A 57671-nucleotide genomic window follows, 5' to 3' on the forward strand; every position below is an offset into this window, starting at 1 on the left:
GGAAGGGCCATCGCTCAACGGATAAAAGCTACCCCGGGGATAACAGGCTTATCTCCCCCAAGAGTCCACATCGACGGGGAGGTTTGGCACCTCGATGTCGGCTCATCGCATCCTGGGGCTGTAGTCGGTCCCAAGGGTTGGGCTGTTCGCCCATTAAAGCGGTACGCGAGCTGGGTTCAGAACGTCGTGAGACAGTTCGGTCCCTATCCGTCGTGGGCGTAGGAAATTTGAGAGGAGCTGTCCTTAGTACGAGAGGACCGGGATGGACGCACCGCTGGTGTACCAGTTGTTCTGCCAAGGGCATAGCTGGGTAGCTATGTGCGGAAGGGATAAGTGCTGAAAGCATCTAAGCATGAAGCCCCCCTCAAGATGAGATTTCCCATAGCGTAAGCTAGTAAGATCCCTGAAAGATGATCAGGTTGATAGGTTCGAGGTGGAAGCATGGTGACATGTGGAGCTGACGAATACTAATAGATCGAGGACTTAACCATATAATATGTAGCAATGTTATCTAGTTTTGAAGGAATATATATTAAAATTCCTTTTGACATTCTGAAAAGAATGTGTATAATGATAAAAGTCTGGTAATGATGGCAGAGAGGTCACACCCGTTCCCATACCGAACACGGAAGTTAAGCTCTCTAGCGCCGATGGTAGTTGGGACCTTGTCCCTGTGAGAGTAGGACGTTGCCAGGCTTATATTATTCCGCAGTAGCTCAGCGGTAGAGCTATCGGCTGTTAACCGATCGGTCGTAGGTTCGATTCCTACCTGCGGAGCCATTATGCTTCCATAGCTCAGCTGGTAGAGTACTTCCATGGTAAGGAAGAGGTCACCGGTTCAAGCCCGGTTGGAAGCTTGGAAAAAGTTTTTAAATTTTTGGCCCGTTGGTCAAGTGGTTAAGACACCGCCCTTTCACGGCGGTAACACGGGTTCGAATCCCGTACGGGTCACCACTTTTGGAGGATTAGCTCAGCTGGGAGAGCACCTGCCTTACAAGCAGGGGGTCGGCGGTTCGATCCCGTCATCCTCCACCATATATATCTTAAATGTCGGAGGGGTAGCGAAGTGGCTAAACGCGGCGGACTGTAAATCCGCTCCTTCGGGTTCGGCAGTTCGAATCTGCCCCCCTCCACCATTTTCTTTAAAATAACCTGAGAGGGTTTATTTTTTTGAAAAGATAACCATACTAGTAAATATTAATGGGCTATAGCCAAGCGGTAAGGCAACGGACTTTGACTCCGTCATGCGCTGGTTCGAATCCAGCTAGCCCAGCCATTTACGAGCCATTAGCTCAGTTGGTAGAGCATCTGACTTTTAATCAGAGGGTCGAAGGTTCGAATCCTTCATGGCTCACCATTTTCGCGGAAGTAGTTCAGTGGTAGAATACAACCTTGCCAAGGTTGGGGTCGCGGGTTCGAATCCCGTCTTCCGCTTCATTACTAAGGGGCCTTAGCTCAGCTGGGAGAGCGCCTGCCTTGCACGCAGGAGGTCAGCGGTTCGATCCCGCTAGGCTCCATCTAATAGAAAAGCTTACATCATATGATGTAAGCTTTTTTTGTGTTTAAAAAGACAACTTTCATATTTGTCATTTAAAATGGAGGAAACGCGAAAATAAAGGATGGGGATAATTGTGAAAGTTGTTATTGCATCTGATTCATATAAAGAAAGCTTAAAAGCTATAAAAGTATGTGAAGCTATTGAAAGAGGATTTGGAGCAATTTTTCCTAAAGCAGAGTATGTAAAAATACCAATTGGAGATGGAGGTGAAGGAACGGTTGATTCACTTGTGGATGCTACAGATGGAAGAATGATATCCCTTCATGTGACAGGACCGTTTAGAGAACGTATACAAGCCTTTTACGGTATGTCTAAAGATAAAAAGACAGCGTTTATTGAAATGGCAGCAGCATCAGGATTACAACATGTTCCGGTTAAAAAGCGAAATCCACTTATTACAACGACTAAAGGAACAGGAGAACTTATACTACATGCGCTAGACGAAGGAGCTGAGCACATTATTTTAGGACTTGGAGGAAGTGCTACAAATGATGGTGGAGCAGGTATGTTGTCAGCTTTAGGGGTCAGGTTTATAAATGGAAAAGGGGAAGTAATAGATCCATCTGGAGGAACGTTACATTCGATTGTTGCTATTGACTTTTCGCGAATGGATTCACGCTTAACGCATATAAAGATAGAAGCAGCATGTGATGTAGATAATCCGTTAGTTGGAATAAGGGGAGCATCTTTCGTATTTGGGAGGCAAAAGGGTGCGGATACAGAGATGGTGAAAGAGTTGGATGAGAATTTAAAGCATTATGCGAATATCCTTAAACAATACTTATCTTGCGACGTATCTGAAACACCTGGCGCAGGAGCCGCAGGAGGAATGGGAGCAGCTGTTATTGCAGTGTTAAAGGGAAGTTTGCGGAGAGGAATTGAAATTGTATTAGACTATACAAATTTTGATAAGCATATAGAAGGTGCAGATTTAATTATAACTGGCGAAGGGAGAATAGATGAACAAACAGCATATGGAAAGGCCCCTGTAGGTGTTGCGGAGCGTGCAAAGCATTTTCGTATTCCTGTCATTGCTATTGGAGGATCTGTATCCCCGAATTATTTAGCTGTTCATGAAAAAGGAATCGATGCAGTATTTAGTATTACAGCGAGTCCTATGACATTAGAAGAGGCATATAAAGTAGCGGAAGAGAATATCGAAATGACAGCAAAGAATATTGCCGCAGTATGGAAAATAGCATCAGAAAAACACTTCTAAATGTAGGGGTGTTTTTTTATTATTATTTAATAATAATGATGGTAGTTGTTTCATTAAGTTAACTTTATACATAGAATAGTCTTGAAATTTAGTTTTTAAAGCGAATATAAGTGAATAATTTGTATATCCATACAGAAAAATGTCGAGTTGAGTCAGACTATATAAAAGATTTAAAATATTTAGTGAAGGCATAAAAGGGGGATACTATCTATGAAAAAAGAAATCTCAGTTATTGGAGTTCCAATGGATTTAGGACAGATGCGTCGCGGGGTAGATATGGGGCCGAGTGCAATCCGTTATGCAGGCGTAATTGAAAGAATTGAAGAAATTGGATATGACGTTAAAGATATAGGAGATATATGTATAGAGAGAGAAAAAGAAGTAGATGTAAATACAAACTTAAGAAACCTTACACAAGTTGCAACTGTATGTAACGAATTAGCAAGTAAGGTGGATCATATTATAGAAGAGGGACGTTTTCCACTTGTATTAGGTGGTGACCATAGTATCGCAATTGGTACATTAGCTGGTGTTGCGAAACATTATAAAAATTTAGGTGTTATTTGGTATGATGCACATGGTGACTTAAATACAGAAGAAACTTCACCATCTGGAAATATTCATGGTATGTCACTTGCAGCAAGTTTAGGGTATGGACATCAAACGCTTGTAGATTTATACGGGGCATATCCAAAGGTGAAAAAAGAGAATGTTGTAATTATCGGTGCACGTGCATTAGATGAAGGAGAAAAAGACTTTATTCGCGAGGAAGGTATTAAAGTATTCTCGATGCACGAGATTGATCGTATGGGTATGACGGCTGTTATGGAAGAAACAATCGCTTATTTATCTCATACTGATGGTGTACATTTATCATTAGATTTAGATGGTCTTGATCCTCATGATGCACCAGGAGTTGGAACGCCTGTAATTGGTGGCCTATCTTATCGTGAAAGCCACTTAGCGATGGAAATGCTAGCGGAGGCTGATATTGTTACATCTGCTGAGTTTGTTGAAGTAAATACAATTTTAGATGAGAGAAACAGAACGGCAACAACGGCAGTTGCTTTAATGGGTTCTTTATTCGGTGAAAAACTAAAATAAATGTAAGAAAAGCAACTGAGAAGTTGCTTTTTTTATTTGAAAATAAGCGTATAATAATGATTTATATTATACTGTACGATAATAATGTTTGACATCTTACCAATTTAGACTAAAGGGGGGTTGTTTGTAATTGTCGTTTGTTTCATGTATGGTATAATTAACTAGTTGTTGGAAATACATACAGATAGAGCATAAAACAATATTTCAATATATGGATAGAATTGCTCGTAAGTAGGAGGAAGGGTTAGCATGCCTTTTGAAGATACGACCATTTTGAAATATCTTAGTACGGTATTAGATATTGCCGTTGTATGGTTTATTATATATAAGCTAATTCTCATAATCCGAGGGACGAAAGCTGTTCAACTTTTAAAAGGGATTACAGTTATTATTGTCGTTCGGATGATCAGTATTTTCCTTGAATTGCATACGCTTTATTGGCTAACTGAGCAAGTATTAACGTGGGGATTTTTAGCCGTTATTATTATTTTCCAGCCAGAATTGCGAAGAGCACTTGAGCAGCTAGGACGCGGGAGTTTATTTTCGCGTGTTGGAACTCATGAGGATGATGAACCTGAAATCGTTGCAACAGCGATAGCGAAAGCAACGGAATATATGGGGAAACGTAGAATTGGTGCATTAATTACTCTGTCAAAAGAGACCGGTATGGGTGATTATGTGGAAACGGGTATTCCGCTAAATGCACACGTATCATCGGAATTACTTATTAATATTTTCATTCCTAATACACCTCTTCACGATGGAGCGGTCATTATGCAAGGAAGTACCATTAAAGCAGCAGCGTGTTATCTTCCGTTATCGGAAAGTCCGTTTATCTCTAAGGAACTAGGAACTAGGCATCGCGCTGCAATGGGAGTTAGTGAAGTTACTGATAGTATTACAGTAGTTGTGTCGGAAGAAACTGGCCAAATTTCTTTAACGAAAAATGGTAAGTTGCATCGTGATTTGAAGACAGAACAATTGAAAGATATGTTGTTAGCTGAATTTAGTGCGAGCGAAAAAACGACTTCTTCGTCTTTATGGAATTGGAGGAGAAAGCGTCATGGATAAGTTAATGGAGAATCATTGGTTTCTAAAAGGGATCTCATTACTATTGGCGTGTATGCTTTTTATGTCAGCGACTTTAACTGAAAAAAATACGACATCGGGGATAATACCTTTCGCAAATGATGCGAAAGAAACCTTAACTAATTTTGCCATTAACCTTAAGTATGATGAAGAGAAATATATTGTAAGTGGTATTCCGTCAGAGGGTGTTAAGGTGAAGTTAGAGGGCCCAAAAGCAGCAGTTGCTACAGCAAAAGCAAAAAAACAATTTGATATACCAGTTGATTTGAGAGATAGCGAAAAAGGAACTTATGAAGTTTCTTTGAAAACGAACGGGCTTCCAGATGATGTGAAAGGAACAGTTCAGCCATCAACAATTAAAATTACTCTACATGAAAAAGCGAGAAAATACGTTCATGTAGACTTAAAATTATCAAATGAGGATCAAATGCCAGCGGGTTCTACTCTCGAAAAATCAAACATTAAACCTGATACTGTTGAGGTAGTTGGGACGAAAGAAGAAATTGAAAGTATTTCATCTGCTAAGGCGTATATTGATTTAAAAGGTGTTAATAAAACTGTTACAAAAACAGCCGAAGTTACATTATACAATAAAGAAGGAAAACGTTTAAATGTAAGAACGAGCCCATCTAAAATTAGTGTAACATTGAATGTGGCGACGCAAGCTACGGCCAATAATACTGAAAAAACTGTTCCTGTAACGTATACGAAAAAGGGGAGTTTACCAGAAGGATTGGCCGTTACAAATATTAGTATTGAGCCGAGAGAAGTAACGATAGCAGGTCCAAAAGAGATTTTGGATAATATACAATCGATAGAGGGGGTCGAAGTAGATCTTAGTCAATTGACAGAGTCTACAACATTCGATACCTCTGTTTTATTGCCAAAGGGTGTAACAAGTGCAAAACCGAATCAAGTGAAGGTTTCGGTAGGAGTGCAAAAAACAAAACAAACGAAAACAAGAACGATTGATGGTATATCAATTCAAAAAAATGGACTTTCTAAAGATGTTACGGCCCAGTTACTTTCGCCGCAAGATGGGAAGATAAGCGTTGATATTTCAGGAGAAACAAGTATAGTAGATAAAATAACAGCTGCTCAAATAACAGCAGCCATTAATCTGCAAAATGTATCTCCGGGGACGAAGGATGTTTCTATTCAAGTGAGCGGTCCTGGTAATATTTCAATAGAGCCAAAGCAAAAAAGTGCTAAAGTCACAATTGTGAAGAAAGAAAATCCAGATAAAGAAGTACAGGGTAACGGTGAAAAACCAGATTCAAATAATAACCAAGATAATCAAACTGAAAAACCAAAAAATCCTGAACCTGAACCTGAACCTAAGCCTGACACGGAACAGGAACAAAATAAAGATAAAGAAAAAGATAAAGATAAAGAAAAAGAAACTAGTCAAGAGCCAACAGTAGATAATCAAAAAGAGCCAGAAAAAGGAGCGAATCATAATGGGTAAATATTTTGGTACAGATGGAGTACGTGGGGTTGCGAACCAGGAGTTAACACCTGAATTAGCGTTCAAAATTGGACGTTTTGGTGGTTATGTATTAACAAAAGATACAGATCGTCCAAAAGTAATTATCGGCCGTGATACACGTATATCAGGACATATGTTAGAAGGAGCTTTAGTAGCAGGTCTATTATCAACTGGAGCAGAAGTAATGCGCCTTGGTGTTATTTCTACACCGGGTGTTGCTTATTTAACAAAAGCGTTAGATGCACAAGCAGGTGTTATGATTTCTGCATCTCATAATCCAGTACAGGATAACGGAATCAAATTCTTCGGTTCAGACGGTTTTAAATTAACAGATGAGCAAGAAGCAGAAATCGAAGCTTTATTAGACAAAGAAGTTGATGAGTTACCACGTCCAACAGGTACGAACCTTGGACAAGTGAGTGATTATTTTGAAGGCGGACAAAAATATTTACAATATATTAAACAAACTGTAGAGGAAGACTTCTCTGGTTTACATATCGCTTTAGATTGCGCGCATGGTGCTACGTCTTCTTTAGCTCCATACTTATTCGCGGATTTAGAGGCTGATATTTCAACGATGGGAACTTCACCAAACGGCATGAACATTAACGATGGAGTAGGTTCTACGCATCCAGAAGTATTAGCTAAATTAGTAAAAGACAAAGGCGCTGATATCGGTCTTGCCTTTGATGGTGATGGTGACCGTTTAATCGCTGTAGATGAAAAAGGAAACATCGTTGATGGCGATCAAATTATGTTTATTTGTGCGAAGTACATGAAAGAAACTGGTCAATTAAAGCATAATACAGTCGTTTCAACTGTTATGAGTAACTTAGGTTTCTACAAAGCACTTGAAGCTAACAATATCACAAGTGATAAAACAGCAGTTGGTGACCGTTACGTAATGGAAGAAATGAAACGTGGTGGTTACAACTTAGGTGGAGAACAATCGGGTCATATTATCTTACTTGATTACATTACAACTGGTGATGGAATGTTAAGTGCGCTTCAACTGGTAAACATCATGAAAATGACGAAAAAACCATTATCTGAGCTTGCAGGTGAGATGACAAAATTCCCACAATTACTAGTAAACGTTCGTGTAACAGATAAAAAACTAGCATTAGAAAATGAAAAAATTAAAGAAATTATTCGTGTTGTAGAGGAAGAAATGAACGGTGATGGCCGCATTCTTGTTCGTCCATCTGGAACAGAGCCACTTATTCGTGTAATGGCAGAAGCACCGACACAAGAAGTTTGTGACACATATGTACATCGCATTGTAGAAGTTGTGAAAGCTGAAGTTGGCGCTGAATAATTCGATAAATTTATTGAAAAGGAGCACAAAAAGTGCTCCTTTTTCATATGTTTTATAGACGATGAAAAAAATTTCATTGACGGTTTATCCATGTTTGTTATAAGATGGTCTTGTTCTTTTTCTCAAAGGAAATATTGTAAATTATAGAAGCGCCAGAACTACAAGTAGTGTAGTTGACGAGGTGGAGTTTATCGAGATTTCGGCGGATGACTCCCGGTTGTTCATCACAACCGCAAGCTTTTACTTAAATCATTAAGGTGACTTAGTGGACAAAGGTGAAAGTGTGATGAGAGAAAAGGAACGGATGAAAACTAGCTGTATAAGTATATACGGACTTAAACCCAATCGAGAGGAAGGTGAAAGCCGTTACAAGCTTACAGGGCTAGCAATATGTAATCCGTTTTTTAGTATAAATAAAAATGGTATCGGACTATGTCGTTACATGTTCGCAGAGCAATGTAAGCATTTGTAACGGCGACTAAACATGTGTGGAATCGTAGGATTTATTGGAGAGCAAGATGCAAAGGAAATTTTATTAAAAGGTTTAGAAAAGCTAGAATATCGTGGATATGATTCAGCAGGTATTGCAGTACAAACAGGGAACGGTGTTGTTGTATACAAAGAAAAAGGTCGTATTGCAAAACTTCGCGAAATCGTAGATGAGAACGTAGCAGCAAGCGTGGGGATCGGTCACACACGCTGGGCTACACATGGTGTTCCAAGCAAAGTAAACGCGCATCCGCATCAAAGTACATCAAAACGCTTTACACTAGTTCATAACGGTGTAATTGAAAACTATGAATTAGTGAAAAAAGAATATTTACAAGATGTAACGTTCGTAAGTGAAACTGATACAGAGATTATCGTACAGCTTATGGAACAACAAGTGAGCACAGGACTAAGTGTAGAAGAAGCGTTCCGTAATACGCTATCCCTTTTACATGGCTCTTATGCGATCGGATTACTTGATGCTGAAAATCCAAACATGATTTATGTTGCTAAAAACAAAAGCCCGCTATTAGTAGGTGTTGGTGACAACTTTAATGTTGTGGCGAGCGACGCTATGGCGATGTTACAAGTTACAGATCAATTTATTGAGTTAATGGATAAAGAAATCGTAATCGTAACGAAAGAAAGTATTACAATTAAAAACTTACAAGGTGAAACGATTGAACGTGCACCGTTTACAGCGGAATTAGACGCAAGTGATATTGAAAAAGGAACATACCCTCATTTCATGCTTAAAGAAATCGATGAGCAACCACTTGTAATCCGTAATATAATTCAAAAGTATCAAGATGAAAATGGCGAGATTGAATTAGATCAAGACATCCGTAATGCGATTTTAGATAGCGATCGTGTTTACATCATTGCATGTGGAACGAGTTATCATGCAGGTCTTGTTGGAAAACAATTTATCGAGAAGTTTGCAAAAATGCCAGTTGAAGTGCATGTAGCAAGTGAATTCTCTTATAACATGCCATTATTAACAGAAAGACCATTCTTCATTTACATTTCACAAAGTGGTGAAACAGCTGATAGCCGTGCAGTACTTGTGCAAACAAATGAAATGGGTCATAAAGCATTAACGATTACAAACGTACCTGGTTCTACGCTTTCTCGTGAAGCTGATTACACACTTCCGTTATACGCGGGACCAGAAATCGCAGTTGCATCAACGAAAGCGTACACAGCACAACTTGCAGTACTTTCAATTTTAGCTGCGGACATTGCTAAAGCGAAAGGCGAAGTTCTTGATTTCGATTTAACACACGAATTAGGACTTGTAGCAAATGCAATGATAGAACTTTGTGATCAAAAAGAAGAAATGGATGCATTAGCAAAACAATTTTTAGCAACAACTCGTAACTGTTTCTTCATCGGACGTAGCGTAGACTTCTACGTAGGATTAGAAGGTGCGTTAAAGCTAAAAGAAATCTCTTACATCCAAGCAGAAGGATTTGCTGGAGGAGAATTAAAACACGGTACAATCGCCTTAATCGAAAATGGTACACCAGTTATCGCACTTGCTACACAAGAGCACGTAAACCTTGGAATTCGTGGTAACGTGAAAGAAGTAGTAGCACGCGGAGCTAACCCATGTATCATCTCAATGAAAGGCTTAGAAATGGAAGGTGACAGCTTCGTATTACCAGCTGTACACGAAGCACTAGCACCGCTAGTAGCAGTTATTCCATTCCAACTTATCTCATACTACGCGGCACTTCACCGCGAATGTGACGTTGATAAGCCACGTAACTTAGCTAAGTCTGTTACTGTTGAGTAGGAGATTAGTAGGTTAATAAATATAGTTGTGGATTTGAAATAAATTTACGAATTTGTACCCCTTTAGATATGTTATCTAAAGGGGTATTTTTGTGCCGAAAAAGAACATCTAAAATTGCTAAGTGGATAGCACCCTACTAATGAAAGTTTTACTTTATCGGATTTGGAATAAAAATACTTTTATTTATCTGAATTTTCAACTATCATTTTAAGTATGCGTGAACAATTTTTTATTATGAAGAGAAGAGCCGATAGATTCATGGACATTACAAGGGGGCTTATTATATGAAAGTGAAAGCAAAAACATATTTAAGTATAGAAGAGATTATTTCATTACCGGCCGTATCAAGTACAAACATAAGTGATGATGGCAAAAACGTAGCATTTGTTAAGAAGAGCGCTAACTGGGAAGACAATACGTATAGAAATCATGTATGGATATATGAAACAGATAAAGAGCAGAGTTACCCACTAACAAATGGGGATATAGATAGTACACATCCAGTATGGTCTCCAGATTTTAAGACTATTGCATATCTTAGCCCAGGTGGTGACGGGGATAATACAAATCAGATCTTTGTTAAGTCCATAGCCGGTGGTAGTGAGGTTCAAATTACGAATGAGAAGGAAGGAGTTAATACATTCAAATGGGAGCCTACTGGTAAAGGTTTTTATTATATTGCACAGTCAAAAGAATGTGAGGAGATAAAGAAACGTAAGGAACTATATGGAGATTTCCATCATGTAGGTAAGGAACATCAGAATAATTGTTTATACTACAGTGAAATAGAAAAAGTGAAACAAAATGATAAACAGAAACGGAAGGTTAGCGATGTTTATCAACTAACGGACGGTAAGGATTTTTATATACATAACTTTGATATTTCAAATGATGGGAAAAAGATTGTATGTATGGCTACACCAAGCCTAAACGATTATATGAATGGTGATCTATATATATTAGATGTTGAAGCCGGAGAACTACAAAAGATGAATATAGATAAGTTGTTAGGCGGGAGCATTTGCTTTTCTCCTGAGGGTAGCAAAATATGTTACGCAGCAAGCATAAGAGAGAAGGATTACTATAGAAACCATATACAAGATAGTACAGTAGAGATATATGATATGAATACGGGAGAAGTAATTCAACCTTTAGCAAATTTTGATAGTACGGTTATGCCATTACAGTGGACGGCTAAAGGGATTTTGATTAGATGGCAGGATAAAACGAATTACCGTATTGGTTTGTTATGTGAGGATGGCACTGTGGAAATGTTAAGCGAAACAGTAGATGGGTTTATAATGGATGCCTCTATAACAAGGGATGGAAATCATATAACATATACTAAGGCTATAACAAATGAAACATTTGAAATCTATTTGGATGATAAAAAAATAACGAATGAAAATAGCTTTTTCGAAGGCAAGCTTAAAAGTAATAGGGAAATCATCTCATGGAAAAGTAGTGATGGACTGGAAATAGAAGGAGTTTTATCAACCCCAGTAGAGTTTGAGGCAAATAAAAAATATCCTTTATTAGTAGTAATCCATGGTGGTCCATCTTGGGCATCCTTTCCGATATTTTCAGACTGCTTTAATGAGAAATATCCGATTGAACAGTTTATCGAAAAAGGCTTTATCGTTTTAGAGCCAAACTATAGAGGGAGTTCTGGTTATGGTAATGAATTTTTAAAAGCAAACTATAGAAAACAAGGACTTGCTGACTACGATGATGTTATATCTGGAGTAGATGCACTAGTTGAAAAAGGGATTGTAGATAAAGATAGAGTAGGAGTTATGGGATGGAGTAACGGAGGATATATATCTGCTTTCTGTTCTACATTTAGTGATAGATTTAAAGCTATCTCAGTTGGGGGCGGAATCACGAACTGGGGTACCCATTATGTAAATACAGATATCCCTTACTTTATTAGAATGTATTTAGGAAATTCTCCATGGAATGATCCAGAGATATATAAGAAAACATCACCAATGACATATATTAAATCAGCCTGTACGCCTACGTTAATTCAACATGGGGAAAAGGATGTAAGAATTCCAACTACAAATGCATATGAGTTATATGAAGGATTAAGAGATATGGAAGTTGATGCAGAATTAATTATATTTACAGGCATGGCATATAGTCCTGATCGGCCAGGAATAGGTGTGGCTATTATGAAACAAAATTTGATGTGGTTTTCACACTATATTCTTGGAGAAAGTATGAAAGATTTTCGTACTATATAATGGAATCTGCACAGGGATTTTTCGTTGTGCAATCGGGTTAGATTGTTGAAAAAGAGATGCAACAAATTATATAATTTGTTGTAAACTGTATGCAAACTATCATTGAAAAGATTTAAATGATTATAAGTAAACGTAATTCGGAGGACTAATATGACAGAGAATACAAATGCATTATCTGTAGAACAACGTGAAGAACTATTAAAAGTATTACAAGCACGTTTTGAGAAAAACATGAACCGCCATGAAGGTCTTGAATGGGCTAAAGTTGAAGCAAAGCTAGCTACTAATAATGAAAAATTATGGTCAATTCATGAAATGGAAGTAACTGGCGGTGAGCCGGATGTTGTTGGTTATGATGAAGAGAAGGACGAGTATACTTTCTATGATTGTTCAAAGGAGAGTCCTAAAGGTCGCAGAAGTTTTTGTTATGATCTTGAAGCGTTAGAGGCAAGAAAAAAACATAAACCAGAAAATAACGTTATTGATGTGGCAACTGCTATGGGTATTGAATTATTAACGGAAGAACAATATCGAGAGTTGCAACAACTTGGGGATTTCGACATGAAATCATCAAGTTGGGTACAAACGCCTTCAGATATTCGAGAACTCGGTGGTGCTCTATTTTGCGATTATCGCTTCGGACACGTTTTTGTGTACCACAATGGAGCAGATTCCTATTATGCTGCTAGAGGATTTCGCGGTTCGTTAAGAGTTTAAATTTGGAGTAAGTAAGAAAAAGAGCCTATACGTAGGCTCTTTTTCTTACTTATATTTTAAAAGTAAATTGTTACTACGCAGTTTTACTTAATTTATATGTTTCATGATTGTTTTTACGGAAAAGTTTAGGGAAAACATAGCCATCTAATCCAATACGCCCAGCGTTATGACCTGCAACTAAAATGAACATAGTTAAAATAAGCAGATTTGGATTTACACTAACAGTTCCACTTAGTAAAAATGAAAGATTCATTATAATTCCAAAGAATGCAGCAGTTTTTGTTAATCCGCCTAAAATTAAACCTAGACCTACTAAAATTTCTCCCCATTGAACTAAAAAGCTAAATAGGTCTGCGTTTGGAAGAACAAAGTGTTGAAGGAAATCTGCCCACCAACTTTGTACGGCAGGGTGGTGACCTGACGCTTGAGCGATAGCGCCCTTTAGAAAACCACTTGCATCAAAAGATTGCCCGAAAACTTTGCCTATTCCGGCAGCGAGCCATGCATATCCTATGTAAAGTCGTAAAAATAATAATAAGAAAGTAGCGCGTTTATCAGTTCTTAAAAAATTGATAACCATTGAAATCCCTCCAATGTATTGTATTTACATGTTTATTATATATCCATTGTGAATATATTCACAATGGATAAAGTGTGAACAAAAATTGTGATTTTTCATTTGTACATAAAGTATTTGGAAATGTATTGTTTGGAGGGTGAATAATACATGAAGGGAGCTCTCCACTAAAATAGGTTGCTCCCATAGTAAACAGATTCATGTACGTTCTTTTAACTAGCTACTATTAGTTTATCTTTTCTTTTCTTTATTATTTCTCTGGTTTTATATAAGGAACAACTTGTGCAGTAACCCCTACAGAAGCACCGCGAATAAAGTCTTGGTTTTCTAATTTCTTAAAGTTTTCCGTTTTTCCTGTTAGCATAACCCCTAAGATTTTCACTTGATCGAATGGTTTGTCCTTGTTTGATTTTAAAAACTGCTGGATAGTTTCGTCATGTCCGTCGTCATCGTATTGCTTAAGTGAATCAACGAACCCTTTGTACGCTTCTTCAGGGGACTTGTCTGGATTAAATCCGTAAATTGGCATACCAGCGGGTCCTTTGCTTTCATCTCCAATTGGTGAGATCATATATAACCATACAATGTTTAAGTTGTCTGGAATTTTTTCTTTAATTTCTTGTAGTGTGTAGGGCTGATTGAAAGAGATAGCAACTTCGGCAACATAGTTGTTCATTTGTGAAACTTCCCCTAATTCATTTTGGACACCATCAAAATATTCCTTAATAGCGGGATTATAAAATGTTGCAAATTTTTTCTTTGTTTGTTTATCGTACTCATAGAACTCTTTATTGGACCAATAAAAACCAGGCGTTAATTCATTGGAATCGATATTGATGCGGATCCAACCATAGGAGCTTGTTAATGTATTCCACGGGACTACGTAACCATTAATGTTTTTAGAACGATTTGATATAATATTGCCGCCAAACATGGATGAATTACTCGTTACTTGAGAATCAATTTGTACATTCGGTTCTGCAATGTCGTTATGTAAAAAGAGTCGTTCGTGAAGCTTCGTAGAGCTTTTGGCTGCAAAGTAATTGCCAACTTTATAAATTATAGGGATAAGCATGATTACAACGATAATAGAAGTAATGATGATTTTAAGTAACTGTTTCCTTTTCGCTTTTTTTAATGCATCTTTTAAAGAAGTATCCATTAAGGTTTTCCCCCTATTTTTGAGTGAATTGCTTTACGTGCACAATGTAACTTTTGTTTGACGCTGTTTACTTGAATATCTAGTATTAGGGCGATTTCCTCATATGAAAAGTTGTAGTAGTACTTTAAAAAGAAGGCTTCTTTATATTCTAGTTTTATATCTTTTAATAGATAGAAAATCTCATCTTTATTTAAAACAGCGTCTAATTCTTGGTCTGTATATTGTAATTTTGAATAAATCTCTTCAGTTAAATAGATGTTTTGTTGCTCTTTTTTCCTCTTCAAGTCAATGTATTCGTTTAATGCGACTCTGAAAAACCATGGACGTATGTTACTCTCGGTTAGATTATCTAGTAATGTGTATACTTTATAGAAGGTATTTTGGATGATGTCTTCTGCATCTTCTTTTATAGCCCCTTTCGCTAGTAGTAGTTTGAACACTTCCTCCCCTAGATTGATAAGGTAGGAGGTCAATATATTTTCTCTTCCCATCACTTTTCCTCCCTACACTTATACAACGGATAGGTAATGATAAATGTATACACTTAAATTAAAGTTTTGTTCTTTATACAAATAGAAAAGGCATATAACAATCATATGTTATATGCCTTTTCTAATATATACTTAGTAATTTATTTTGGTAATGTAAATTTAGCTTTTTTACCTTGTGAAATATCTTTTGCTTCTTTATTTCTCATAGGTCCTAACTCAATCTCAAAGCTTTTGTCTTTCCAAATCTTTTCATACTGCTCTTGATCTAAAATATATACTTGTAGTAACTCTCCAGATGTTCCAGTTTTAACTGCAGCGTTATAGTCGTAATTTAGTAGCATACCTTCATTAATCGTATATTGTGTACCATCATTCACTCTCAATGTAGAGCTTATAGGAGACAGTGAAACGTCTTGAGTATCTTTGTTATCAAGCTTGAATTTTACTGTTAATAGAACGAGACCGTTTTTAAAATTTGCAAAGCGTGGAGCTTCGACGGAATTTGGTGTGAATTGAGTAAATTGATATCCATCTAATGTAACGTTAACAGCGCCTAATTCTTGGCTGTTATTAATACTTGATTTCTCTTTTAACATTTTTTTATCGCCCATGTTATTAGCTGTAGCTTTATCTTGGTAGAAAGTGTTATTTGTTGCAACCTTTTCAGCACCTTGTTTGTTTAAACTTAATGAAAAGCTTCCAGGGCTTCCGATTGGAGCATCAAATTTTCCTTTATTCGCTTGTGCAGTTGGGACTGTGACTGAGACTGTTGAGAGACTTGAAATTTTCGCTAAATCGTCTTTTCCGAATGGATAAGCGATATAACCAGAAATAGTTTCCCCTGCTTTTACTAAGTAATCATTCGTTGGAGCAAGCTTAGTTGGTAGCTGATCTTCTTTTGGAATTAAATCTTTATAGTTACTATACGCTTTCTGCGCACCAGTAAATGACATGTCCAATGCTGGCATATAATAAATATCTTTAGCTGAACTATTTTTTACGCTGTAGTTCACAAGAATAACTCCGCCCTCTGTTTGACGATTAAACGGAATGTCGAAGTTTGTATGGAATCCATTTAATTCAACTAATGTGTAACCATTCATTGATACTGAAACATCTTCAGCTTTATACACTTGTGGTTCCTTATTTTCAAAAAGGACTTTTGTTTTACCACCTGTTTCTTTTTCCATATAGGAAATCAGCTTAGAGTAATCGCTTGAGCTAGTAGCTGTATTTTCAGGCTTTTTCTCTTCATTTTTTTTATCTTCGGATTTTTTCTCTTCAGGTTTATTTTCTTTCGTTGTATCCGTTTGTTCTGTTTTGCTTTCTTTTGTTGTATTTTCTTTTTGTTCTTTATTTGTCGTATCGCTTTGACCACAGCCAGTTATTACAAACGCTGCTACGATTACTGTAGAAAATAAAGAAAGTAATTTTTTTGACATGTTTCTTCCCCCTATTTGTTTAAAACTAGTTGAGCCTGTATAATCAGACCGTTTACAACTCTCACATTAGCCCCACATTTTATTATAAAAAACAAAGCCAGTATTTACCAGTGTTTTTCTGACTATTTTAATTATTTAATTATTGTAATATACTAAAATTAATAGAAGGTCGGCATAGAATATTGAGCTTTATTTTTTATCATTTGAAATATTACATCATATTGGTATGATAGAAATAGAGATATATGGAAAGGGGACAAGGACTCAATATGTGGATGAGCTTGTAATGATTAGAAACTAGATAGATAAATTTTTCTCTCATAAGTGAGGGTTTATTTAGTTATCTGTAAATCATTCAAGGACTGCATATTTGGCTTGTACATCCCTTTTGTAAGGATAATGCATAGGGAAATTCATATCTCTTATATAAAATATGCGCCCTTTAAAATTGGAGGAGTATATGATGAATCAATTAAAAAATAAAATAGCAGTTGTTACAGGTGTAAGTCGTCTAGATGGTATAGGCGCAGCAATTTGTAAAGAATTAGCTGAAGCAGGATACGATATATTTTTTTCGTATTGGACAGCGTACGATAAAGAGATGCCTTGGGGCGTTAATCAAAGTGAACAAATACAATTAAAAGAAGAGTTACTAAAAAGCGGTGTTAAAGTATCGAGTATGGAGTTAGATTTAACTCAGAATGATGCACCGAAAGAGCTTATAAATAAAGTTACTGAACAACTAGGCTACCCTCATATATTAATTAATAATGCAGCATATTCCACAAATAATGACTTCTCTAATTTGACTGCTGAAGAATTAGATAAGCACTACATGGTAAATGTTCGTGCGACTACGTTGTTAAGTAGTCAATTTGCCCAAGGGTTTGATAAGAAATCTGGTGGTAGAATTGTGAATATGACATCGGGACAATTTAAAGGACCTATGGCAGGAGAACTAGCGTATGCAACAACGAAGGGAGCTATTGATGCTCTTACTAGTACGTTGTCAGCTGAGGTAGCTCATTTAGGAATAACAGTGAATGCAATTAACCCAGGTCCAACTAGTACAGGATGGATGACTGAAGAGATAAAGCAAGGATTAAAGCCGATGTTTCCTTTTGGTAGAATTGGTGAGCCAAGGGATGCAGCAAGACTCATTACATTTTTAGTAAGTGAAGAAGCAGAATGGATTACTGGACAAGTCATTCATTCTGAAGGTGGATTTAAAAGATAAAAAGAAGGTATCTCACCCTGGTGAGATACCTTCTTTTTTAATCTTTCTTCAATCTTCGTGCAACACCATTTCCTAAAGACTGTAGTCCTTGAACGAGGATAATTAAAATAAAGACTGTTGCATACATTACTTCAGGTTCGTAGCGTAAATGTCCGAATCGATATGCTAAATCACCAAGACCGCCAGCACCTACAAGTCCAGCCATTGCTGTTGCACCGATTAAACCAATCGTTGCAATTGTTAAGCCAAGTACAAGGGAGGGACGAGCTTCTTTCACCATAACGTGCCAAATGATTTTTATAGTAGAAACGCCCATTGCTTGGTAAGCTTCAATAACACCACGATCTACTTCTAATAAAGCTGTCTCCATTAATCGTGCAATATAAGGAGCTGTGAATACGACAAGTGGTACGATGACACCTTGCACACCAATGGATGTTCCCATTAGAAACTTTGTAAAAGGTAAAATAAAGAATAGTAGAATGATAAATGGAAGAGAGCGAATGATATTAATAATTGTATTAAGAATTGGATAAATGATTTTATTTTCGTGCTGTCCACCAGGTCTCGTTAAAACAAGTGTAACGCCAAGTGGTAATGCAATAAGGATAGAGATGAATAGTGAAATAGATGTCATTTGAAATGTTTGAATGGTTGCTTCCCATATGACTTTACCCCATTCATCCAAAAAGGACTTGTTTCCCATAATCTGTTCTACCTCCTTCTACGATGATCCCTTGCTCTTGTAAGAATGATAAAGCGCGGCCTACTTCATTTTTCTCACCCTGCATATGAATGATCAGTTTCCCGTATGCTTCATGTTTTAACTGCGTAATATTCCCGGATAAAATATTTGGATACACTTGAAAACGTTTTGTAGCGATAGCTAACGCTGGTTCGCCAGAAGAGGTTCCTATAAATGAAAGTGTTACAATTTCTCCGGTTCTTTGTAGTTCTTTTTGCACCTCTTCTGGAATTTTAGCTGCAAATGCACTATTTACGAATTTCTTCGTTGTTACATGTTGTGGGTTTGTGAAGATATCCTTCACAGTCCCGCTTTCAACTACTGCTCCATGTTCCATAACAGCAACTTGGTCACATATACGCTGGATGACATTCATTTCATGTGTAATTAATAAAATTGTAATCCCGATTTCTTCATTAATCTTTAGTAATAGGTCAAGAATAGAATCTGTTGTTTCTGGGTCTAAAGCACTCGTTGCTTCGTCGCTTAATAATACTTCCGGTTCATGTGATAGTGCACGTGCAATGGCAACACGCTGCTTCTGGCCACCAGAAAGTTCACTCGGATAGGCATCTTTTCGATTAAAAAGATCGACAATACGTAAATACTTTTCTACCCTTTTTTCAATTTCATTTTTGGGAAGACCAGATAGACGTAACGGTAATGCGATATTTTCATAAACTGTCACGGTTTTAAGTAAGTTGAATCCTTGAAAAATCATCCCGATTTTTTGTCTCGATTTTGCTAGTTCTTTTGCTGATAAAGTTGTTAAGTCTTGGCCGTTTACAATGATATTTCCTGTCGTTGGTTTTTCTAATAAATTTACACATCGAATTAATGTACTTTTACCAGCGCCACTATATCCAATGATTCCAAATACTTCGCCCTTTTTTACTTGAAGGGAAGTAGACTTAAGAGCTTCTACATTCCCTTTTTTTGTTGTAAATACTTTGGATACATTTTTTAATTCAATCATTATCGTCAGCTCCTACCAAGACGGTAAAACAGAACCATCAAATTTTTTCTCGATAAATTCTTTTACTTCTTTAGATTGATAAGCTTTCTTTAATTTATTTACAACAGCATCATCTTTATTTTCAGTACGAACAACGACCCAGTTCACATATGGTGAATCTTTTCCTTCACGGAAAATAGAATCTTTCGCAGGGCTTAATTTTGCACCTAATGCAAAGTTTGTATTAATTGCAGCTGCTTTCACTTCACTTAGTTGGGTCGGTAATTGAGATGCCTCTAATTCAACAATCTTTAAATTTTTCGGATTTTCAATGACATCTTTCGCAGTCGCTTTTTCTGTCGCCTTTGGATCTACTTTTAAAACTCCTGCTTTTTCAAATAGCTTTAAAGCTCGAAGTTCATTCGTTGGATCATTTGGGACAGCGATTGCGTCGCCCTCTTTTAAGTCTTTTACATCCTTTAAGCTTTTAGAATATACGCCCATAGGGAATGTTACTGTTGAAAATACTTCCGTTAATTTCATATTGCGCTCAGCTTTAAATACGTCTAAATATGATTTCGTTTGATAGCTATTTACATCGAGGCTTTTTTCATCTAAGGATACGTTTGGTGCTACATAATCATTAAATACTTTTACATCGATTTCGAGTCCGTCTTTTGCTGCCACTTCTTTTACCTTTTCAAAAATTTGTTCATGCGGTCCGCCAGTTACACCGACAGTAATCTTTTTCTCATCTAATGCTTTTACCTCTTTATCAGAATTAGCACCACATGCACCTAGCAATAATACCGCTCCACTTACAATGCTCAATAATACTTTTTTCATCTATAATTCCCCCTTCATATGCGTTCCAAAATAAAAAGCACCTCTCAAAAATAAGAGAGGTGCCGAATAGACAAAATAGGTTCCTCTCTTATCTTCCAAAACGAAAACTCGTTTTGCAGGAATTAGCACCTTAGCTTATAAGTTATAAGCTCGGTTGCCGGGCATCATCGGGCCAGTCCCTCCGCCACTCTTGATAAGAGTTTGTGTATGTAGTTTTTTAATATGGTACTAATAGTAAATCTTACAAAAAGAATTGTCAATGTTATTTTCTGAATATATTTTATTTTAAGGTAATCGAAACATTACCTTTCTTATGTCCCTTTTCCACATACATATGGGCTTCAGCAATTTCTTCTAATCGGTAAGTTCTATCAATAACAGGTTTTAAATGTTCGGTTTCAGTTAGTTCTTTTAGTAGAATCATATCCTCTTTACTTACCTTTGCCATCATTCCATTAACAGATACATATTTTCCATTGGGTGTTAATGTATTTGTGCAAAGGGATTTTTTATACTTCCCAACTGCATCAAATATAATATCGTAGCGCTCGTGCCGCTTAGTAAAATCTTCTTTCGTATAATCAATTACTGTATCAGCTCCTAAAGATTGAACGAGTTCAAAATTTGAATTACTACAAACAGCCGTAACGGTCGCACCGAAATATTTAGCAAGTTGTACAGCAGCTGTTCCTACTGATCCGGAGGCCCCATATATGAGCACTTGTTGCCCTTTTTTTATACGGCCCTTTCTCAGGAAATGCAATGCTGAAGTTCCACCAAAAGGAATAACTGCCGCTTCTTCATACGTCACATTGGTAGGTTTTAATGTTATTAATCCACTTTCATGTAAGCATGTGTACTCGGCATAACCACCGAGATTTAGTTCTGTTAATGCAAAAATTGGATCACCTTTTTTAAATTGAGTTACATCTGTTCCTACTTCTTCGATTTCACCGGACAACTCTACGCCGAGTACAGATTTTCTCGGTTTTCTGAAACCTAATATGATCCGCATAGGAATCCAAAATAAGAGGGGGCTATTAAAGCCGCGTATTCTACAATCTCCAGTCGATACACTTGTTGCGTGAATTTTAATTAATACTTCGTTCTTTTTGGGTGTAGGTTTCTCTATATTTTGAAGCTGAAGAACGTTAGGTGGTCCATACTGTGTGCAAATGATCGCCTTCATAATGACCTCCTGAAATGAGTTGTTGTTATTTACATCATATTTAAAACCTTCATTAAACATGTCGCTATATAGCGAATAAAGATTAAAAATTATATAGATTTCGTAGGAAAAGAGGTGATATTATTTTTGGAAAGGGGGCGACATTATGAAAAAAACTATTTTTATTTCAGGTTTAGTGCTTGCAATCAGTCTAGGGGTAGGATGTAGTAATGAGAAAACAGCAAGGACGGATGAACCGAAAAAAGAATCAGTTCAAAAAGAAAAGGAATTAGCAGCGAAGGATGTTTTCAAGAAAACGAACGAAGCTTTTAAAAATGAAGAGCATGTAACGATGACATATGGTGTAGGGGTAAAAGCTGAGGGAACAGAGATGGATATATTAAAGGCTAAGATGCAATTAGAGCCAAAGACAAAGAATTCTCGTTCTGAAATGAATATTTCCGGTACAGATGTTGTAGTGTATACTGTGGATGGTAAAGTTGCTGGTGAGGTGAAAAACCCTAATACAGGAGAAGTTATAACCGTACCAGAGGAGCAATTAAATGCTGGTGGAATGAAAGCGACTCAAGATATTATAGATAAGTTAGAAGTACCAGCAGTAGTTTTAGATAAAATGAAGATGGAGAAAAGCGGAGATAAATATAAACTGAAATTTACATTAAAAGGGCAAGAAACAGAAAGTATGTTAACTAGCATGGATGAAACACAGAAGAAAATGTTACAAGCACAAAATGCGAAGATAGAAGAAGTGGATGCAGAATATATCATTACAAAAGATTTTAAATATGAATCAGCAAAGATAGACATGATTATGAGTAGTAACGGCAAGGATAAAGCACACATTATTACGAACGCAAAATATACGTCGTACGAAAAGTTTGACCCAATACAATTGCCGGCAGCAAAGTAATAGTTTTGATGAGGGGGACCTAAAATAAGGTGCCCTCTTTTTTGTATACTTTCTTCATAGGAAAATAGGTACAATATGAAGAGGTAAAACTGTAGAAGAGGAGAGTGTCATTTGAAAAAAAGAAAGATAGCGGTGGTCATTGTAGCTTATACAGTGTTGCTTGCGACATCTATAAATACATATAAAGAGCAACTAAAGCACCCTATTATGAGCGATGTAGGAAAGTTGCTTCCAACGAAAATTAAACGTGTTGAAAATGTTGAGGATGAACGTTCATTAAAACAGGTAGTGAAAGATGCAAATACTTCCGGAGAGAAAATTTCCATTGCAGGTATGCAACATAGCCAAGGAGGACAGACGTATTATCCGAACGGCACGATGCTTGATATGAAAGGGTATAATGAAATATTAGAGTTTAATCCGGAGGAGAAGAGGATTAGGGTGCAAAGCGGTGTCACATGGAATGACATTCAAAAGAAAATCAATCCATATGGTCTTGCGGTTCAAGTAATGCAATCTCAAAACATTTTTACTGTTGGTGGTTCATTAAGTGTAAATGTACATGGGCGTGATATTCGTCATGAAGCATTGATTGATACAGTAGAGTCGTTTAGATTGTTAATGGCAGATGGTACGGTGCGTAATGTAAGTAGAGAAGAAAATGCAGAGTTATTTCCATATGTCATAGGTGGTTACGGGTTATTCGGTGTCATTTTAGATGTGACATTAAAGCTAACTGATGATGAATTATATGAAATGCACACGAGAATGATAGATTATAAAGAATACACGTCTTATTTCAAAGATAAAGTGAAAAGAGATGAAAATGTTCGTATGCACTTAGCCCGTATTTCTGTTGCCCCCAATTCATTTTTAAAAGAGATGTATGTGACAGATTATACATTGGCGAAAAATCAAAATATGAGGGAAGAGTACAGTGAATTAAAAGAGGAAACTATTATAGCTGCACCGAAATTTTCACTCGGATTATCCCGTTATAGCGATTGGGGAAAGAATACATTTTGGGATATACAAAGAAGTTATTTTGAACGTACAGATGGAACGTATGAGACGCGAAATAACGTTATGAGGTCAGATAGTGCCTTTATGGAATATGAAAATCCGAATAGAACAGAAGTGTTACAAGAATACTTTGTGCCTATAGATTTCTTCACCGAATACATAGATGATTTACGTAACGTATTAAATGAAGAAGAGTTTAATTTGCTCAATATTACGATTCGTTATGTGGAAAAGAATGAAAATGCAGTTTTATCCTATGCGAAAGATGATATGTTTGCGCTAGTTCTTTTAATTAACCAAGGACGCTCAGAGGGTGAAATAAAGAAAACAGAAGATGTCATTCAGAAAATGATTGATGTTACTTTAAAACATAATGGTAGTTATTATTTACCGTATTATTCGTATCCAACGAAGGAGCAGTTAAAGAGGGCATATCCTCGTATAGAAGAATTTCTTCAGAGGAAAAAAGAAGCGGATCCAAAAGAGAGATTTGTGAATTTATTTTATAGGGAGTATACGAAATGACATATAGAAGATTTGTAGCGTCACAAAGCATAATTATGATGGCGGGAAGTATGGTATTTCCCTTTTATATTCTATTGCTTCGGAATGTTGGGAATAGCTTCTCGCAGTTTGGCTGGGCGTATGGCTTATTTGCTTTAACTTCAGCACTTGTATATCCATTAGTAGGAAAGATGTCTGATCGAGTAGGCGATCGAAAATTATTAATTATATATGCTTGGTCCATGGCAGTGTTAATGCTTTGTTTCCCGATTGCAACAGAAATATGGCATGTATACATTCTTCAAATTTTAATGGGAGTTTTAGGTGCTGTGCAGCGTAATACCGAGAAGACGTCGTTAGCACGAAAGGTTGTGCAAGAAAATGCTGGTTATGAGATTGGAAAATATCATGTGTGGACATCGATTGGAGGAGCAGTAGCAATTATTGCAACGGGATATTTAGTAGATTTCTTTACGATTGGCACCATTTTTTATATTGCATCTATCTTATATGTAGTGAGTGGGATTGTATTAAGTAGTAAAAAAATATAATCACCCTCATTTTTACCTGAATATCCTTTATTTGTTATACTAAAAGGGAAAATAAAAGAAAAGGGGACATTGCCTTTGATGAAATTTTTAATTTTAGCTATTCTCACTTTGTTTTTGATTCCATGGACAAGAAGCGGTAGTAAACTTCGAGCAGTGGATAAGAAAGGGGATGAGAAGGTTGTAAAGGGTAAGAAATCATCCATTTTAGTTATTCCTGTATTATTTTGGATAGGTATTGCAATCTACGAATATCTTTGGCTAATCGATGATCGAGTAGATTCGATTCTTACTCATTATGCCGTTGCAGTAGCAGTTTTAATTGGGCTTGTTTTATTTTCACAAAATCAAATAGGGAAATTAGAAGGTACGTTAAAGGGACTTCTAATGTTTGTTTTACTCGCAAGTTACGGCTATTTTGGTTATTTGCACGATATAGTAATCACGCAAAAAAAATATGATTCTGTTGTGAAGGTCGAGAAAGATATTTCAGAGCCGTTTACTGAAAATGATCAACCGTTTACAGTGCCGCCAAAGACAGCGGAGAATAAAATGAAAAAAGTATTTGGGGATATTCCGAAAGTAGCTTATTTTGAGCTAGGGGAATTAACGCCACAAATGGTAAATGGTGAGGCTTTATATGTAGCACCGATTGAAGTTTCAGGCTTTTTTAAAGCACGTAAAGCTGAGACAATTCCAGGGTACGTAACGATGTCAGGTACGAATCCTGATGCGGAAGCGAAACTGCATCTTGGTTATAAAATGAAATATGTGCCGAGCATGTTTTTTGGTAATAAATTAGAACGTGTCGTTCGAAAAGCAGAACCGGATTTGATTTTTAAAGGGAAACCTAAATTCGAAGTTGATGATAAAGGGAAACCGTATTATACAATGACGTATGGTGAATTTATTTCAGGAAGATCTGGATTTGAGGTAGAGGGCGTTGTAGTAGTAGATGCACAAACAGGTGAAGTGAACAGATATGATAAAGGAAAAGCGCCTAAATTTGTTGATGGTGTATTAAATCACGAGACCGCATCTACATTAAATACGTACTTCGGTAAATATATTCACGGATTTTGGAATACGAAATTTTCGCAAACGGATATGAAGATTCCGACTGAGTGGGGAACGAAAGAAGGAGTTACACCAATCTTTGGTAAGGATGGAACGTTATATTACTTTACTGATTTCACCTCTCCGAAAGAGGGAGTAGATTCTGCGTTAGGTTACTCGCTTATCGATGCGCGTACAGGTAAGTTGTATTACTATAACGGAAAAGAAGTGAAGGGGATTATGGATGGTTCAGCTGCTTCGGAAGTAGTGGATAATTCCTTTAAGAGAGAGAAATGGCATGGAACGATGCCGGTTATTTATAACGTGTATGGTAAACCTTCTTGGATTGTACCTGTTATTGATGACGGAGGATTAGTACGTGCTCACACAGTTATCTATGCTTCTAATGCGAAAATATTTGCAACAGGTTCGACGCAAAAAGAAGCGCTTGAGAATTATAAAAATGCGCTAAGCGGAAGTGGAGATTCATTTAGACCAACTTCAAATGGTAAAGAAGCACAAAAAGAAGGCGTTGTACAACGTGTATATAAAGAAAAATCAGGTGAAAATACAATTGTGTATGTACTGTTAGAGAATGAACAAAAAGTATTTATGATACCGGTGAAGAAATTCCCGTATTCTATGTTTACAGAAGTGGGAGATCCAATTCAAATCACATATTTAGACACAGGAGAGGCGATGTCTTCCGTATCTAAATTTACAAATAGCAATTTGAAAAAGTGAAGCGATAGCAATTCTATCGCTTTTTTTTACAGTATGAAACAGGAAAATGCACTATACTTGACGTATGTTTATGTTGTAACTATAATTGTTACGATTCAGTAGTTATAGGAAAGGGTGAACGGAAAAAGTGAATGGAGTTAATCAAGAAATATATAAACCTGTAAAGACAAATAGGTTATGGATGATTCTTGTACTAGGGACACTTACGGCGATTGGGCCATTATCTATTGATATGTATTTGCCTTCTTTACCGAAATTAACGGATGATTTACAGACAGGTGCATCCCTTGCGCAGCTTACATTGACAGCTTGTTTACTTGGGCTTTCAGTAGGACAATTATTTGTCGGTTCAATTAGTGATATTTACGGAAGGCGCAAACCTCTTATTATCGCTCTTATTATTTATGTTGCTTCTTCTTTACTTTGTGCTATTGCACCATCTATTTGGAGTTTAGTGTTATTACGCTTCTTACAAGGAGCTTCAGGATCGGCTGGGATTGTTATATCACGTGCAATGGTACGTGACATGTATTCAGGTTCTGAAATGACAAAGTTTTTCTCGTTGCTCATGTTAGTAAACGGAGCAGCGCCTATTTTAGCACCGATTATTGGGGGACAATTACTACAGTTCACAACATGGCGCGGTGTCTTCATCGTTCTTGGAGCAATTAGTGTATTTATGTTAATATCAGCTACTTTTGTATTACGTGAAACATTACCTCCTGAAGAAAGAGAAACAGGTGGTTTGTCAGGGACATTAGCGACGTACGGAAAACTGTTAAAGGATCGTCTGTTTATGGGATATGCATTGTCACAAGGACTAGTAACGGCGGCAATGTTTGCATACATTTCGGGATCACCGTTTGTGTTGCAGAATATATACGGAGCATCACCACAGCAATTTAGTTTATTCTTTGCGATTAACGGTATCGGTATTATTATTGCTAGTCAGGTAACGGGTCGTTTAGCAGGGAAAGTGAATGAGAAGACATTATTTGTTGCTGGTATTATTATCGCAGCTGTTGGTGGCCTATCTTTATTACTGACAATCGTACTAGGAATCGGTTTAATTGGTGTTTTATGTTCATTATCCCTTGTTGTATCAAGTGTTGGGGTTGTCTCAACAACTGGTTTCTCGTTAGCGATGAGAAATCAGAAACAAGCCGCAGGAACAGCATCGGCCTTATTAGGATTATTACAGTTCATTTCAGGAGCACTTGTTGCACCATTAGTAGGTATTGGTGGAAGCAATACCGCATTACCGATGGGGGTTGTGATAGCGCTTTGTGAAATTGGTGCTGTGTTATGTTATCTATTTATGGCCAGAAGAAGTGAGAAGCAGTTTGAACTGCAACAAAGACAAAATTTAGAAGTTTAATAAAAAAAGAGCTGATTCAAATATTTTTTGAATCGGCTCTTTTTTATTTTTGGAAATAACGCATACAATTTCGTAAGGTAATGCAAAAGTTATTTGCATAAAGTGACGATACTGTGACAAAAATGTTGGTATATATATTAAGGCATCGTCTTAAGTGTAAAAAGTAGGGCGTTCTCGGTATAATAACAAGTGGAGATAAAAGAAACTATAATGAGTAATAGCTGTAGATAAAAGGAGAAAAAGAGATGAAGAAGGTTTTGGGTATTGCTGTAATGGGAAGTATGATCCTTCTAGCAGGATGTAATGGAAATAAAGATACGAAAGAACCGAAAGAAAAGATAGAGCAATCTACTGAGCAAACAGAAGAGATGAAAACATATCGCGAAGTACATGAAAAGTACGACGTGAAGATGAACAAAGAAATTAATAAAGCGTTACAGTTGTTTGAAGTGGCAAAAGAAAAGGGCGGTAAGGAAATAACGAACGCTAAATATAAGGAAGACGTACAAACGGTAACAACAGGCATGTTAGAAGATATTGATAATATACGTAAAGAAATTCGTGTTCCAAAGTCGAAAGAGCAAGAACATGAGGTATACGCTGGTTTCTTGAATGAATCGGAACAAGCAATGAAAAAATTACAGAAGTTAGCTAAAGAAGAAGACTCATCATTGATTCGTGATATAGAAATCAACTTTGCAACAGCATCAACATACTATAAGCGTTTTCAAACAGAGGCAAAAAAATAACCTTGCGTACGCGCAAGGTTATTTTTTCTTCTTACCATCTCCGTCTTCATCCTCGGATACTAATACCTTCTGTTCTTCGTGAAATGCAGAGATTGTTTGTCCGGTAATATTATCGAATGGAGTATAAAAAGAAGTGATACGTTTCTTTTTAATAAAGAGATTATAGAAGCCGATGATGACAAGTATTACGATTGTTAATGGTAATCCTATAGTAGCAAGAAGTAAGGGAGCCATCTTATAACTCCTTTAATACAATTTCTTTTTATTATAAGCGAAAGATTGTAATTTCAATAACTAACGCCGCAGAAAACTGATTTTTCTAAATATATCCAATTTGATTGACTTTTCATTTTTTCAGAATTATAATTCAAAATATACAATTTGAACCAAATAATAATATAGCAATTTACTTATCCAGAGAGGTAGAGGGACTGGCCCTATGACACCTCAGCAGCGGGTTCTGTAACAGGAACACCGTGCTAATTCCAGCAAGCAAGTCTTGAAAGATAAGTGATGGGCCTTCGTTTATTAAGCCTTGATCTTATTTTTTAAGATCAAGGCTTTTTGTATTTTAAGAAGAGAAAAGGGAGTAATGGGAAAGATACGTCAGTAAAACAAAGTAAATTTATAAGTTTAGGGGGTTATTAGAGTGTTTGTTGTTAAAAAACTATCAGTTATGGTTTTCACATTATGGGTTATTACGACAGTGACATTTTTAATTATGCATATTATTCCGGGAGATCCATTTTCATCAGATGCGAAAATCTTTCCTGAAGAAGTGATACAAAACATGAGGGCGAAGTATCATCTTGATGAACCGTTATGGAATCAATATGTTGCTTATTTAGACGGTGTAGTTCATTTTGATTTTGGTGAATCCGTTCAATCGACGGGGCAAGGCGTATCAGAGATTATAACGACAGGATTTGGTCCATCAGCGATTATTGGTTTACAAGCACTTATTATTTCATTGTTAGTTGGGATTGCAGCAGGCACATTTGCAGCTCTCTATCACGGGAGAGTAATTGATTATGGTGTGAGTTTGCTTGCAATTCTCGGCATATCTATTCCAAGCTTTATTTTAGCACCATTATTTATACAAGTATTTGCTATCCAATTCGAGCTCTTACCAGTAGCCTCTTGGGGTACAGTCGAACATACGGTATTACCATCTTTCGCATTGGCGCTAGGTCCAATCGCGGTTATTACAAGATTTGTTCGTTCTAATATGATCGAAGTATTGCAGAGTGATTATATTAAGCTAGCAAGAGCGAAAGGTATACCAATTAATAAGATTATTATAAGACATGCTCTTCGAAATGCGATTGTTCCAGTACTTACATTTGTTGGACCATTAATGGCTGGACTTTTAACAGGGACTTTCGTTATTGAAAAAATCTTTTCAATTCCTGGTCTAGGAAAATATTTTGTAGATAGTATTTTTAATCGAGATTATCCGGTGATTATGGGAACAACGATTTTCTATAGTGCATTATTAATTTCTTGTATTTTCATTACAGATATTATTCATCGCATTGTGGATCCGCGTATTCGTTCTATTACGTAAGGAGGGGGGATATTTAAATGGGAGCTTATGAAATTGATAAACAGCTATTAACGAATGAGGAGAAAAAAGAACTAACGATAAATAAAGATCAGCAGACAATTAGCCGAAAAAAGGAAGTGATTCGTAAGTTTATATCGAATCCAATCGCAGTTTTAGGATCAGTAACATTATTACTAATCATTGTATTTTCTCTTATTGGTGAAAGTTTAACGCCATTTACTGCGAGTGAGCAAGTAAAAGAGGCAACAAACTTACCGCCTAGTAGTGAGCATTGGTTCGGAACAGATGATTTAGGTAGGGACATATGGGCACGTACTTGGGCTGGTGGGAAAATTTCACTAACGGTTGGATTGGTAGCAGCAGCTCTTGATATAGGGATAGGTGTACTAATCGGTGGCTTTAGTGGATATGTGAGAGGACGTAATCGTCTTGGAACGTTAATTGATGAGTGGATTATAAGAGGAATTGAAGTATTATACGGTATCCCATATTTATTAATTGTTATTTTATTATTAATCGTTATGAAACCAGGTCTTTTTACCATCATTATCGCTCTTGCATTAACAGGCTGGATTGGAATGGCACGTCTCATTCGAGCTCAAGTCTTGTCTTTAAAACAAAGAGAGTTTGTTATTGCGGCAGAGCGATTAGGCACGCCTCATATGAAAATTATATATGGGCATTTAATTCCGAACTTAACGGGGATTATTATCGTGAATTTATCATTTACAATTCCAGCAGCTATTTTCTCAGAATCATTTTTAAGCTTTATTGGCCTTGGAGTGCAATCACCAGCAGCGAGTTGGGGAACGATGACGAACGATGCACTCGGGACATTACTAAGCGGAGAGTGGTGGCAACTATTCTTCCCGGCAATCATGATTGCACTTATCATGTTTGCATTTAATGCGATTGGTGATGGTTTGCAAGATGCAATTGATCCAAAAATCGTGAAACGGAATCGAAAGGAGAAAAAACATGGGACAGCTCTTATCTTTAGAAAACGTAACGTTAGCCGTTGAAAAAGAGACTAGTAAGCAAGCGATTGTGAAGCATGTTTCCTTTTCTATTAAAGAAGGTGAAATAGTTGCACTTGTAGGAGAAAGTGGTTCAGGAAAAAGCGTTACAGCACAATCCATTATTGGCTTAAATCAAGAAGCGATTCACATTGATGATGGAAATGTATCTTTCCAATCAAAGGAATTAACGAATTTAAAGGAATCAGAATGGAATCAAATTCGTGGGAAAGATATTTCTTTTATCTTTCAAGACCCACTTTCATCTTTAAATCCGACGATGAAGGTGGGAAGGCAAATTACAGAGGTGATTTTGCAACACGAAAAGAAATCGAAAAAAGAGGCAAAAAAAATTGCAATTAACTTATTAAATGATTTAGGGATACATGAAGCAGAGAAACGCTTTGAACAGTATCCACATCAATTAAGCGGAGGTATGAGGCAACGTATTTGTTTAGCAATTGCGTTTGCGTGTCAACCAAAGCTCGTTATTGCAGATGAGCCTACAACTGCATTAGATGTAACGATTCAAAAGCAAATTATGGGGTTATTAAAAGAGCGAAAAGAAAAACAAAATACGAGTATTTTATTAATTACCCATGATTTGGCACTTGTACGTGAAGTAGCAGATCGAGTAGTTGTGATGTACGGAGGGCGTGTCGTTGAAAAAGGAACGATACAGGAAGTAATAGGTTCTCCTAAACATCCATATACGAAAAGTTTATTACAAGCAATTCCGAATATGGATGATACCGAAAAAGTATTACGTGCAATCGAAGGAACGACACCTTCCATTGAGACGTTAAATAGTTTTGGTTGTCCTTTTGTAAATCGTTGTCCGGTAGCAGTCAAAGAATGTATTCATCGTTTTCCAGAGAGAACAACATATTCTGGGGAGCATAGTTCACATTGCTGGCAGCATGTTCTTGAGCATAACGAAGTGAAATCAAAAGAGAAGGTGAACGCCTCATGACGACAGATTTAATTACTGTAAAGCAAGTAAGGAAAACATATGGAAGTAAAAATAAAGAAATCGCAGCGTTAAAAGATATAACACTTTCTATTCCGAAAGGAACAACGCTTGGCATTATTGGAGAAAGTGGTTCTGGAAAGACAACACTTGGTAAGCTCATAGCTGGGATTGAGAAACCAACGTCTGGTGAAATTAATTATAACGGTCAAGTCGTTCACAAGTTGAAGGCAGCTCATAAGCGTGATTTCTTACAGAAAGTACAGTTTATTTTTCAAGATTCCACAGCAGCATTAAATCCGCGCTGGAAAGTACGCGATAGCGTAACAGAAGGATATATTTCATTCGGACTCGGTGATAAAGGATTGAAAGATAAAGTCGCGGGTGATGCGCTAGAGCGTGTTGGGTTAGATAGACGATATATTAATCGCTATCCGCACGAATTTAGCGGAGGACAACGACAACGGATCGCTATTGCAAGAGCATTATTGTGTGAGCCAGAAGTATTGATTCTTGATGAACCAATTTCAGCATTAGATGTTTCATTGCAAATTCAAATTGTACATCTGTTGCAAAAAATCCAAAAGGAACAAGGCTATACATATTTATTTATCGCGCACGATTTACCGATGGTTCACTATTTATGTGAAAAAGTGGCTGTCTTATATAAAGGAGAACTTGTTGAATTTGGAGATACGGATGAAGTATTCCGTAATCCACAACATTCTTATACAAAAACATTATTAGCATCAACACCAAAAATTTCAGGGTAAAGGGGAATGTAAGATGAAGAAGGTTTTACTGTTTGTCATTATGACTGTTTTAGCAATTACTTCTGTCGCTTGCGGTAAGAAAGAGACGCAAAAGGCGAGTGCTGGTAAGGGAGAAGGAGATCGATTAGTAACGAATATTGGTAGCGATCCATATACACTTGATTCCGCTATTGCAACAGATAGCACGTCAGGTTATGTAATTGGACATTTATTCTCAAGCTTATATACGCAAGATAGTTATGGGAAATATCAAAATGAATTAGCAGAGAAAGAAGAAGTAAATACTGATGGAACTGAATATACAATTCATTTAAAGAAAGATATTAAATGGTCAGATGGTTCTGCTATTACAGCAAGTGATTTTGAATTTGCATGGAAGCGATTATTAAATCCGAAAACAGGTTCTATGAATGCGACAGAAATGTATTTTATTAAAGGTGCAGAGGCGTATAATACTGGAAAAGGTGAAGAAGGCCAAGTTGGTATTCAAGTTGTTGATCCTCAAACATTAAAGATAACACTTGAGCACCCAGTGTCTTCTATTAAACAAAAATTAGCAAGTTCATTATTTATTCCATTATCTAAAAAATCAATTGATGATAATAATAAATTAAAAACAGATCCAAAAGAGTTAATTACGAACGGACCATTCACGTTAAAAGAATGGAAGCATAACCAAGCAATTACAGTACAAAAAAATAAAGAATACTACGATAAAAAGGTAACATTAAAAGAAATTGAGTTTCGTATTATTCCGGACTCTAAAACAGCGTACCAATTATACAAATCAAAAGAATTAGATTTACTAAGTGGTTTACCACAAGAGATGATTGAGAAAGAAAAAGGAAATAAAGAATATAAGCGTGTTGCAGGATTCTCATCTTATATTTATTCGTTTAACGTAGAAAAAGAGCCATTCACAAATGCGAAAGTACGTAAAGCATTCTCATTAGCAGTTGATCGTAAGTTTATCGTTGAAAAACTGTATAAAAACAATGCACAAGAAGCGAATGCATTCGTTCCAGAAGGAGCAAAAACACAAAGTGGCCGTGATTTCCGTAAAGAAAAAGGTGGTTACGTTAAATTTGATTCAGCAGAAGCGAAAAAATTACTAGAAGAAGGTATGAAAGAACAAGGCTGGTCTACATTACCTGAAGTAACATTAAAATTCACTACAGATACACAACATAAAAAAGTAGCAGAAGCAATGCAAGAAATGTTTAAGAAAAATCTTGGCGTAGATATTAAATTAGAAAATAAAGAATGGAAGAGTTACATTGACACATATAAGCAAAGTGATTTCCAATTAGCTTATATGGGATGGGGCGGTTCTCTATTAGACCCAATTACTAAATTAGATTTATATGCAGGTGATGGTCCAAACAATTATGCAAAATGGCATAATAAAGAATTTGATGCTTTAGTAAAAGAAGCAGAAGTTGAACAAGATGAAGATAAGCGCTTTGACTTACTGCATAAAGCAGAAGATATTATGTTTACAGATTCACCATTAATTCCGGTTATATTCCCTTCTGATTCTTATTTACAAAAAGAATCGGTATCTTTACTTCAATATTATGTTGGATCTAAACCAGATTTAAGATATGCAAAAATAAAGAAGTAGGCAACCGCCTACTTCTTTATTTTATTTCTCTTTTATATTCTTTTTTCGTTCCATCAGAGAAGACAACTTCTAAATCGAACTTTTGGTAGTCTTTATCAAGTTTGAACACGTTTACTACTTGATCAATTACTTCTTGATCAGGAGTATCTTTATTAAATTTTAATTCTTGTAGAAGTGGGCTTAATTTTGTAATAGCCTCGTCTCCTGTTAATTTTACATCTGCTTTATGATCTTCAATTTTTGCTTCCATTTTCTTATCTGCTGCTACATTTTTATAGTCTGCTTCGTAGTCTTTCTTTGTATCTTGGTAGTCTGCCTTTAAATCAAATTCATTGAAGTTTAGTTTTAAATCAGCAGGAGCTTCATTCTTTGCCTCTTCTGTAGTCTTTTTATTAGAAGTTGTGTCTTCTTTTGCAGGAGCTTTACATCCTGTTAATACAGGTACTAGCATAAGTGCTAATAAAACTGATAGTAAAATTCTCATTATAATTTCCTCCTTATGTAAATTCGTTCTATACAAGTTTTTCCCAAAATCATGTAATTATGTATGTGTTGAAAATAAATTATTAACTGGTAGCCACAAAGTTTAATCCGCAATTTAAATCAAAAATGATTTGTATGTATATGGTAAATTAAGGTTGTGAGGAGGTGCTAAAATGCATGAAGAGTATAAAGAGATGATAAAAAAAGCAATTGAATATATAGAGGAGAATTTACATGAGGAGCTTACAACAGAAAGAGTGGCCTCTCACAGTGCGGTATCGATGTACCATTTTCATCGTATTTTTCAAAGGTATATTGGGATGAGTGTAACGGATTATATTCGAAAGAGAAGGTTAACTCATGCTGCGCAAGTTTTAGTGTCAACGGAGAGAGCTGTTATTGATATTGCAGTACAATACGGCTTTTCCTCACAAGAGGCATTTACGAGAGCTTTTAAAAGAATGTTTCAATTGCCACCGAAGAAATATCGAAAGTACTTCCAGTCATTTTATATAGAAAGAGAGGGTATTTCAATGCAAAAAGGTATACCGAAAGGATGGATCTTAAGTGGAAGTCATCCTGCTGAATATGAGATGGGTTTAGATTATGAAGTTGTCCATCAAGGAAAAGTATCTGCATACATAAAGGCAAAAGAGAATGTTACACATGGAGGATTTTCAACATTAATGCAAATGTTTCAAGCGGATAAATACGTAGGTAAAAGATTACGTTTAACAGCATTTGTTAAGAGTGAGAACGTAAGAGATTGGGCAGGATTGTGGATGCGAGTAGACGGAAAAGATACAGAACCACTCGCTATGGATAATATGCAAAATCGCCCGATTAAAAATACGAATAACTGGCAATCGTACTCGGTTGTATTAGATATAAAAGAAGGAGCACTTGGTATAGCATTTGGTGTCTTATTATCAGGGGAAGGTTGTGTGTGGCTAGATAGTATTCGATTTGATGAAGTGGATGAAAAAATTCTTTCAACAGATTTGGCGGAAAATTTTTATGAAACACTACTAGAAGAGCCAGTAAATCTGCAATTTGAAGAGATAGAAAAGTAAGGAGAAAAGATATGCTCAAATATGTAAAACTAATAAGTATTAGTTTAGTAGTATCGTCTTGTATTACGGGAATTAACTATTTAATTAGCTATCTTTGGTCAGGGCATATACCTTCTTTGACGTGGAGAACATATTTTATGTTTATGTTTATATTTATGATGAGTTTTAGTTCGATGCAAAAAGAAGGGGAAGAGGATTATTGACAATAGTCTTCTTCCCCTTTCTTTCATTAAAACAAATGTTCATAACTGTTTTCGGAAATGCAGGTATGATCTTTAATATAATTTTACTATCGTTACAACTTGTAAGTTCGGGTGTAATTGTACCACATGAGATGCTTTCTAAAACATATCAAACAATCGGTGAATTATTTCCCGCAACATATGCAGCGAATGGCTATTATGCAATAATATTTGGGGGAGTAAGTTTAGAGAAAAATATTATTTCATTATTAATCATTATATTAGTTACACAATTGATAGCAGTAATTACTGTATCTATAAAAGGAATAGTAAAGAGAAGAAGCTATGTAGTTAAAGAAGTATAAAATAAAAAAGGTATCCTGCGATTGGATACCTTTTTTATTTTATTATTTTGCAACTTCTGTCCACTTGTAGTTAAATTCACCACCGAAGTCAGTTGTTACAAGCCCTTTAATAAATCCGCGTTGTAGGTAAGAACGACCTTGTTGGTATAAAGGAGCGACAGCGCCGTCTTGTAATAGGATTTTTTCAGCTTGTTTCATTGCTTCAAAACGTGCTTTTTCATCGCCAGCTAAATCTGTTTTCACTTTATGAATGAGCGCATCGTACTCTTTGTTAGAGTATTTATCGAAGTTATAAGCACTATCTGTTGTAAATAAATCTAAGAATGTAATTGGATCCGCGAAGTCAGGGCCCCAGCCATCAATACCGATTTCATAGTCACCACTTAATAGTAGTTTCAGCTGTTGTTTACGTGGTTGTGGTTTTAACGTCACTGTTAATCCGTCTAGATTCTTTTCTAGTTCACCTTTTAAATATTCACCAGTCTTTTTAGCTAAAGCATTATCACTTGTTAATAGTTCGATTGTTACTTTGTCAGTACCAAGTTCTTGTTTCGCTTTTTTCCAGTTTTCTTTTGCTGTTTTTACATCATCTTTGACTAGGTTTCCATTTTCTTTACGGAAGTCAGTACCTTCTGGACTTTTCGCGAATTTCGCAGGAACCATTCCTTCAGCTGGAACAGCACCATTATTTAAAATTGTTTCTACGTATGCTTTTTTATTCATTGCTCCGTTAATAGCAAGGCGTGCATGTCGATTTTTTAATGTTTCATTTTTTTGATTGAGTCGTAAGAATTGAATACCAACTTCAGCGCGGTCCTTGAAGTTTGGATCTCCTTTATATTTATCAACAAACTCCGCAGTTAAAGCAACGCGATCGATTTGTCCTGAGTCATATAAATTAACTTCTGTAGATTTATCTTTAACGACATTGAAGTTAATTTCTTCTAATTTTACCGTTTTAGCATCCCAATAGTTAGGATTCTTCTTCAATTGGAAGCTTTGTTCATGCTTCCAGTTATCTAATGTGAAAGCACCGTTGTAAATTAAATGATTTGTTTCTAAACCGTATTTATCACCTTGAGATTTTAAGTACTCCTCATTAATTGGTAAGAATGTTGAGAATGTCGTTAAACTTAAGAAGTAGGGAACAGGACGATCTAGTTGTACTTCTAAAGTTTTGTCATCAAGAGCTTTAATACCTAATTGCTCAACCGGTAATTGTTTTTGATTTATTTGTTTCGCATTCTGTATATCGAAGAATAAAAATGCGTATTCAGCTGCTGTATCAGGATTTACGGCACGTTGCCAAGCGAAGACAAAGTCCTTTGCTGTAACAGGAGTACCATTTGACCATTTTGAATCACGCAGGTGGAATGTATATTTTGTTTTATCGGGACTAACGTCAACCGACTCAGCAACACCAGGAATTGGTTTGTTATCTTCTCCCAGTGCATATAAACCTTCAAAAACATTTCGCATTACGCTCATGGATTCCCCATCCGTTGCTTTTGCAACATCCATTGTTGGAATTTCTGAAGCGAATGATAAGTTAATTGCCTGTTTATCAGGTGCTTTATCATTTGCTTTTGCTCCGCTCGCATGATCTTTATTTCCCCCACAAGCAGTTAGTAATAGACTTGCCCCTAAAACAGATGCAACAACAGGTACAACTTTTTTCTTCATTGTTCGTTCCTCCCTAAATGTGTTATTCGTAACGTCGTAATGTCCACGTTTTGAATTGTAGCTATAGAAGAAGAGAAAACCTATTATAGATATGTGTGTGTAGGTAATCAGGTGTTCTATATGTATATACATGTTGAACTATAATCTATCGTTATATGTTTCAACGTAGTAGACGTTATATTTTGATGGTGAAATATTTCGTTTCTTTGATTATTTAGAATATTAACACTGAAAAGAACTATATGTCAATAATAAAAATAGATTGTTAATTTCTTAGAATAATATATTAAAAAAGCAGATTTCCTCGTATTAGGGAATCTGCTTTTAATATGTTTTGCTAAAAAAACAATTGGTGTGGGCTAATAATCAGTGGGGGATGAAGAAAAAACCACTGATTAAAGTTTCGCTTTATTTTTCGATTTTTGCCCATTTGAAGTTTAATTGACCTGCAAAGTCTACTTGCACAATCCCTTTCACATAAGAACGTTCTAAATAAGATTCGCCTTTTTGGTAAAGAGGAGCGATAACAGAGTCTTTAAATAATATTTTCTCGGATGCTAGTAATGCTTCCCAGCGAGCTTTTTCATCACCGGCTAAAGTGGTTTTCACTTTTGCTATTGTTTCATCAAACTCCTTATTAGAGTAATGATCTAAGTTGTAAGGGTTATTCGTTGTAAATAGCTCAAGGAATGTAATTGGATCCGCAAAGTCAGGGCTCCAGCCGTCAATTCCAATTTCATAGTCACCTTTTAATAAAAGTGAAACTTGTTGTTTACGTGGTTGCGGCTTTATATTTACTGTTAAGCCATCTAAATTCTTTTCGAGTTGTCCTTTTAAGAATTCACCAGTTTTCTTTTCAAGGTCACCGTCACTTGTTAATAGTTCTAACGTTATTTTTTCAGACCCAAGTTCTTGTTTTGCCTTTTTCCATAATTCTTGAGCAGATTTTGTGTCAACTTTTGTTAAATCGCCGTTTGCAGCACGGAAATCTGTTCCGTCAGGTCCTTTTGCAAAGTTTTTCGGCACGAGACTAGAGGTTGGTGTAGAGCCGTCATTTAATAACGTATTTACAAAGGATTTTCGATCAATCGTTTGATCGATTGCTTGGCGTGCAGAAACGTTTTGAAGTACTTTGTTTTGTTGATTCATACGTAGAAACTGTACCCCTACGTTTGGCCGTTCTTTAAAGTTAGCATCTTTTTTATATTTATCAACGAAGTCAGATGTTAGTTTGATACGATCTAATTGTTTTGATTCGAATAAATTTACTTCTGTAGATTTTTCTTTTACGACGTTAAAATTGATTTCTTCCAGTTTGACAGTATCTTTATCCCAATAGGTAGGGTTTTTCTTAAATTTAAAGCTTTGCTCATGCTTCCAATCGCTTAGTGTAAAAGCTCCGTTGTATAAGATTGTATTGTCTTCTAAAGCGTATTTATCACCTTGTGATTTAAAGAATTCCTCGTTAATTGGTAGAAATGTTGGGAACGCTGTTAAGCTAATAAAGTACGGAACAGGACGTTCTAATTCTACCTCAAACGTATGGTCATCAATTGCTTTTACACCAAGTTGATCGGCTGGAAGTTCTTTGTTGTTAATTTTTGTTGCATTTTTAATATCAAAGAATAGAAATGCATATTCAGAGGCTGTTGCTGGATCAACAGCTCTTTGCCAAGCGAAGACAAAGTCTTTCGCTGTAACAGGAGTGCCGTTTGACCATTTTGAATCTCGTAAATGGAATGTGTATTTCGTCTTATCGCCACTTACTTCATGAGATTTTGCAACACCAGGGACAGGTTTGTTACCTTCACCAAGATTATACAAACCCTCAAATACGTTCCTCATTACTTGACCAGAATCAGTATCTGTAGCACGAGCTGTATCCATTGTTCGTATTTCAGTAGGTGAAGATAAGTTTAAAACTTGTGTACTAGGTGCCTCGTCTTTTGCATTTGCTCCGCTTGCTTCGTTTTTATAACTACCGCAACCAGTTAATAAAATACTTACTCCTACAACTGATGCAATACCGGGTACAAACTTCTTTTTCATTTGATTTTCCTCCTAAATAATTAAGTTTGGATGATGATGAGGGAAATGAAAAATAAAAAATCCCTCTTTTCGTATTGAGAAAGAGGGATTTTTACGTACAAGTTATGCACCCGTATATAAACGAAGTCCCTCATTCTATCTTTCAAGCATAAAGCTTGCAGGAAGTGGCACAGTATTCAAAATGAACCTGCTGCCGAGGTTTCAAAGGGCCAGTCCCTCCACCTCTCTTGATACAATGAGTAAACGAATAAACTTTATTAATTTTTGTGTTTCTTTGATAATTCAAAATCTTACACCTTGGATAATGAAGTGTCAACCAAATGAAATATAGTTTAAATTTTCAGTTTTCTTAAATGAAAAAAACCACTGCATATGGCAGTGGTTTTTCTATTAGAAGTTAAAGTTATCTGGATCTGGACCGACGCGACGGTCTTCATTAAGAGCTTGAATTGCTTTCATGTCATCAGCGCTTAATTCAAAATCAAATATATTTGCATTTTCAATAATGCGATGTTCTTTAATAGATTTAGGGATGGTTACAACTTCGTTTTGTAGATCCCAGCGTAAAATAATTTGTGCAGTTGATTTATTATATTTTGTCGCAATGTCTTGTAATGTTGAGTTATCAAGTAGTTGTCCTTGCATTAATGGTGACCAAGCTTCAAGCTGGATGTTATGTTCTTTACAGAAAGCGTGTAATTCTTCTTGTGCTAAACGTGGGTGGTATTCCACTTGATTGACCATTGGTTTAATTTCAGCGATTTCAAATACGTCTTGTAAGTGGTGAATGTGGAAATTACTCACACCGATAGCACGAACACGGCCATCTTTATAAAGTTTTTCTAACGCTTTCCATGATTCAGTATATTTCCCCTTTACAGGCCAATGTACTAAATATAAATCTAAATATTCTAGACCTAATTTCTCTAATGTAGTTTCAAATGCTTGAAGTGTTGTTTCATATCCTTGATCGCTATTCCATACTTTTGATGTAACAAATAATTCTTCACGTGAAACACCTGATTCACGAATCGCTTGTCCAACACCTTCTTCGTTTTGATAGATTGCTGCAGTATCAATGCTGCGGTAGCCATTTTTAATTGCTGCTTTTACAGATTCAATTACTTCTGAACCATCTTCTACTTTAAAAACACCTAAACCGAACCAAGGCATTTTTACACCGTTATGTAATGTTGTATAGTCTTTTAAACTTGTTAAATTCATATTATTTCCCCTTAGCTTTATTGTTTGTTGCTTCTACTGCTTTTTGAATTGCCTCTGAAAAATTATATTCATATAAAGTTTTGAGACCTTCAGCTGTGGAACCACCTGGTGTTGTTACTTGTTCGCGGAGGTTAGCTGGATCTTGTGTTTGTTCAAGCATAGAAGCAGAGCCGGAAATCATTTGAATGACAAGGTGTTTTGCGGTTGCTTCATCGACTCCATAACTTTTGGTTGCTTCAATTAAGCTTTCAGCAAAGTAATAAAGGAAAGCAGGTGCACTTCCAGTAACTGCGGTAAGCTGATGAACTTCTTCTTCAGTGCAAAGTTGCGAAGTACCAATGCCTCTTAAAAGCAGTTGTAGGGTTTCTTGATGCATCTCGTTTACTGATCGTCCCATTGTATATAAGGAGATAGACTTTCCAATTTCAGCAGCTGTATTTGGCATAATCCAAGCGACAGGTGTTCCTCCGGGAAGTCTTTCTTCTAAATAAGATGGGCCAATGCCAGCAGCTACCGTTACGACAAGTTGATTCGATAGTAACGGAGATAATTCTGCTAATAATTCTTCATGTGCAGAAGGTGGCATTGCTAAAACAATCGTATCAACAGATGTAACATGCTGCTTCCAATCTGTTGCAGTAGACACATTATATTGCGCTCGTAATTGTTCTAACTTTTCTACGTTGCTGCGGTTAGAAACGATAATTTCTTCGATGTATTCTTTGCTTGTTTTAAGTAATCCGGAAAATATAGCTTCTGCCATACGACCAGCACCAATAAATAGAATTCGATGTTTAGTTAGCATATCCTTTATTCCTTTCTAGTGAAGATATGTTATAAAAAACGATACCATCTTTAAGAGAATTTTGTAAAAAGAAAAGACTTGTAGTGAAAAGAATGAAATGTGAGAGAGGAGAGGTGATACAAATAAGGCTATAAAGATTATTATATTTAAAAAATAGTTGTAATAAAAAATCCCTGAAGCAGCTAAGCTTCAGGGATTGATAGATTATAAGTTTATGCTTTTGTCATACCTAACAATACAGCGCCGCCGATAATTAAAACACTACCTAGTGCAATAAAGATCAATTGACGTTTTGTTTTCTTTTCACCTAAGAAGACAATCGCACCGAATGTTGAGATAACGATTCCAGTTTGAGATAATGGGAAGCTTGTTGCTACTCCGACACGTGGTAATGAAAGAAGTAAGAATAAGTTTCCAGTTCCCCATAGTAAACCAGATAAAGCATTACGGATTGCATATTTGTTAAATGGTTTATGTTTAGATGTCAATACAACCGCACCAACAAACATACCAACTGCTTGTGGTAAAATAGCAGACCAACCATCGATATTATACCAACGAATAATAATTACATATACAAGGTAACCGAAAGTAGAAACAATTAAAGTAAGAAGTCCTTTTTTCAATTGTCCTGGTGGCTGTGCATTTTCTTTGTCATCTAGTGATGTGAATACAACACCAACTACGATTAATAGGATTGCAATCGTTCCCAGAACAATCGTTGTTGTAGTAGTCCACTCACGGAAAGCGATAACCCCAAAGATAGAAGTTGCAACAAGTTGCATACCAGTAGAAATCGTTACAGTAGTTGAAACACCTAGTTTTTCAACTGTTTTTAATTGGTTTACTTGTCCTAAAGCCCAGAATAAACCTGAAATAAAACCAACAATCAAGACTGTCATTGTTAAAGCTGGTTGAGTAAATACATACATAATTGTTGCGAAGAATAGAGCACCGATTGTCATACCTACCGTTTGGCTATATGCACCACCGCCCATTTTTACGCTTACTAATAAGATGTTTCCCCATGCAATCGCAGGAAGAAGCGCTAATAAAATGTCCATTACAAGACTCCCTTCGGTTTTCTATACCAATATAATTACATATCGTTCTAACGATCGGTAATGCCCCACTACTAGAGTAGAAGATTACCGATCGCTAAAACAGGATGAAGAATTCACGATATAAATGCGTTTTCATTTCTTCATTTTTTGAAACACCTCCATATAATAACAGGAAATTGCCTATTTTAGAAAGTGAATTCAAATAAAATGTATATTTTAATAAAATTTAAAATTCAGTTATTTCCCGATGGTATATTTTATTTCCTAAGAAATAAAGAAGCAGCTTCAACAAAAGCTGCTTTAAGAGTTAGTAATTCTTTTATTAATAAGCTGAATACATAGCAGAAATAGGAGTGACATACTAATAGTGATAACTACAAGTGTCCAGGCGAGTTGCATATTACTTGCATCAATCGCCATGTAAATTGCAGTTGGGATTGTCTGTGTTTTACCAGGAATGTTCCCAGCAAACATGAGTGTAGCACCAAACTCACCGAGCGCACGAACAAAGCTCAAAATCATTCCGCTTAGTAAGGCGGGAAATGCAAGCGGAAGTGTAACGTGCAGAAAAACTTGATATTCACTTGCACCAAGGTCACGAGCGCTTTCTTCAATTTGTACATTGGCGATAGAAAATCCTGTTTTTGCTGATTGGTACATGAGCGGAAATGCAACAACTGTAGAAGCGATGATAGCAGCAGTAGATGTGAACATAATGGACTGCTGAAATATTGATTCTATCCACGTTCCAATGGGACTATTATTTCCAAAAATGATAATGAGAAAAAATCCGATTACAGTTGGCGGAAGTACCATTGGTAATAAGAAAATAGTTTCTAATATTATTTTATATCTCCATGAGGAGCGTGCTAACGCTCGTCCAATAATCGTCCCTAAAATTGTAACGATAATGGTGGCGCATGCAGCTACTCGTATAGATAGAAAGATTGGTGAAAAAATAGCATCAAAGCTCATGGCAATTATGATAGGACTGTAAATCCATATTTCTTAAAGATAGATTGTGCATCTTTTGACTGCAAATACTCATAAAATGAAGTCGCCTCTTTCTTGTGCTTAGATTCTTTTATAACACCTAAAGGATAGTGAATTGGCTCATGAGAAGTAGCTGCTGCTGTCTCACCAATCTTTACTTTGTTTGAAATAAGAGCATCTGTTTTGTATACAATACCAGCATCGACATTACCTGTTTCTACATATGTTAACACTTGGCGAACATCTTTTGTAAATACGATTTTATTTTGAATGTCATTCCATAGATTTTCATGCGTGAGAGAAGCCTTTGCGTATTTTCCAGCAGGTACTGATTCAGGTGTGCCAAGTGCGATTTTCTTAATTTTTTCATCTTTTAAATCTTGAATTTTTGTAAGAGAACCATCTTTTGGGACAACTAGAACGAGTTCATTTCCAAGAAGATTTTTCCCTTCTTTTTCATTAATGAATCCTTTTTTAACAAGGGTTTGGAATTTATCTTCGGCTGCTGAGAAGAATAAATCAGCAGGCGCACCTTGTTCAATTTGTTGTTGAAGTGCACCAGAAGCACCGAAGTTAAAAGAAAGTTTAATATTAGGTTCTTTTTCTTTATATTTTGTTTCAATTTCTTTTAGTGCATCTTGTAAGCTTGCAGCAGCTGATATAGTAAGTTCTACTGCTTTTCCTTCTTTAGCAGTTGATTTCTCTTTCTTTTCGCCGCTTGTACATGCAGCACTAAATATAAGAAGAAAAGAAAGTATAAGTGCTCCGATGGATCGTAATGTAAACTTGTTCATAAAAAAATCCCCTTTCATTTTGATATATTCAATTATGACTAATTATAACTAATTATAACTAGTTATAACTAGCTATAATTGAATATAATTTGAACGATGTAGTTGTTTTTAAATATAGGAGAAATATTCTTTTCTTTGTTACAATGAAGGAAGAAAGTGAGGAATCGTCTATGGATCATCATTCCTACACAACGGAAGAAGTAGCGAAGCGATTAAAAGTATCAAAATTAACTGTATACGATCTAATTAAAAAAGGAGAACTGCCTTCTTATAGAATTGGTAGACAGATGCGCATTGATGCAACGGATTTAGAACAATATATAAAGCAAATGAAAACCGGGAAGGTACAAGCTGTTCCTGTAAAGAATGACAGTAATATTATCTCGAATACATGTATTATTAGCGGACAAGAACTAACGTTAGATATGTTGGCAAAACGTATAGAAAATCGCTTGCCAAGTTCAAATATATTAAGGGCATATCAAGGTAGTTTAACGAGTTTAGTAAAAATGTATCAAGGAGAAGGAAGTATCGTTAGTCTGCATTTGTTTGATGGAGAAACAGGTACATATAATGTTCCGTATGTAAAACGTATTTTAGTTGGACAACCATGTACGATGATTAATTTATTAGCAAGAAACGTTGGGTTTTATGTGCAAAAGGGAAATCCAAAAAATATAAAAACATGGGCTGATTTATCTCAATCATCTATAAGATTTGTAAATCGAGAAAAAGGTTCTGGCATTAGGGTGTTAGTGGATGAACAATTGCGCATTCAAAAATTAAATAAAGAGCGTATTAGTGGATATGAATGGGAAGAGTCGAATCATCTTGGTGTTGCCACGCAAGTCGCAAATGGAAAAGCTGACGTAGGAGTAGGTTCAGAAAAGTTTTCACAGATTGTAAATGTAGACTTTATTCCAATCATGAAAGAACAGTATGATTTAGTGATTTTGAAGAATAAAGAAAATGAAGAGCTGATCGAAGTCGTGAAAGGTATTCTGCAATCGGAAGAATATCATAATGAATTAAAAGCGATTGGCGGATACGATATGACGAAAACAGGTCAAATTATATATGAAATAAACTAAAAAGCTGCTTGTCTATATATAAAGGGGTTTGGGGAAACAAAGTATTAAACAAGACTTTGAGCAAGTGTATAAATGAAGGTCGTAAGAAGAGTAGCTCCACTTGCAAGTCCGATAAAGTCTGATTTGTTGAAAGTAATGTTGTTCATTATAATCTCTCCTTATTTGTTTAATGTAGTTGCAACGGCTTTTGCATCGACAAGTGCGGATAGCACCATGCCCATTATATTTAAAAATTTGTTTGATTTCATTTTGTTCATCATGCGTATCCGCTCCTTTTCGAATTGTCGTTGCCCTGCTTTATGTCTTAATTATAGGAAATATGATCGGTTACAACTATCGAATTAGCTTACGTAAGACTTACACTTTTGTAAGAAAAAAAGACATTCGTGTAAGAATGCCCGTTAAAGCATATTGATATGATGATGCTCTTCAATTGTTTTTAAAAAGCTGCGCATTGAATTCGTCATGTAGCTATCTTTACGGCGTATGAAAACCGTTGAAATACTACCGTATTTTTCAGGAATGGCATGACAATGTACCTTACCCGCTTTAGAAAGATGGTGGACAGCAGACTGTGGTACGAGTGTAATTCCAAGGCCGAGTGCAACACTGTTTAATATTGTCTCTAATATATTAAATTCCATAATTCTTTTTGGGAGCAGGCCTTCATCTTTAAGCCATCGTTCTAGTTTGGAACGGTATCCACATCCTTGGTTAAAAACGAGTAGGGGCGTTGTTGTAAATTCTTCTATATGAAAAGCTTTATTTTGTGTTACAAGCATTAATTTTTCTGTACTAACATCGTATTGTTCAATTAGTGGATGTTTAATAGGTCCTGATATAAAGGCGCCATCTAATTGATGATCAAGTACTTCTCTAATCAATTCTTCTGTTAAACCCGCTTGTAATGATAAATCGACATTCGGATAGCTTTTATAGTAAGAAGATAAAATGGTAGGTAATGTACTTACTGTTTCGACTGTGCCAATTTTTAATATACCAGACGGTGTTTCACTATCTAAAAATACTTGTTTTAGCTCGTCAACATCTTGCAAAATTTTATTAACATAAACGAGCATTTTTCTTCCTTCAGCTGTTAAAGTCATGCCTCGTTTATGACGATAAAAGAGCGGTGTTTTTAGTTCGTTTTCTAGTTGTTTAATACGTGCAGTTACATTTGATTGTACGTAGTTTAATTCCTTTGCTGCACCGCTTACACTACCGCGGTCGGCAACGCTTTGGAAGATTTGTAAGTCTCTTAATTCCATAATGTGATCCTCCTTGATGTTAACTATCATTATAAGTGATAGTTAACATCATTTTGAATCATTTTACGTGATATATTTTTTCTTTTACAATTCTCTTTGTGCAAATAGAAAGAAGCGGGGGAATTGTGTTGAGAAAAGGTCAAATGATAATAGGGGCTTTAGCATGTTTAATTGCAAGTATGTCATGGGGGGCAATGTTTCCGGTTGCTGATCATGCGCTAGAATACATAGATCCATTTTATTTTTCGCTCATTCGCTATGGAGCGGTGGCGATCGTACTTATTGTATTGTTGTTAATGAAAGAAGGAAAACAGGCATTTCGTTTAGAGGGAAGAGGAAAGTTACTCGTCTTTTTCGGAACGATGGCGTTTACTGTATATAATGTACTTATATTTTTAGGGCAAATGTTAATGGGGAAATCAGGCGTGATGGTTGCTTCTATTATGGAAGCACTGATGCCGATGATTTCTATTTGTATTCTATGGGGATATAAGCATGTAAAACCGAAAAAGTATATGATAACGAGCATGATAATTGCTTTTTTAGGAGCTGTATTCGTTATTACGAAAGGTGATATGAGTTTCTTTTTAACATTGAAAGATAACATGTTTTCACTAGCGTGTATATTTGTTGGAGTTGTAGGTTGGGTTATTTATACGATGGGTGGTCAAACGTGTAGCGATTGGTCAACATTACGTTATTCTACGTTGACGTGTGTATTTGGTACGACTGTCACAGGGATTATAACTGTAATCATTACATCGTTTGGATACGTATCAGTTCCGAGTATGGGAACGATTTCTATCGTGAAATATGATTTATTGTTTATGATGACATTACCGGGAATCGTAGCATTACTAGCTTGGAACTATGGTGTGAAAATTTTATCGTCCATTAATGGGATTTTATTTATTAATTTTGTACCAATCACGACTTTAATTATTATGATGATGCAAGGATATCAAATAACGATGTTTGATATTGTAGGAACTTTACTTGTTATTGCAGCACTTATTCGCAATAACGTTTGTCAGAGAAAAGAAGAAAATATAAACAAGCGAATTTTACAAGAAGAGCAATTACGTCAAGCTGTTTAATAGGCAATTGGAGGATTTCACATGTTAGAAAGTTTATTGTTTTTCTTCGCCGTCGGAGTTGCCTGCGAGCTTGCAGCAATTAACCGAAATGGTCGTAAAAAGATAAAACAACAAGCTGAGCTGATACAGCTTTTAAAAGAATTGAAAGAAAGAAAAATGTAAAAAGCCGACCGGGCATAGACGGTCGTCTTTTTCTATATAAAGGGGAAAGGGGACACAAAATTATACAAGCGTAGCAGAGTGAATCAAAGCAGTAAGAAGAAGGGAGCCGCTAGCTAATCCTAAAAGATCTAATTTGTTAAAAGTGATGTTATTCATAATGCATTCTCCTTACTTGTTTAATGTAGAAGCAACAGATTTTGCATCGATTAGAGCGGAAAATACCATGCCCACTGTATCTAAAAAATTGTTTGATTTCAGTTTGTTCATCATATGAATCCGCTCCTTTTCGAATAGTTGTTGTCCTGTTTCTGACTTAATTGTATGAAATATTGAGGAGAGTCACTATCGAATTAGCTTACAGGAAAATTACACTTTTGTAAGAAAAACGAATGAAGGTGTAATGATGAGAAAGTTTGACATATGTTCGTGGAATTCATTAAGTTAAAAGTAGAGGTGAGTGTATGGCCAATATTAAAGATATTGCAAAGATGGCGGGAGTTTCAGTTACAACTGTTTCGAGAGTGTTGAATGATCACCCATATGTAAGTGAAGAAAAAAGGAAAGCGGTTATGGAGATAGTTGAAAAGTTGAATTACTCACAAAACGCAAATGCTGTTCATTTATCAAAAGGGAAAACGAATATTGTTGGTGTAATTTTACCGTATATTAATCATCCGTGTTTTGATGCGATGGTGGGCGGGATGATGGAGGTGGCGTTAGCTCATAATTACAGAGTGCTACTTTGCCAAACGAATTATAATAAAAAAGAAGAAATGAAAAGTTTACATATGTTAAAAACAAAACAATTGGATGGCCTTATTATTTGTTCTCGTGCGAATGATTGGGAAACGATAGAGCCGTATGCTTCCTATGGGACAATCGTTGCTTGTGAAGATAATGATATTTCAAATATCTCAAGTGTATATACGAATCATTCGGCAGCTTTTCAATTAGGAATGGATTATTTGATTGAGAAAAGTTATAAAAAAATTGGTTATTGTACGGGAAGGAAATTAGGTCCGAGTAGTCAAAAACGTTTTGATGTTTATAAACAGCAATTGCAATCTATAGATGAAGAAGTGAATGAAGAATGGATTTTCACAGAATGTTTTACATTAGAAGATGGTGTGAAAGTGGCTCATAAATTAAAGGGGATGCAGCATCTTCCTGAAGCATTAATAGTAGCAGGAGATGAAGTTGCGATTGGGGTTATGACAGAAGCTGAAAAATTAGGTATTCAAGTTCCTGAGGATTTGGCGATTATTGGCTTTGATAATCAACCTATTTCCCAAGTGTTACAACTTACAACCATCGATCAAAATTTAAAGGAAATAGGAAAAAAGGCCTTTGAAATGTTTTACAGGCAAATACGTGATGAAAGTTCTAAACAAGAAAAGGTGGAAATTCCATATGAACTTGTGGAACGCTCTACCGTTTAGCTTCAATCCGTTATGTGTAAATCACATAACGGATTGTTTTTTTGAAATATCTTTGACAGGAAACGCGTTTCATACTTTATAAAGGAGTTACACCGGTCTGTAATAATCCATGGATTCTTTTCAAGAATAGTATTTGGAGGGATATGCATGAATGAACTTTTATTGAGTATGAAAAAGTATATAGAAGATGATGAAAAGGTTTTGGCTTTTGTCGTAGGGATATTTGAGAAGGATAATTTTACGCTATCGTATCAACATGGAATTTTTGCTGCTACTACTAGACGTCTTCTCTTTTACGGGAAATTTCCATACTATCCTGCAACATTTAAAGATTATTCATATTTGCATATAGATAGCATAGATTTTCGTCCGTATTTCGAATGTACTTGTAATCGTGAAACCGTTCGAGCTAAGTATATTCAGAAGGGGAATGTGGAGCGATTTGTCCGCACAGTTAGAGCGAATATGAATAATTAATCACCCCTTTGTTTAAACATAATATCCCGATCTTTAAGAGTAAAAATGCGCAATAAAAACAACTTCTAAACCTCTAGGAGATAGTGATACAATGTCAAATGGGGGGAGGTATGAACTATGGTTAATCAACGTATAAAGGAAATAACACTAATTACAATTGGTTCATTATTATTCGCAATTGGTATTAATTACTTTGCAATTCCAAACCGTTTATCAGAGGGTGGAATTATTGGTGTAACGGTTGTTACGTACTATTTATTTGATTGGTCGCCGGGGATTGTGAACTTTGCTATAAATGCAGTCTTACTAGCTATTGGTTATAAATTTTTTGATAAAAAAACGATGGTTTATACAATTTTAGGGATTGTAGAAACATCCTTGTTTTTATATGTTACGGAACATATTGAGTATCATGTAAATAGTGATACGTTATTAGCGGCTCTATTCGCTGGCTTATTTGTCGGTGTCGGATTAGGCTGTATGTTCAAAGCTGGAGGTACATCAGGAGGATCGGCAATTTTAGCTCAGTTAGCAAATCAATATTTAGGGTGGAGCGTTGGGAAAGGCGTACTTATTATTGATATTGTTGTAATTGCTGGTTCAGTATTTATCATAGGACAAGAAAAAGCAATGTACACACTTGTTGCAGTGTTTATCGGAGCGAAAGTGATTGATTTCATTGTAGAAGGAATGGATACAAAAACAGCTGTTACAATCATCTCAAATCAACCAGATTTAATACGTGAAACTATTACGAAAAACATGACACGCGGTGTCACTGTATTAGAAGGACGCGGCGGATATACTGGTAAAAATAAAGAAGTGTTATATGTTGTTATAAACAAACAAGAGCTTGTTAAGTTAAAGCAGGTTATTAGCCGAGTAGATGAAGATGCTTTCGTTGTTATTCACGATGTACGTGATGTACTTGGTGGTGGCTTTAAAGCGAGCTAAAAGGTGAACGAGTAAATTCGTTCACCTTTTTTAATTCTTACAAAAATGTAAGTGTAATGTAATGAGATTCAATAGTAGATTTTATTCCTTCTTTTTAAAATGGATGTATATATATCCTGCAGAGGAGGAAGATTGATTATGAAGAAAAAAATGATCACTACTATAATAGCGATGATAGTGATAGTAGTAATGTTACTGCCTACGAAACTTGGACCAGTTATCGATAAATATAATCCACTTTATAAGACGAAAGAATACTATACGGTCGTGAATACAATTGGCCAGCATATTGGTGATGAGTGGTATGAATATGAATTTATTGCATTTGATGAACGTGGAAGAGAACAAAAAATAAAGAAGACTGTTAAGCATATGTTAAAGAGAGATGAAGCGTTAAAAGTGTATGCAAAAGGACGCTACGGCGAGGCGATTGAAGAAATTGAAGCTGTAAATATTCCTATTAATGCGAAGAGTAAACTTTTAACGATGAGATAGCGGATTATACCCCCACCTATTTTTTGTCGAAAATAAAAATACTAGGTAGGGGTATTTTGGGGTTCATAAAAGAGCCTTAGTCCATATGGACTAAGGCTCTTTTTATTATATAAAGGGGAAGGGGGGTACATTGTAGTAGCATAAGTGAAAGGTATAAGAAGAGTAGCTACTAGCAATATAATTTGGTTATGTGAGTGTTCTTCTTATTTGGCTTGCTTTCTAACTTTATTGTACGAGATGTAGGTAAGAGAAACTATCGAATTACATTACACATAGCTTACAAACATGTAAGTCTTCTGTAATGTAATTCGATGGTTAAAAGATAGTGAATTTCATATAGTGTAATTAGAAAGTTTCACTGTATTACTTTCTGTTTGTAATATTAATGAAGAATGAAAACCAACTACTTTTTAATAGCCCTCATCTTTATTTGGATGAGGCTCTTTTTATAAACCTTACAACATTGTAAGGTTTACGTAAGTTAATTCGATAGTAAATTTGTCATATTTTTTGCATAATAGATACAAATAGATAAAATAATTAGGGATATAGTAAGAAGGGAGAAAACTGGGATGCGTAAAGAAGAAGTAGTGAAGTTTCCAATTAAAGATTTCTGTAGCTACTTTACTGTTGCCGTAGTATGTATTGGATTATTTGATATCATAACAAACTTAATTGTTAAATAACATAGATGATAAAACAAGAAGGGAGATCCTTTCTTGTTTTTTTTATGGGGGAATAAAGATGAAATGGATTGATAGTCATATACATGTTGACCAATATAAGGATGAAGAAAAAAGTAGATTACTTAAAGATGTGGAACATAGTAAAGAGATACAGGGGCTTATCGCGGTATCTATGAATTATCAATCATGTAAAGAAACTTTATCTTTAGCAAAGCGATATCCTTTTGTACATCCAGCAATAGGTTTTCATCCGGAGCAACCAATTCATAAAGAAGAATGTGAGCAAATTTATAAATTAATTGAAGAGCATGTAGAGGACATAGTTGCGATTGGTGAAGTAGGCTTGCCATATTATTTAAGAAAAGAAGATGAGCATATTGCTATAGATTCGTATATATCAGTGTTACAACGGTTTGTTGAACTAGCTAGTAAATATGATTTACCAATTATATTGCATGCAGTGTATGAAGATGCTGATATTGTATGTGATTTACTGGAGAAATATAAGGTTTCACGTGCACACTTTCATTGGTTTAAAGGAAGTGAAACAACAATGAAAAGGATGATGAGGAACGGTTATTATATTTCTATCACACCAGATGTTTTACATAAGGAGAAAATTAGAAAAATTGTTTCGTATTATCCACTTGAATATATGATGGTAGAAACAGATGGACCGTGGGAATTTCACGAGGATGTTATGACTCATCCGAGAATGATTCGAGAGGTATTAAAGGAAATTAGTGTTATAAAAAACGTATCTGTTGATAAGGTTGCGAAAACGATATATGAAAATACGATTCAATTTTACCCCGCATTAACGAGCAGTAAGACTCCCACCTCAAAATTCGACTAATGCGGAGGAGTTAGGTGGGAGATCAACTGCCCGTAAAAGCCCGATTGGTTCAACTAATAATCAGTGGGGGATGGACAAAACCCCCACTGATTAAAGTTTCACTTTATTTGAAAGGATAGGAGAGTTACTCTTATCCTTTTTATTATGGATATTTTTTCTAATATTTTCTATAATTTATGATGTGTTTAATTTGATGAAGGAAGTAGGGAAGAAAATGGGGAGAGCATATAAAAAAATAGCTATTACAATGATGGTCGGTGCACTTTCACTTGTAGCGTTTGGGTGTGAGGCAGAAAAAAAGGTTATAAATCCAAACACAACACAGGAAAAGAAGGAAGAACAAATTGATCCAGTAGTTGAAAAACAGATGAAAGAAAATGAGAAAAATGGGAATACGGTTGGAAACAGTTCTAATAAAGGGAAGATGGTAGAGAGTAATGGATGGGTTTACTATGCGGTAAATAGTGATAAAAATACAGGAGGCATTTATCGTACGAAAGATCAATTTCAGACTTCGGAACGTGTAGTGGAAGGTGTAAATGCTTCTTACATAAATATAAAAAACAAAGCTTTATATTTTATTCATACGGATGAAGATAAGAATGCGGGATTATCTTCTTTAATGAAGTATGATATATCTAACAAAAAGCTAGACACGTTAAAAGCGGATACAAATTATGTTTATATAAAAGATCAAACTTTATTTTATCCGAAAACATATTCTGAGCATGGTGGTTTTGATATTGTAGGGATAGTAAAAATGGATTTGAAAACGGGGCAGGAAGAAGAAGCGGCATTTAAAAACTCAGGTTGGTCTCAAACGATAGACGATAGTATTCTACATTGGAATAAAAATCGTGGAACACAATTGACAAAAGCTAATAAAACTTGGTCAAAAGAAAATTATGCAACAATATCTAGTGCTACTTATAATAATGAAAAATTATATGCTGTGGTCGACTTTTCGTTACCTTTTGAAACAAATGAAGCTGAGCATGGCATATATGAAATAGACATTCAACAAAATAACGAAAAGTTATTGGTAAAGGATGCTTTGCAGATGAATGTGAAAGGGGATACTTTTTATTATTTAAAAAAGGATGGAGTATATAAGAAGAAAATGAATGGTGGAAATGAAAAGGTAATTTATAATAAAGCGGTTGAGCCAACTAAATCCTATTTATATTTTGTAGCAGGAGATATGTATCTTTATACGGTTAATGGAACTATTTTAAATCTAGATACAAAGAAATCAAATGAAGAAAAAGATAAGAAATTAGCAGATGATGTTATGTTACAGAAAGTATGGAATGCACAGAAGGAACTTACTAATGTTCAAATGGCTGCACTAACAGGAAATCCAAAACGAGTAGGGGATTTTTCATACGGGGAATTAGTGAATCCTATTTATAATACGAAGGATACTTTAGAGACTACGCTATCTACGTACTTCTCAAAACCATTTATAGCAGAGTATATGAAGAGTAAGTATATTAAAGAGTTAAATGGAAAAATGCACTATGCTGTTGGAGATCCAGGATCAAAAGCAGCAACTAAATTTACAAAAATTATTTCTGCCGAGTTAAAGGATGGAAAAATAAAAGCGCAGGTAGAAACGTATAATGACTATGATAATGTAACGGAAAAAGTAGAAGTTGAATTTATTTATGAAAATAATCAATGGGTTATTAATAATATGCCGCGTTTTGGTTTAAGTTAAAAAAACCACCAAGCATTTTGCTTGGTGGTTTTATTTTAGGATTCTAATTTTTTCGCACGTCTTAATAACAATAGAAAGACAATGATGAAGAAACCAAGTATAAGGAAGAATCCATATTGTTTTACATAATCCATTACGTCGCTTGCGCTCGTTGGTTTTTCAACGTGAATGCCGTCTTTATTAGTAGTAATATGAATATCTTGCATTTTCACTTCATTTGTTTCTTTTTGTAAATCAATCCATTCTATATTTGGGATGCTCTCTAGATCCTTTAATACTTCTTTTAATGGTTTCACACCTAAGTAAGGATGATAGAATGCACCAATAACTCCATCGGATAATTTAGCAACAGATACAGCACGTTCTTTCATCTTTGCAATAGCATGTGGCTTATCTTCTTCAATAAAGCCAACTGTTTCAGGCATTAATTTCATCCCGTGTAAAAATGATGGGGTACTTGTATAAAATGGTGAGTGCATCGATTTCCAAGTTGTATCACTTAACTGTAGTTGTCCTACATAAGTTGAAAAGTACCTTGATAATATTTCATATCCTTTTTGAGACATCGTGTAATGAGGTGCTTCAAATGCGACAGGATATAGTTTGGCACCTACAAGTTCTTGAATACCTTTTTCAATATGATCAGTCGTATACTTTTCTTCAAACTCTTCCCCTTTTTTTACATATGCATTATATGCTTCGACATTAGGGAAGTCATCTTTTGTTTTTGGTTTTTCATGCTTCGATTGACGAATTGGTTGATCTGTTTTTACGTCCCAAAATTCAAAACCTTCCCCAGTTTCACTATCATAAAATTGATGCGTATAACCATGCATAATAATTGCTGCACCATCATCTTGCATAGAGCGTAAAAGATCGACTAGTTCGGGTTTATCTTTTAAATGCAGTGTTTTACCTGTATTAGGATCTGTATATACAGGAATAACAGTGATCATGTAAGGAATCTTTTTCTCTTTTAGTAATTCAGCAATTTCTTTTAATTGATTTATATCTGCGGCCGGATGAACGTCCTCAAGACGCAAATAAGCCTCTACTTTATTTGTCGTTGGCGTTTGTCCAAAGTAAGAAAATAACATTTCACCAACGTAATGAGACATCCAGTCAAAGAGGTGTGGCGTTGCCACGTAATAAGATGTTTCATGCTGAACGATTAGTGGGTTCTTGCTATTTGAACTTACAGCGTTAGCAAGAACAGTTCCGTTTGTATCAAAAGATTGAATCAATCGCTCTTCTTCTAAAGTGTTTTTAAGCTTATGACTTGGATATTCGATTTTATTAACTCGTATATCATCAGCCTTTAGGGTAATGAAAGAAAAGCGATTAGATAATTGTTCAACATTTTGTCCTAAAACTAATACTGGGCCTGAGAAATTTTCTAGAAGTTGCTTTGTTTCAATAGGAAATTCTTCTTTTTGTTCACCGATATAAACAATATGTGTATAAGAAGATGAATTAGTAATTTCATTAGCTTTTTTCAAACTTTTCGTAGTTATATCGTTTGTAAAATGTCCTAATTGGGTATTAAGGATTTGAATATTATTTGTAATTTGATCGTCTTTTGTACTGTATAAAACAAGTACTTTTGGTTTCGATGATGTTTGTGCAGAGGTGTGGATAGGGATAAGTAGTAAAATGCTGAACAAGAGTATTATGCACTTTTTCATTTGGTCTGCTCCTATTCTATATGTAGAGTTCAATTTACAATTATATACAATAAATACGTTATAGTCTATGAAAGTTACATTTTTGCACGTATTTACCAGCCGTTTTTTCATAAAATCGGTCTAAAGCATGATGATAATATATATAGTTATTTGCTATGATAAAAGGGTAAGAGAATGATAGAATGTGGGTAATTGTAAAGGGAAGAAGGCTGAAAGGGGACAAATTTCAGCGGAGAAAGAGGTAGTGGTAGTGAAGAAATTCTTTGTAGGATTTTTAGTTGTTCTTGGGGTGTACTTATATTTCCAAGGAAAGTCTGAAGGAATGGGCAAGTTAGTGAATGAGACAAGCTATGTTGACTCAGAAGAAGCAAAACAGGTGAAACAAATTATTATAGAGGAAGCAAAGAAAGTCAATCTTCCAGAATGGATACCTCTTACAATTGCCGAACATGAAAGTCGGTTAAATCCAAGAAGTGTTGGAGATAACGGA

The 57671-nt window shown here is 35.8% G+C and carries 55 protein-coding genes, 9 tRNA genes, 2 rRNA genes and 3 riboswitches (2 of these 69 cut by a window edge); of the genes, 45 read left to right on the forward strand and 21 right to left on the reverse strand.

Translation table 11 applies throughout. The features are described 5' to 3' along the window. The 20 genes from J0835_RS00885 to J0835_RS00980 form a co-directional block, all read left to right on the forward strand. A 23S ribosomal RNA gene (locus J0835_RS00885) occupies window positions 1-491 on the forward strand; it begins 2431 nt to the left of the window's first position. Between the two features lie 89 nt (window positions 492-580). Then, window positions 581-696: ribosomal RNA gene (gene rrf, locus J0835_RS00890) — 5S ribosomal RNA — on the forward strand. Window positions 697-705: 9 nt separating this feature from the next. Further along, window positions 706-780, forward strand: a tRNA-Asn gene (locus tag J0835_RS00895). A gap of 4 nt (window positions 781-784) precedes the next feature. Next, a tRNA-Thr gene (locus J0835_RS00900) sits at window positions 785-857 on the forward strand. 22 nt (window positions 858-879) lie between these two features. Further along, window positions 880-954 (forward strand) — tRNA-Glu (locus tag J0835_RS00905). 5 nt (window positions 955-959) lie between these two features. Continuing rightward, window positions 960-1035 (forward strand) — tRNA-Val (locus J0835_RS00910). Between the two features lie 17 nt (window positions 1036-1052). Continuing rightward, window positions 1053-1136: transfer RNA gene (locus J0835_RS00915), tRNA-Tyr, on the forward strand. 65 nt (window positions 1137-1201) lie between these two features. Next, a tRNA-Gln gene (locus tag J0835_RS00920) sits at window positions 1202-1276 on the forward strand. 5 nt (window positions 1277-1281) lie between these two features. After that, a tRNA-Lys gene (locus J0835_RS00925) sits at window positions 1282-1357 on the forward strand. 5 nt (window positions 1358-1362) lie between these two features. Further along, window positions 1363-1434: transfer RNA gene (locus J0835_RS00930), tRNA-Gly, on the forward strand. Between the two features lie 10 nt (window positions 1435-1444). Beyond that, window positions 1445-1517 (forward strand) — tRNA-Ala (locus J0835_RS00935). A 114-nt stretch (window positions 1518-1631) separates the two neighbouring features. Next, the gene (locus J0835_RS00940; RefSeq protein WP_140386634.1) at window positions 1632-2777 is read left to right on the forward strand and encodes a glycerate kinase; all 1146 of its coding nucleotides are present in this window, start codon (window positions 1632-1634) and stop codon (window positions 2775-2777) included. Window positions 2778-2987: 210 nt separating this feature from the next. Further along, the gene (gene rocF / locus J0835_RS00945) at window positions 2988-3881 is read left to right on the forward strand and encodes an arginase (protein WP_087979131.1); all 894 of its coding nucleotides are present in this window, start codon (window positions 2988-2990) and stop codon (window positions 3879-3881) included. Between the two features lie 249 nt (window positions 3882-4130). Beyond that, on the forward strand, window positions 4131-4952 hold the full coding sequence (gene cdaA, locus J0835_RS00950; RefSeq protein ID WP_001115707.1) for a diadenylate cyclase CdaA: 822 nt from the start codon (window positions 4131-4133) through the stop codon (window positions 4950-4952). Further along, the gene (locus J0835_RS00955; protein WP_087979132.1) at window positions 4945-6438 is read left to right on the forward strand and encodes a CdaR family protein; all 1494 of its coding nucleotides are present in this window, start codon (window positions 4945-4947) and stop codon (window positions 6436-6438) included. The genes cdaA and J0835_RS00955 overlap by 8 nt, the downstream gene beginning before the upstream one ends. After that, window positions 6431-7777: a phosphoglucosamine mutase gene (gene glmM, locus J0835_RS00960; protein ID WP_087979133.1), complete on the forward strand. Its 1347-nt coding sequence runs from the start codon at window positions 6431-6433 to the stop codon at window positions 7775-7777. Before J0835_RS00955 ends, glmM begins: the two co-directional genes overlap by 8 nt. A gap of 286 nt (window positions 7778-8063) precedes the next feature. Further along, window positions 8064-8249 (forward strand): hypothetical protein, encoded by a 186-nt coding sequence (locus J0835_RS00965; RefSeq protein ID WP_033659100.1) that lies wholly within the window; start codon window positions 8064-8066, stop codon window positions 8247-8249. Between the two features lie 12 nt (window positions 8250-8261). After that, window positions 8262-10064, forward strand: a complete 1803-nt coding sequence (gene glmS / locus J0835_RS00970) for a glutamine--fructose-6-phosphate transaminase (isomerizing) (RefSeq protein WP_087979134.1) — start codon at window positions 8262-8264, stop codon at window positions 10062-10064. Between the two features lie 284 nt (window positions 10065-10348). Next, on the forward strand, window positions 10349-12313 hold the full coding sequence (locus J0835_RS00975; RefSeq protein ID WP_087979135.1) for a S9 family peptidase: 1965 nt from the start codon (window positions 10349-10351) through the stop codon (window positions 12311-12313). A 150-nt stretch (window positions 12314-12463) separates the two neighbouring features. Continuing rightward, on the forward strand, window positions 12464-13030 hold the full coding sequence (locus J0835_RS00980; RefSeq protein ID WP_087979136.1) for a DUF4256 domain-containing protein: 567 nt from the start codon (window positions 12464-12466) through the stop codon (window positions 13028-13030). Between the two features lie 73 nt (window positions 13031-13103). Here J0835_RS00980 and J0835_RS00985 read toward each other — a convergent pair whose 3' ends face one another. The 4 genes from J0835_RS00985 to J0835_RS01000 all read right to left on the reverse strand — a co-directional run bounded on the left by J0835_RS00985 (window position 13104) and on the right by J0835_RS01000 (window position 16702). Further along, on the reverse strand, window positions 13104-13610 hold the full coding sequence (locus J0835_RS00985) for a DoxX family membrane protein (protein ID WP_087979137.1): 507 nt from the start codon (window positions 13608-13610) through the stop codon (window positions 13104-13106). A gap of 247 nt (window positions 13611-13857) precedes the next feature. Continuing rightward, complete coding sequence (locus J0835_RS00990) at window positions 13858-14769, reverse strand: sigma factor regulator N-terminal domain-containing protein (RefSeq protein ID WP_087979138.1); 912 nt, start codon at window positions 14767-14769, stop codon at window positions 13858-13860. Further along, window positions 14769-15260 carry an RNA polymerase sigma factor gene (locus J0835_RS00995; protein WP_087979139.1) on the reverse strand — a complete coding sequence of 164 codons (492 nt, stop codon included), beginning with the start codon at window positions 15258-15260 and terminating at the stop codon, window positions 14769-14771. Before J0835_RS00995 ends, J0835_RS00990 begins: the two co-directional genes overlap by 1 nt. Window positions 15261-15400: 140 nt before the next feature. Next, window positions 15401-16702, reverse strand: coding sequence for a DUF5068 domain-containing protein (locus tag J0835_RS01000; RefSeq protein ID WP_087979140.1), 1302 nt, complete (start codon window positions 16700-16702; stop codon window positions 15401-15403). 460 nt (window positions 16703-17162) lie between these two features. Between J0835_RS01000 and J0835_RS01005 the strand changes: the two genes are divergently transcribed. Continuing rightward, window positions 17163-17939: an SDR family oxidoreductase gene (locus tag J0835_RS01005; RefSeq protein WP_140386635.1), complete on the forward strand. Its 777-nt coding sequence runs from the start codon at window positions 17163-17165 to the stop codon at window positions 17937-17939. A 37-nt stretch (window positions 17940-17976) separates the two neighbouring features. On the opposite strand, the gene J0835_RS01010 is transcribed toward J0835_RS01005, so the two are convergent. From J0835_RS01010 to J0835_RS01025, 4 genes are all read right to left on the reverse strand, one after another. After that, entirely contained in the window at window positions 17977-18645 is a 669-nt protein-coding gene (locus J0835_RS01010; RefSeq protein ID WP_000527137.1) for a methionine ABC transporter permease, read from the reverse strand. Beyond that, entirely contained in the window at window positions 18620-19660 is a 1041-nt protein-coding gene (locus tag J0835_RS01015) for a methionine ABC transporter ATP-binding protein (RefSeq protein WP_087979142.1), read from the reverse strand. The genes J0835_RS01010 and J0835_RS01015 overlap by 26 nt, the downstream gene beginning before the upstream one ends. Window positions 19661-19672: 12 nt before the next feature. Continuing rightward, window positions 19673-20485 carry a MetQ/NlpA family ABC transporter substrate-binding protein gene (locus tag J0835_RS01020; protein WP_061677900.1) on the reverse strand — a complete coding sequence of 271 codons (813 nt, stop codon included), beginning with the start codon at window positions 20483-20485 and terminating at the stop codon, window positions 19673-19675. An 85-nt stretch (window positions 20486-20570) separates the two neighbouring features. Next, a riboswitch (SAM riboswitch) is annotated at window positions 20571-20685 on the reverse strand. Between the two features lie 80 nt (window positions 20686-20765). Beyond that, window positions 20766-21674 (reverse strand): NAD(P)-dependent alcohol dehydrogenase, encoded by a 909-nt coding sequence (locus J0835_RS01025; protein WP_087979143.1) that lies wholly within the window; start codon window positions 21672-21674, stop codon window positions 20766-20768. 145 nt (window positions 21675-21819) lie between these two features. Here J0835_RS01025 and J0835_RS01030 point away from each other — a divergent pair, with 145 nt between their 5' ends. From J0835_RS01030 to J0835_RS01055, 6 genes are all read left to right on the forward strand, one after another. After that, complete coding sequence (locus tag J0835_RS01030; RefSeq protein WP_087979144.1) at window positions 21820-22584, forward strand: hypothetical protein; 765 nt, start codon at window positions 21820-21822, stop codon at window positions 22582-22584. 111 nt (window positions 22585-22695) lie between these two features. Beyond that, entirely contained in the window at window positions 22696-24132 is a 1437-nt protein-coding gene (locus J0835_RS01035) for an FAD-binding oxidoreductase (protein ID WP_140386636.1), read from the forward strand. After that, entirely contained in the window at window positions 24129-24662 is a 534-nt protein-coding gene (locus J0835_RS01040; RefSeq protein WP_087979145.1) for an MFS transporter, read from the forward strand. Before J0835_RS01035 ends, J0835_RS01040 begins: the two co-directional genes overlap by 4 nt. Before the next feature lie 78 nt (window positions 24663-24740). After that, window positions 24741-26459 (forward strand): DUF3981 domain-containing protein, encoded by a 1719-nt coding sequence (locus J0835_RS01045; RefSeq protein WP_087979146.1) that lies wholly within the window; start codon window positions 24741-24743, stop codon window positions 26457-26459. A 127-nt stretch (window positions 26460-26586) separates the two neighbouring features. Continuing rightward, window positions 26587-27837 carry a multidrug effflux MFS transporter gene (locus J0835_RS01050; RefSeq protein ID WP_087979147.1) on the forward strand — a complete coding sequence of 417 codons (1251 nt, stop codon included), beginning with the start codon at window positions 26587-26589 and terminating at the stop codon, window positions 27835-27837. A gap of 245 nt (window positions 27838-28082) precedes the next feature. Continuing rightward, complete coding sequence (locus J0835_RS01055; protein WP_087979148.1) at window positions 28083-28586, forward strand: hypothetical protein; 504 nt, start codon at window positions 28083-28085, stop codon at window positions 28584-28586. Between the two features lie 18 nt (window positions 28587-28604). Here J0835_RS01055 and J0835_RS01060 read toward each other — a convergent pair whose 3' ends face one another. After that, on the reverse strand, window positions 28605-28820 hold the full coding sequence (locus J0835_RS01060) for a DUF3951 domain-containing protein (RefSeq protein ID WP_087979149.1): 216 nt from the start codon (window positions 28818-28820) through the stop codon (window positions 28605-28607). A 173-nt stretch (window positions 28821-28993) separates the two neighbouring features. Beyond that, a riboswitch (SAM riboswitch) is annotated at window positions 28994-29099 on the forward strand. Between the two features lie 136 nt (window positions 29100-29235). Between J0835_RS01060 and J0835_RS01065 the strand changes: the two genes are divergently transcribed. The 5 genes from J0835_RS01065 to J0835_RS01085 are packed head-to-tail and all read left to right on the forward strand — an operon-like array spanning window position 29236 to window position 34536. After that, the gene (locus J0835_RS01065) at window positions 29236-30153 is read left to right on the forward strand and encodes an ABC transporter permease (protein ID WP_087979150.1); all 918 of its coding nucleotides are present in this window, start codon (window positions 29236-29238) and stop codon (window positions 30151-30153) included. Window positions 30154-30170: 17 nt separating this feature from the next. Further along, the gene (locus J0835_RS01070; RefSeq protein WP_087979151.1) at window positions 30171-31175 is read left to right on the forward strand and encodes an ABC transporter permease; all 1005 of its coding nucleotides are present in this window, start codon (window positions 30171-30173) and stop codon (window positions 31173-31175) included. Beyond that, the gene (locus tag J0835_RS01075) at window positions 31132-32142 is read left to right on the forward strand and encodes an ABC transporter ATP-binding protein (RefSeq protein WP_087979152.1); all 1011 of its coding nucleotides are present in this window, start codon (window positions 31132-31134) and stop codon (window positions 32140-32142) included. Before J0835_RS01070 ends, J0835_RS01075 begins: the two co-directional genes overlap by 44 nt. Then, window positions 32139-32912 (forward strand): ABC transporter ATP-binding protein, encoded by a 774-nt coding sequence (locus J0835_RS01080; RefSeq protein ID WP_087979153.1) that lies wholly within the window; start codon window positions 32139-32141, stop codon window positions 32910-32912. Before J0835_RS01075 ends, J0835_RS01080 begins: the two co-directional genes overlap by 4 nt. 13 nt (window positions 32913-32925) lie before the next feature. Then, window positions 32926-34536, forward strand: a complete 1611-nt coding sequence (locus tag J0835_RS01085) for a peptide ABC transporter substrate-binding protein (RefSeq protein WP_087979154.1) — start codon at window positions 32926-32928, stop codon at window positions 34534-34536. A gap of 16 nt (window positions 34537-34552) precedes the next feature. Here the strand turns inward: J0835_RS01085 and J0835_RS01090 are convergent, their stop codons facing one another. Further along, window positions 34553-35020, reverse strand: a complete 468-nt coding sequence (locus J0835_RS01090) for a YusW family protein (RefSeq protein WP_087979155.1) — start codon at window positions 35018-35020, stop codon at window positions 34553-34555. A 172-nt stretch (window positions 35021-35192) separates the two neighbouring features. Here J0835_RS01090 and J0835_RS01095 point away from each other — a divergent pair, with 172 nt between their 5' ends. Genes J0835_RS01095 through J0835_RS01105 form a run of 3 tightly spaced genes read left to right on the forward strand, consistent with a single transcriptional unit; the run spans window position 35193 to window position 36639 of the window. Continuing rightward, entirely contained in the window at window positions 35193-36092 is a 900-nt protein-coding gene (locus J0835_RS01095) for a helix-turn-helix domain-containing protein (RefSeq protein ID WP_087979156.1), read from the forward strand. Between the two features lie 11 nt (window positions 36093-36103). Beyond that, the gene (locus tag J0835_RS01100) at window positions 36104-36295 is read left to right on the forward strand and encodes a hypothetical protein (protein WP_087979157.1); all 192 of its coding nucleotides are present in this window, start codon (window positions 36104-36106) and stop codon (window positions 36293-36295) included. Beyond that, window positions 36292-36639, forward strand: a complete 348-nt coding sequence (locus J0835_RS01105) for a hypothetical protein (RefSeq protein WP_140386637.1) — start codon at window positions 36292-36294, stop codon at window positions 36637-36639. Before J0835_RS01100 ends, J0835_RS01105 begins: the two co-directional genes overlap by 4 nt. Before the next feature lie 42 nt (window positions 36640-36681). Here the strand turns inward: J0835_RS01105 and J0835_RS01110 are convergent, their stop codons facing one another. The 7 genes from J0835_RS01110 to modA all read right to left on the reverse strand — a co-directional run bounded on the left by J0835_RS01110 (window position 36682) and on the right by modA (window position 45251). Beyond that, window positions 36682-38322 (reverse strand): peptide ABC transporter substrate-binding protein, encoded by a 1641-nt coding sequence (locus J0835_RS01110; protein WP_087979158.1) that lies wholly within the window; start codon window positions 38320-38322, stop codon window positions 36682-36684. Between the two features lie 408 nt (window positions 38323-38730). Next, the gene (locus J0835_RS01115) at window positions 38731-40371 is read right to left on the reverse strand and encodes a peptide ABC transporter substrate-binding protein (protein WP_087979159.1); all 1641 of its coding nucleotides are present in this window, start codon (window positions 40369-40371) and stop codon (window positions 38731-38733) included. A gap of 132 nt (window positions 40372-40503) precedes the next feature. Then, a riboswitch (SAM riboswitch) is annotated at window positions 40504-40608 on the reverse strand. 153 nt (window positions 40609-40761) lie between these two features. Next, window positions 40762-41595: an aldo/keto reductase gene (locus J0835_RS01120; protein ID WP_087979160.1), complete on the reverse strand. Its 834-nt coding sequence runs from the start codon at window positions 41593-41595 to the stop codon at window positions 40762-40764. Window position 41596: 1 nt separating this feature from the next. Continuing rightward, window positions 41597-42400, reverse strand: a complete 804-nt coding sequence (gene proC / locus J0835_RS01125; RefSeq protein WP_087979161.1) for a pyrroline-5-carboxylate reductase — start codon at window positions 42398-42400, stop codon at window positions 41597-41599. A gap of 212 nt (window positions 42401-42612) precedes the next feature. Next, window positions 42613-43464, reverse strand: a complete 852-nt coding sequence (locus tag J0835_RS01130) for a GRP family sugar transporter (protein ID WP_000353549.1) — start codon at window positions 43462-43464, stop codon at window positions 42613-42615. A gap of 300 nt (window positions 43465-43764) precedes the next feature. Beyond that, window positions 43765-44439, reverse strand: a complete 675-nt coding sequence (gene modB, locus J0835_RS01135) for a molybdate ABC transporter permease subunit (protein ID WP_087979162.1) — start codon at window positions 44437-44439, stop codon at window positions 43765-43767. A gap of 5 nt (window positions 44440-44444) precedes the next feature. Continuing rightward, entirely contained in the window at window positions 44445-45251 is an 807-nt protein-coding gene (gene modA, locus J0835_RS01140; RefSeq protein ID WP_087979163.1) for a molybdate ABC transporter substrate-binding protein, read from the reverse strand. A gap of 143 nt (window positions 45252-45394) precedes the next feature. Between modA and J0835_RS01145 the strand changes: the two genes are divergently transcribed. Beyond that, window positions 45395-46342: a helix-turn-helix transcriptional regulator gene (locus J0835_RS01145; RefSeq protein ID WP_087979164.1), complete on the forward strand. Its 948-nt coding sequence runs from the start codon at window positions 45395-45397 to the stop codon at window positions 46340-46342. A 44-nt stretch (window positions 46343-46386) separates the two neighbouring features. Here J0835_RS01145 and J0835_RS01150 read toward each other — a convergent pair whose 3' ends face one another. Beyond that, entirely contained in the window at window positions 46387-46488 is a 102-nt protein-coding gene (locus J0835_RS01150) for a DUF3948 family protein (RefSeq protein ID WP_087979165.1), read from the reverse strand. A gap of 255 nt (window positions 46489-46743) precedes the next feature. Beyond that, entirely contained in the window at window positions 46744-47610 is an 867-nt protein-coding gene (locus tag J0835_RS01155; protein ID WP_087979166.1) for a LysR family transcriptional regulator, read from the reverse strand. 128 nt (window positions 47611-47738) lie between these two features. On the opposite strand from J0835_RS01155, the gene J0835_RS01160 reads away from it, so the two are divergent. Next, a complete protein-coding gene (locus J0835_RS01160) occupies window positions 47739-48707 on the forward strand; it encodes a DMT family transporter (protein ID WP_140386638.1) in 969 nt (322 codons plus the stop codon). 21 nt (window positions 48708-48728) lie between these two features. Beyond that, on the forward strand, window positions 48729-48869 hold the full coding sequence (locus J0835_RS01165; protein WP_000894064.1) for a YrzO family protein: 141 nt from the start codon (window positions 48729-48731) through the stop codon (window positions 48867-48869). Between the two features lie 60 nt (window positions 48870-48929). On the opposite strand, the gene J0835_RS01170 is transcribed toward J0835_RS01165, so the two are convergent. Beyond that, entirely contained in the window at window positions 48930-49025 is a 96-nt protein-coding gene (locus J0835_RS01170; protein WP_087979167.1) for a DUF3948 family protein, read from the reverse strand. Between the two features lie 305 nt (window positions 49026-49330). Here J0835_RS01170 and J0835_RS01175 point away from each other — a divergent pair, with 305 nt between their 5' ends. The 6 genes from J0835_RS01175 to J0835_RS01200 all read left to right on the forward strand — a co-directional run bounded on the left by J0835_RS01175 (window position 49331) and on the right by J0835_RS01200 (window position 55496). After that, complete coding sequence (locus J0835_RS01175) at window positions 49331-50308, forward strand: LacI family DNA-binding transcriptional regulator (protein ID WP_001273921.1); 978 nt, start codon at window positions 49331-49333, stop codon at window positions 50306-50308. 147 nt (window positions 50309-50455) lie between these two features. After that, window positions 50456-50785, forward strand: a complete 330-nt coding sequence (locus J0835_RS01180) for a PH domain-containing protein (RefSeq protein WP_087979171.1) — start codon at window positions 50456-50458, stop codon at window positions 50783-50785. 117 nt (window positions 50786-50902) lie between these two features. After that, window positions 50903-51739 (forward strand): YitT family protein, encoded by an 837-nt coding sequence (locus tag J0835_RS01185; RefSeq protein WP_076542557.1) that lies wholly within the window; start codon window positions 50903-50905, stop codon window positions 51737-51739. A 138-nt stretch (window positions 51740-51877) separates the two neighbouring features. Then, entirely contained in the window at window positions 51878-52234 is a 357-nt protein-coding gene (locus J0835_RS01190; RefSeq protein ID WP_048563001.1) for a YxeA family protein, read from the forward strand. 744 nt (window positions 52235-52978) lie between these two features. Then, the gene (locus J0835_RS01195) at window positions 52979-53776 is read left to right on the forward strand and encodes a TatD family hydrolase (protein ID WP_087979172.1); all 798 of its coding nucleotides are present in this window, start codon (window positions 52979-52981) and stop codon (window positions 53774-53776) included. Between the two features lie 214 nt (window positions 53777-53990). Continuing rightward, the gene (locus J0835_RS01200; RefSeq protein ID WP_140386639.1) at window positions 53991-55496 is read left to right on the forward strand and encodes a DL-endopeptidase inhibitor IseA family protein; all 1506 of its coding nucleotides are present in this window, start codon (window positions 53991-53993) and stop codon (window positions 55494-55496) included. A gap of 35 nt (window positions 55497-55531) precedes the next feature. Here the strand turns inward: J0835_RS01200 and J0835_RS01205 are convergent, their stop codons facing one another. Continuing rightward, window positions 55532-57181 (reverse strand): DUF2334 domain-containing protein, encoded by a 1650-nt coding sequence (locus J0835_RS01205; protein WP_087979174.1) that lies wholly within the window; start codon window positions 57179-57181, stop codon window positions 55532-55534. 250 nt (window positions 57182-57431) lie between these two features. On the opposite strand from J0835_RS01205, the gene J0835_RS01210 reads away from it, so the two are divergent. Beyond that, window positions 57432-57671: the start of a transglycosylase SLT domain-containing protein gene (locus J0835_RS01210; RefSeq protein WP_087979182.1), read on the forward strand. Its footprint extends 294 nt past the window's final position; 240 of the gene's 534 nt are visible here — the first part of the coding sequence; its start codon is at window positions 57432-57434; its stop codon lies off the right edge, out of view.

Source organism: Bacillus cereus group sp. Sample62, assembly GCF_036851315.1.
Taxonomy (GTDB): Bacteria; Bacillota; Bacilli; order Bacillales; family Bacillaceae_G; genus Bacillus_A; species Bacillus_A wiedmannii.

What these genes read in the sequence shown, in the direction of transcription:
- rocF (WP_087979131.1), top strand. Translation starts at nt 2,988, where the DNA reads ATGAAAAAAGAAATCTCAGTTATTGGAGTTCCAATGGATTTAGGACAG.
- cdaA (WP_001115707.1), top strand. Translation starts at nt 4,131, where the DNA reads ATGCCTTTTGAAGATACGACCATTTTGAAATATCTTAGTACGGTATTA.
- J0835_RS00955 (WP_087979132.1), top strand. Translation starts at nt 4,945, where the DNA reads ATGGATAAGTTAATGGAGAATCATTGGTTTCTAAAAGGGATCTCATTA.
- glmM (WP_087979133.1), top strand. Translation starts at nt 6,431, where the DNA reads ATGGGTAAATATTTTGGTACAGATGGAGTACGTGGGGTTGCGAACCAG.
- J0835_RS00965 (WP_033659100.1), top strand. Translation starts at nt 8,064, where the DNA reads ATGAGAGAAAAGGAACGGATGAAAACTAGCTGTATAAGTATATACGGA.
- glmS (WP_087979134.1), top strand. Translation starts at nt 8,262, where the DNA reads ATGTGTGGAATCGTAGGATTTATTGGAGAGCAAGATGCAAAGGAAATT.
- J0835_RS00975 (WP_087979135.1), top strand. Translation starts at nt 10,349, where the DNA reads ATGAAAGTGAAAGCAAAAACATATTTAAGTATAGAAGAGATTATTTCA.
- J0835_RS00980 (WP_087979136.1), top strand. Translation starts at nt 12,464, where the DNA reads ATGACAGAGAATACAAATGCATTATCTGTAGAACAACGTGAAGAACTA.
- J0835_RS00985 (WP_087979137.1), bottom strand. Translation starts at nt 13,610, where the DNA reads ATGGTTATCAATTTTTTAAGAACTGATAAACGCGCTACTTTCTTATTA.
- J0835_RS00990 (WP_087979138.1), bottom strand. Translation starts at nt 14,769, where the DNA reads ATGGATACTTCTTTAAAAGATGCATTAAAAAAAGCGAAAAGGAAACAG.
- J0835_RS00995 (WP_087979139.1), bottom strand. Translation starts at nt 15,260, where the DNA reads ATGGGAAGAGAAAATATATTGACCTCCTACCTTATCAATCTAGGGGAG.
- J0835_RS01000 (WP_087979140.1), bottom strand. Translation starts at nt 16,702, where the DNA reads ATGTCAAAAAAATTACTTTCTTTATTTTCTACAGTAATCGTAGCAGCG.
- J0835_RS01005 (WP_140386635.1), top strand. Translation starts at nt 17,163, where the DNA reads ATGATGAATCAATTAAAAAATAAAATAGCAGTTGTTACAGGTGTAAGT.
- J0835_RS01010 (WP_000527137.1), bottom strand. Translation starts at nt 18,645, where the DNA reads ATGGGAAACAAGTCCTTTTTGGATGAATGGGGTAAAGTCATATGGGAA.
- J0835_RS01015 (WP_087979142.1), bottom strand. Translation starts at nt 19,660, where the DNA reads ATGATTGAATTAAAAAATGTATCCAAAGTATTTACAACAAAAAAAGGG.
- J0835_RS01020 (WP_061677900.1), bottom strand. Translation starts at nt 20,485, where the DNA reads ATGAAAAAAGTATTATTGAGCATTGTAAGTGGAGCGGTATTATTGCTA.
- J0835_RS01025 (WP_087979143.1), bottom strand. Translation starts at nt 21,674, where the DNA reads ATGAAGGCGATCATTTGCACACAGTATGGACCACCTAACGTTCTTCAG.
- J0835_RS01030 (WP_087979144.1), top strand. Translation starts at nt 21,820, where the DNA reads ATGAAAAAAACTATTTTTATTTCAGGTTTAGTGCTTGCAATCAGTCTA.
- J0835_RS01040 (WP_087979145.1), top strand. Translation starts at nt 24,129, where the DNA reads ATGACATATAGAAGATTTGTAGCGTCACAAAGCATAATTATGATGGCG.
- J0835_RS01045 (WP_087979146.1), top strand. Translation starts at nt 24,741, where the DNA reads ATGAAATTTTTAATTTTAGCTATTCTCACTTTGTTTTTGATTCCATGG.
- J0835_RS01055 (WP_087979148.1), top strand. Translation starts at nt 28,083, where the DNA reads ATGAAGAAGGTTTTGGGTATTGCTGTAATGGGAAGTATGATCCTTCTA.
- J0835_RS01060 (WP_087979149.1), bottom strand. Translation starts at nt 28,820, where the DNA reads ATGGCTCCCTTACTTCTTGCTACTATAGGATTACCATTAACAATCGTA.
- J0835_RS01070 (WP_087979151.1), top strand. Translation starts at nt 30,171, where the DNA reads ATGGGAGCTTATGAAATTGATAAACAGCTATTAACGAATGAGGAGAAA.
- J0835_RS01075 (WP_087979152.1), top strand. Translation starts at nt 31,132, where the DNA reads ATGGGACAGCTCTTATCTTTAGAAAACGTAACGTTAGCCGTTGAAAAA.
- J0835_RS01080 (WP_087979153.1), top strand. Translation starts at nt 32,139, where the DNA reads ATGACGACAGATTTAATTACTGTAAAGCAAGTAAGGAAAACATATGGA.
- J0835_RS01085 (WP_087979154.1), top strand. Translation starts at nt 32,926, where the DNA reads ATGAAGAAGGTTTTACTGTTTGTCATTATGACTGTTTTAGCAATTACT.
- J0835_RS01090 (WP_087979155.1), bottom strand. Translation starts at nt 35,020, where the DNA reads ATGAGAATTTTACTATCAGTTTTATTAGCACTTATGCTAGTACCTGTA.
- J0835_RS01095 (WP_087979156.1), top strand. Translation starts at nt 35,193, where the DNA reads ATGCATGAAGAGTATAAAGAGATGATAAAAAAAGCAATTGAATATATA.
- J0835_RS01100 (WP_087979157.1), top strand. Translation starts at nt 36,104, where the DNA reads ATGCTCAAATATGTAAAACTAATAAGTATTAGTTTAGTAGTATCGTCT.
- J0835_RS01110 (WP_087979158.1), bottom strand. Translation starts at nt 38,322, where the DNA reads ATGAAGAAAAAAGTTGTACCTGTTGTTGCATCTGTTTTAGGGGCAAGT.
- J0835_RS01115 (WP_087979159.1), bottom strand. Translation starts at nt 40,371, where the DNA reads ATGAAAAAGAAGTTTGTACCCGGTATTGCATCAGTTGTAGGAGTAAGT.
- J0835_RS01120 (WP_087979160.1), bottom strand. Translation starts at nt 41,595, where the DNA reads ATGAATTTAACAAGTTTAAAAGACTATACAACATTACATAACGGTGTA.
- proC (WP_087979161.1), bottom strand. Translation starts at nt 42,400, where the DNA reads ATGCTAACTAAACATCGAATTCTATTTATTGGTGCTGGTCGTATGGCA.
- J0835_RS01130 (WP_000353549.1), bottom strand. Translation starts at nt 43,464, where the DNA reads ATGGACATTTTATTAGCGCTTCTTCCTGCGATTGCATGGGGAAACATC.
- modB (WP_087979162.1), bottom strand. Translation starts at nt 44,439, where the DNA reads ATGAGCTTTGATGCTATTTTTTCACCAATCTTTCTATCTATACGAGTA.
- modA (WP_087979163.1), bottom strand. Translation starts at nt 45,251, where the DNA reads ATGAACAAGTTTACATTACGATCCATCGGAGCACTTATACTTTCTTTT.
- J0835_RS01145 (WP_087979164.1), top strand. Translation starts at nt 45,395, where the DNA reads ATGAAGGAAGAAAGTGAGGAATCGTCTATGGATCATCATTCCTACACA.
- J0835_RS01150 (WP_087979165.1), bottom strand. Translation starts at nt 46,488, where the DNA reads ATGAACAACATTACTTTCAACAAATCAGACTTTATCGGACTTGCAAGT.
- J0835_RS01155 (WP_087979166.1), bottom strand. Translation starts at nt 47,610, where the DNA reads ATGGAATTAAGAGACTTACAAATCTTCCAAAGCGTTGCCGACCGCGGT.
- J0835_RS01165 (WP_000894064.1), top strand. Translation starts at nt 48,729, where the DNA reads ATGTTAGAAAGTTTATTGTTTTTCTTCGCCGTCGGAGTTGCCTGCGAG.
- J0835_RS01170 (WP_087979167.1), bottom strand. Translation starts at nt 49,025, where the DNA reads ATGAATAACATCACTTTTAACAAATTAGATCTTTTAGGATTAGCTAGC.
- J0835_RS01175 (WP_001273921.1), top strand. Translation starts at nt 49,331, where the DNA reads ATGGCCAATATTAAAGATATTGCAAAGATGGCGGGAGTTTCAGTTACA.
- J0835_RS01180 (WP_087979171.1), top strand. Translation starts at nt 50,456, where the DNA reads ATGAATGAACTTTTATTGAGTATGAAAAAGTATATAGAAGATGATGAA.
- J0835_RS01185 (WP_076542557.1), top strand. Translation starts at nt 50,903, where the DNA reads ATGGTTAATCAACGTATAAAGGAAATAACACTAATTACAATTGGTTCA.
- J0835_RS01190 (WP_048563001.1), top strand. Translation starts at nt 51,878, where the DNA reads ATGAAGAAAAAAATGATCACTACTATAATAGCGATGATAGTGATAGTA.
- J0835_RS01195 (WP_087979172.1), top strand. Translation starts at nt 52,979, where the DNA reads ATGAAATGGATTGATAGTCATATACATGTTGACCAATATAAGGATGAA.
- J0835_RS01200 (WP_140386639.1), top strand. Translation starts at nt 53,991, where the DNA reads ATGGGGAGAGCATATAAAAAAATAGCTATTACAATGATGGTCGGTGCA.
- J0835_RS01205 (WP_087979174.1), bottom strand. Translation starts at nt 57,181, where the DNA reads ATGAAAAAGTGCATAATACTCTTGTTCAGCATTTTACTACTTATCCCT.